Origin of the sequence: Flavobacterium sp. LMO6 (assembly GCF_009495795.1) — a bacterium.
Classification (GTDB): Bacteria; Bacteroidota; Bacteroidia; order Flavobacteriales; family Flavobacteriaceae; genus Flavobacterium.
Genome location: NZ_WIBH01000002.1, coordinates 230,686 through 288,356, shown reverse-complemented (window position 1 = coordinate 288,356; position 57,671 = coordinate 230,686). Strand labels below are relative to the sequence as shown.

Annotated in this window: 44 protein-coding genes and 2 tRNA genes (2 of these 46 only partly in view); 19 read left to right on the top strand and 27 right to left on the bottom strand. The window is 31.6% G+C overall.

Annotation, left to right across the window (positions count from 1 at the left end):
* The 9 genes from GFJ99_RS03805 to GFJ99_RS03770 form a co-directional block, all read left to right on the top strand.
* A protein-coding gene (locus tag GFJ99_RS03805; RefSeq protein WP_153207593.1) for an S-layer family protein crosses the window boundary here: on the top strand, nucleotides 1–702 show its end. Its footprint begins 5,421 nt before the window's first position; the window shows 702 of its 6,123 coding nt (coding positions 5,422–6,123); its start codon lies off the left edge, out of view; the stop codon is at nucleotides 700–702.
* Between the two features lie 243 nt (nucleotides 703–945).
* Entirely contained in the window at nucleotides 946–6,171 is a 5,226-nt protein-coding gene (locus tag GFJ99_RS03800; protein ID WP_153207592.1) for a GEVED domain-containing protein, read from the top strand.
* A 226-nt stretch (nucleotides 6,172–6,397) separates the two neighbouring features.
* Nucleotides 6,398–7,846, top strand: a complete 1,449-nt coding sequence (locus GFJ99_RS03795) for a hypothetical protein (protein WP_153207591.1) — start codon at nucleotides 6,398–6,400, stop codon at nucleotides 7,844–7,846.
* Between the two features lie 382 nt (nucleotides 7,847–8,228).
* Nucleotides 8,229–8,405 carry a DUF5522 domain-containing protein gene (locus GFJ99_RS13465; RefSeq protein ID WP_162523914.1) on the top strand — a complete coding sequence of 59 codons (177 nt, stop codon included), beginning with the start codon at nucleotides 8,229–8,231 and terminating at the stop codon, nucleotides 8,403–8,405.
* 59 nt (nucleotides 8,406–8,464) lie between these two features.
* Complete coding sequence (locus GFJ99_RS03790; RefSeq protein ID WP_153207590.1) at nucleotides 8,465–10,441, top strand: urocanate hydratase; 1,977 nt, start codon at nucleotides 8,465–8,467, stop codon at nucleotides 10,439–10,441.
* A 74-nt stretch (nucleotides 10,442–10,515) separates the two neighbouring features.
* A complete protein-coding gene (locus GFJ99_RS03785; RefSeq protein ID WP_153207589.1) occupies nucleotides 10,516–11,034 on the top strand; it encodes a DUF4136 domain-containing protein in 519 nt (172 codons plus the stop codon).
* Nucleotides 11,035–11,139: 105 nt separating this feature from the next.
* Nucleotides 11,140–14,046, top strand: a complete 2,907-nt coding sequence (locus GFJ99_RS03780; RefSeq protein WP_153207588.1) for an AsmA-like C-terminal region-containing protein — start codon at nucleotides 11,140–11,142, stop codon at nucleotides 14,044–14,046.
* A gap of 87 nt (nucleotides 14,047–14,133) precedes the next feature.
* Nucleotides 14,134–15,891, top strand: a complete 1,758-nt coding sequence (locus GFJ99_RS03775) for an aromatic amino acid hydroxylase (protein ID WP_153207587.1) — start codon at nucleotides 14,134–14,136, stop codon at nucleotides 15,889–15,891.
* A 66-nt stretch (nucleotides 15,892–15,957) separates the two neighbouring features.
* The gene (locus tag GFJ99_RS03770) at nucleotides 15,958–16,266 is read left to right on the top strand and encodes a rhodanese-like domain-containing protein (RefSeq protein WP_153207586.1); all 309 of its coding nucleotides are present in this window, start codon (nucleotides 15,958–15,960) and stop codon (nucleotides 16,264–16,266) included.
* A 47-nt stretch (nucleotides 16,267–16,313) separates the two neighbouring features.
* Here GFJ99_RS03770 and GFJ99_RS03765 read toward each other — a convergent pair whose 3' ends face one another.
* The 6 genes from GFJ99_RS03765 to GFJ99_RS03740 form a co-directional block, all read right to left on the bottom strand.
* Entirely contained in the window at nucleotides 16,314–18,395 is a 2,082-nt protein-coding gene (locus GFJ99_RS03765) for an OmpA family protein (RefSeq protein ID WP_153207585.1), read from the bottom strand.
* A gap of 20 nt (nucleotides 18,396–18,415) precedes the next feature.
* The gene (locus GFJ99_RS03760) at nucleotides 18,416–19,057 is read right to left on the bottom strand and encodes a response regulator transcription factor (protein WP_153207584.1); all 642 of its coding nucleotides are present in this window, start codon (nucleotides 19,055–19,057) and stop codon (nucleotides 18,416–18,418) included.
* 2 nt (nucleotides 19,058–19,059) lie between these two features.
* Nucleotides 19,060–19,320 carry a hypothetical protein gene (locus GFJ99_RS03755; protein WP_153207583.1) on the bottom strand — a complete coding sequence of 87 codons (261 nt, stop codon included), beginning with the start codon at nucleotides 19,318–19,320 and terminating at the stop codon, nucleotides 19,060–19,062.
* Between the two features lie 135 nt (nucleotides 19,321–19,455).
* Nucleotides 19,456–21,273: a tetratricopeptide repeat-containing sensor histidine kinase gene (locus tag GFJ99_RS03750; protein ID WP_153207582.1), complete on the bottom strand. Its 1,818-nt coding sequence runs from the start codon at nucleotides 21,271–21,273 to the stop codon at nucleotides 19,456–19,458.
* A 340-nt stretch (nucleotides 21,274–21,613) separates the two neighbouring features.
* Complete coding sequence (locus GFJ99_RS03745; protein WP_153207581.1) at nucleotides 21,614–22,093, bottom strand: hypothetical protein; 480 nt, start codon at nucleotides 22,091–22,093, stop codon at nucleotides 21,614–21,616.
* Between the two features lie 100 nt (nucleotides 22,094–22,193).
* Complete coding sequence (locus tag GFJ99_RS03740) at nucleotides 22,194–23,339, bottom strand: GNAT family N-acetyltransferase (protein WP_153207580.1); 1,146 nt, start codon at nucleotides 23,337–23,339, stop codon at nucleotides 22,194–22,196.
* A gap of 111 nt (nucleotides 23,340–23,450) precedes the next feature.
* On the opposite strand from GFJ99_RS03740, the gene GFJ99_RS03735 reads away from it, so the two are divergent.
* Entirely contained in the window at nucleotides 23,451–25,760 is a 2,310-nt protein-coding gene (locus tag GFJ99_RS03735) for a hypothetical protein (RefSeq protein WP_153207579.1), read from the top strand.
* A gap of 36 nt (nucleotides 25,761–25,796) precedes the next feature.
* Here the strand turns inward: GFJ99_RS03735 and GFJ99_RS03730 are convergent, their stop codons facing one another.
* From GFJ99_RS03730 to GFJ99_RS03720, 3 genes are all read right to left on the bottom strand, one after another.
* Nucleotides 25,797–26,243, bottom strand: coding sequence for a KTSC domain-containing protein (locus tag GFJ99_RS03730; protein ID WP_153207578.1), 447 nt, complete (start codon nucleotides 26,241–26,243; stop codon nucleotides 25,797–25,799).
* Between the two features lie 149 nt (nucleotides 26,244–26,392).
* Nucleotides 26,393–26,465, bottom strand: a tRNA-Met gene (locus GFJ99_RS03725).
* A 206-nt stretch (nucleotides 26,466–26,671) separates the two neighbouring features.
* Nucleotides 26,672–26,744, bottom strand: a tRNA-Met gene (locus GFJ99_RS03720).
* A gap of 117 nt (nucleotides 26,745–26,861) precedes the next feature.
* Here GFJ99_RS03720 and era point away from each other — a divergent pair.
* Together era and GFJ99_RS03710 are read left to right on the top strand one after the other, a co-directional pair.
* Nucleotides 26,862–27,746, top strand: coding sequence for a GTPase Era (gene era / locus GFJ99_RS03715; protein ID WP_008256500.1), 885 nt, complete (start codon nucleotides 26,862–26,864; stop codon nucleotides 27,744–27,746).
* 37 nt (nucleotides 27,747–27,783) lie between these two features.
* A complete protein-coding gene (locus GFJ99_RS03710; protein WP_153207577.1) occupies nucleotides 27,784–28,176 on the top strand; it encodes a hypothetical protein in 393 nt (130 codons plus the stop codon).
* 273 nt (nucleotides 28,177–28,449) lie between these two features.
* Here GFJ99_RS03710 and GFJ99_RS03705 read toward each other — a convergent pair whose 3' ends face one another.
* Nucleotides 28,450–28,971 carry a hypothetical protein gene (locus GFJ99_RS03705; RefSeq protein ID WP_238990066.1) on the bottom strand — a complete coding sequence of 174 codons (522 nt, stop codon included), beginning with the start codon at nucleotides 28,969–28,971 and terminating at the stop codon, nucleotides 28,450–28,452.
* A 212-nt stretch (nucleotides 28,972–29,183) separates the two neighbouring features.
* Between GFJ99_RS03705 and der the strand changes: the two genes are divergently transcribed.
* Both der and GFJ99_RS03695 read left to right on the top strand, forming a co-directional pair.
* Nucleotides 29,184–30,494, top strand: a complete 1,311-nt coding sequence (gene der / locus GFJ99_RS03700; protein WP_153207576.1) for a ribosome biogenesis GTPase Der — start codon at nucleotides 29,184–29,186, stop codon at nucleotides 30,492–30,494.
* 130 nt (nucleotides 30,495–30,624) lie between these two features.
* On the top strand, nucleotides 30,625–33,411 hold the full coding sequence (locus tag GFJ99_RS03695) for an outer membrane beta-barrel protein (protein ID WP_153207575.1): 2,787 nt from the start codon (nucleotides 30,625–30,627) through the stop codon (nucleotides 33,409–33,411).
* 65 nt (nucleotides 33,412–33,476) lie between these two features.
* Here the strand turns inward: GFJ99_RS03695 and GFJ99_RS03690 are convergent, their stop codons facing one another.
* Nucleotides 33,477–35,210 (bottom strand): DUF6029 family protein, encoded by a 1,734-nt coding sequence (locus tag GFJ99_RS03690; RefSeq protein ID WP_153207574.1) that lies wholly within the window; start codon nucleotides 35,208–35,210, stop codon nucleotides 33,477–33,479.
* 3 nt (nucleotides 35,211–35,213) lie between these two features.
* Entirely contained in the window at nucleotides 35,214–35,687 is a 474-nt protein-coding gene (locus tag GFJ99_RS03685; protein ID WP_153207573.1) for a TlpA disulfide reductase family protein, read from the bottom strand.
* Nucleotides 35,688–35,839: 152 nt separating this feature from the next.
* Here GFJ99_RS03685 and GFJ99_RS03680 point away from each other — a divergent pair, with 152 nt between their 5' ends.
* Nucleotides 35,840–36,901, top strand: a complete 1,062-nt coding sequence (locus tag GFJ99_RS03680; RefSeq protein WP_153207572.1) for an Omp28-related outer membrane protein — start codon at nucleotides 35,840–35,842, stop codon at nucleotides 36,899–36,901.
* 80 nt (nucleotides 36,902–36,981) lie between these two features.
* Here the strand turns inward: GFJ99_RS03680 and GFJ99_RS03675 are convergent, their stop codons facing one another.
* From GFJ99_RS03675 to GFJ99_RS03655, 5 genes are read right to left on the bottom strand one after another with little or no spacing between them, the layout of a single operon-like run.
* Entirely contained in the window at nucleotides 36,982–37,731 is a 750-nt protein-coding gene (locus GFJ99_RS03675) for a YgcG family protein (protein ID WP_008256490.1), read from the bottom strand.
* 1 nt (nucleotide 37,732) lies between these two features.
* A complete protein-coding gene (locus GFJ99_RS03670) occupies nucleotides 37,733–38,170 on the bottom strand; it encodes a TPM domain-containing protein (protein WP_153207571.1) in 438 nt (145 codons plus the stop codon).
* On the bottom strand, nucleotides 38,170–38,775 hold the full coding sequence (locus GFJ99_RS03665) for a LemA family protein (protein ID WP_153207570.1): 606 nt from the start codon (nucleotides 38,773–38,775) through the stop codon (nucleotides 38,170–38,172). Before GFJ99_RS03665 ends, GFJ99_RS03670 begins: the two co-directional genes overlap by 1 nt.
* A 30-nt stretch (nucleotides 38,776–38,805) precedes the next feature.
* The gene (locus GFJ99_RS03660; RefSeq protein ID WP_153207569.1) at nucleotides 38,806–39,138 is read right to left on the bottom strand and encodes a MerR family transcriptional regulator; all 333 of its coding nucleotides are present in this window, start codon (nucleotides 39,136–39,138) and stop codon (nucleotides 38,806–38,808) included.
* 51 nt (nucleotides 39,139–39,189) lie between these two features.
* Nucleotides 39,190–40,167, bottom strand: coding sequence for a M23 family metallopeptidase (locus tag GFJ99_RS03655; RefSeq protein ID WP_153207568.1), 978 nt, complete (start codon nucleotides 40,165–40,167; stop codon nucleotides 39,190–39,192).
* A 262-nt stretch (nucleotides 40,168–40,429) separates the two neighbouring features.
* On the opposite strand from GFJ99_RS03655, the gene alaS reads away from it, so the two are divergent.
* Nucleotides 40,430–43,066 (top strand): alanine--tRNA ligase, encoded by a 2,637-nt coding sequence (gene alaS, locus GFJ99_RS03650; protein ID WP_153207567.1) that lies wholly within the window; start codon nucleotides 40,430–40,432, stop codon nucleotides 43,064–43,066.
* A gap of 49 nt (nucleotides 43,067–43,115) precedes the next feature.
* Here the strand turns inward: alaS and GFJ99_RS03645 are convergent, their stop codons facing one another.
* On the bottom strand, nucleotides 43,116–43,487 hold the full coding sequence (locus tag GFJ99_RS03645) for a RidA family protein (RefSeq protein WP_153207566.1): 372 nt from the start codon (nucleotides 43,485–43,487) through the stop codon (nucleotides 43,116–43,118).
* A gap of 114 nt (nucleotides 43,488–43,601) precedes the next feature.
* Between GFJ99_RS03645 and GFJ99_RS03640 the strand changes: the two genes are divergently transcribed.
* Nucleotides 43,602–44,216, top strand: coding sequence for an outer membrane beta-barrel protein (locus tag GFJ99_RS03640; RefSeq protein ID WP_153207565.1), 615 nt, complete (start codon nucleotides 43,602–43,604; stop codon nucleotides 44,214–44,216).
* 4 nt (nucleotides 44,217–44,220) lie between these two features.
* On the opposite strand, the gene GFJ99_RS03635 is transcribed toward GFJ99_RS03640, so the two are convergent.
* Nucleotides 44,221–45,966: an ABC transporter ATP-binding protein gene (locus GFJ99_RS03635; RefSeq protein ID WP_153207564.1), complete on the bottom strand. Its 1,746-nt coding sequence runs from the start codon at nucleotides 45,964–45,966 to the stop codon at nucleotides 44,221–44,223.
* Between the two features lie 112 nt (nucleotides 45,967–46,078).
* Here GFJ99_RS03635 and GFJ99_RS03630 point away from each other — a divergent pair, with 112 nt between their 5' ends.
* On the top strand, nucleotides 46,079–47,104 hold the full coding sequence (locus GFJ99_RS03630) for a GSCFA domain-containing protein (RefSeq protein WP_153207563.1): 1,026 nt from the start codon (nucleotides 46,079–46,081) through the stop codon (nucleotides 47,102–47,104).
* Nucleotides 47,105–47,512: 408 nt separating this feature from the next.
* Here the strand turns inward: GFJ99_RS03630 and GFJ99_RS03625 are convergent, their stop codons facing one another.
* A complete protein-coding gene (locus GFJ99_RS03625) occupies nucleotides 47,513–49,432 on the bottom strand; it encodes an ATP-binding cassette domain-containing protein (protein ID WP_153207562.1) in 1,920 nt (639 codons plus the stop codon).
* A 146-nt stretch (nucleotides 49,433–49,578) separates the two neighbouring features.
* On the opposite strand from GFJ99_RS03625, the gene GFJ99_RS03620 reads away from it, so the two are divergent.
* Nucleotides 49,579–49,992 (top strand): DUF983 domain-containing protein, encoded by a 414-nt coding sequence (locus GFJ99_RS03620; protein ID WP_008256467.1) that lies wholly within the window; start codon nucleotides 49,579–49,581, stop codon nucleotides 49,990–49,992.
* Between the two features lie 80 nt (nucleotides 49,993–50,072).
* Here the strand turns inward: GFJ99_RS03620 and GFJ99_RS03615 are convergent, their stop codons facing one another.
* The 7 genes from GFJ99_RS03615 to topA all read right to left on the bottom strand — a co-directional run.
* Nucleotides 50,073–51,119, bottom strand: a complete 1,047-nt coding sequence (locus tag GFJ99_RS03615; RefSeq protein ID WP_153207561.1) for an FAD-binding oxidoreductase — start codon at nucleotides 51,117–51,119, stop codon at nucleotides 50,073–50,075.
* Between the two features lie 65 nt (nucleotides 51,120–51,184).
* Nucleotides 51,185–52,105, bottom strand: coding sequence for a gliding motility protein GldN (gldN, locus tag GFJ99_RS03610; protein WP_162523910.1), 921 nt, complete (start codon nucleotides 52,103–52,105; stop codon nucleotides 51,185–51,187).
* Between the two features lie 49 nt (nucleotides 52,106–52,154).
* Complete coding sequence (gene gldM / locus GFJ99_RS03605) at nucleotides 52,155–53,708, bottom strand: gliding motility protein GldM (RefSeq protein WP_153207559.1); 1,554 nt, start codon at nucleotides 53,706–53,708, stop codon at nucleotides 52,155–52,157.
* Between the two features lie 48 nt (nucleotides 53,709–53,756).
* Entirely contained in the window at nucleotides 53,757–54,389 is a 633-nt protein-coding gene (gene gldL / locus GFJ99_RS03600; protein WP_153207558.1) for a gliding motility protein GldL, read from the bottom strand.
* Nucleotides 54,390–54,439: 50 nt separating this feature from the next.
* Complete coding sequence (gldK, locus tag GFJ99_RS03595; protein WP_153207557.1) at nucleotides 54,440–55,807, bottom strand: gliding motility lipoprotein GldK; 1,368 nt, start codon at nucleotides 55,805–55,807, stop codon at nucleotides 54,440–54,442.
* A gap of 156 nt (nucleotides 55,808–55,963) precedes the next feature.
* Nucleotides 55,964–57,112 (bottom strand): formimidoylglutamase, encoded by a 1,149-nt coding sequence (locus tag GFJ99_RS03590; protein ID WP_153207556.1) that lies wholly within the window; start codon nucleotides 57,110–57,112, stop codon nucleotides 55,964–55,966.
* A protein-coding gene (topA, locus tag GFJ99_RS03585) for a type I DNA topoisomerase (RefSeq protein ID WP_153207555.1) crosses the window boundary here: on the bottom strand, nucleotides 57,113–57,671 show its end. 1,946 nt of this gene lie beyond the right edge of the window; only the last 559 of its 2,505 coding nucleotides appear in the window; its start codon lies off the right edge, out of view; its stop codon occupies nucleotides 57,113–57,115. It abuts the gene before it with no gap.

Sequence of the window (57,671 nt, the reverse complement as noted above, 5' to 3'; positions counted from 1 at the left end):
AACGGAAATGTTGCAAATAGCAATAGTGAAGAAAAAAATAGAATTTGGTTAAACTTGGTAAGTCCTACTTCAAAATCTAGTTCAACTTTAGTAGGATATTTAACAAGCGCTACAAATGATCTTGATAGAATGTTTGATGCACCAGCTTTAGATGTAAAAACAAACTTTGAATTATATTCTTTTTCAAATACTGATAAATTAACAATTCAAGGAAAAAGTTTACCTTTTAATAATGAAGACCAAATTCCTTTAGGAATATCAATTTCAGAATCTGGAAATCATACTATAGGAATTTCAAAAGTAGATGGGTTATTTGAAAACGAAAATCAAAACATATATTTAGAAGACCTAACATTAGGAATAATTCATAATTTAAGAACTAGTCCATACAGTTTTACTGCAACTACTGGTAGATTTGAAAATCGTTTTATTTTAAAATTCAATAACGCTACATTAGGAAATGAAGATTTTATTGCTAATTCTGTAATCGTATATACAAATGAGGATATAAACATAAACGCTTCAAACAAAATTATTAAATCAGTTAAAATACATGATTTATTAGGTAGAGTGATTGGAATATTTAATAATGTAAATTCAAATACTTTTACAACTAGTAAAATTTCAAAAACACAAACAACACTTCTAATAGAAGTAATACTAGATAATGGAGCTACCGAAACCTATAAAGTAATTTTCTAAAAAAAATAAAAAAATAACACAAAAAAGAGCTAACAAATTGTTAGCTCTTTTTTTTTACGATAAATACAAAACAAAAGGAATAAAAAAACAGATACTATAATTTTATTCCATATTTAGCACAATACTTATCAACAAAATAACTTTTTTTAACAAAAAATTAAAATTAGGTTGTGTAGTTAACAAAAAAAGTTATTTTTGTGTAAATCAACATAAACAACTATAAATTAAAAACTTACCCCTACAATGAAAAAACTCTCTTTCTTGTGGAAAAACGTATACGTTTTTCTGTTTTTTATTTATACAACAATTAATTTTGCGCAAAGTGGAAATGATAACTGTGCTAATGCAACAGCAATAACTTTAGGAACATCATGTACAAATACTTCATTTACATTTACTTCAAATACTGTAGAAAGTGGTGCTGCAGACCCAACACTTTGTAATTCAGTTACTGCTACTCGAGATGGTTGGTATACATTTACAACAGGAGCAGCTACAAATCAAATTACATTAACTGCAGTAGTAAACAGACCATGGGGTGTTGCTATATATTCAGGCAATTGTAGTGGATTTACGCAAATCGCATGTAATAATGCTACAAGTAACACCTCAATTACACTTAACCCTACTGTAACTCCTAGTACGACTTATTATATAAGAATATTAAGAACAAATGTTGGCACTAATGGTTTTAACGGAACTTTATGTGTTTATGACACAACTCCAGCCCCTGGTTATTGCACCCCAACAAACACCTACTCAACATCTTATTACATAAGCGGTATTACAACAACTGGCGGTATTGCCAACATTAGCAATACCCCAACTGGATTCTCAGCCTATACAGATTACTCCTCTTTATTTGTAAGTCAAATCGCAGGAAGTAGTTTTTCATTAAATGCCACACATCCATCAAGTACTTATGGATATAATGTATGGGTAGACTGGAATAATGATTTAGATTTTAATGATGCAGGCGAAAATGTAATTTCTACAAGTTATATCTCAACTCCTGCTAATTTAGGAACAATATCAATTCCACCCGGACAACCGGCTGGAAATTACAGAATGCGCATTAGAAACGCCTATTTAAGCAATCCTGCACCAGCATGTGGTGCTTTTGATTATGGCGAAGCCGAAGATTATACAATTCTAGTTATTACTCCAGCAGCTTGTTCTGGAGCTCCAACTGCCGGAGCAACAACAAGTCCTGGATCAGGGGCTCCTGGTTCAAGTTATACGGTTTCAGCTACAGGGTATTCAACCGGTATTACTGGCTTAACTTATCAATGGCAATCAAACACTAATGGTGCTGGATGGGTAAATGTTGGTGCTTCTTCAAGTACGTATTCAAATTATTCAGCTACCGCTCCTGGAACTATCGGTTCAACTGTCTCTTGGCAATTAGTCGTAACTTGTACAAATAGTGGTCAATCTGCTACTTCTACAAACAGCACATTTACTGTAGTAAGTATTTTAAACATTCCAAGTACGGGTAGTAATTCTGTTACTTGTGGAACTAATGTTACTTTATATGATAATGGAGGACCTTCAGGAAATTATACCAGCAGTATAGATGGACATACTATATTAGACGCAGGATTAGGAGCAACAATCAATATTTCAGGATCTTATAGCACTGAAAGCGGCTTAGACTTAATACGAATTTATAGTGGATCTGGTACCGCTGGAACTTTATTAGCAACTTACTCTGGAACAGGCACAATTAACTACACAGGTACTGCTGGGCAAACATTAACAATCAGATTTTATTCCGATGGTTCAGTAGTTGGAACGGGGTTTGCTTTATCAGTTACCTATAGTGGCACTTGTTTTCCTGCATGTTCAGGAGCACCAACAGGAGGTACCGTATCTGTTTCTCCAGTTAATAGTGGGCCGGGATCAACTTATACTGTATCTGCAACTGGAATGACATTAGCAACAGGAATAACTTATCAGTGGCAATCAAACACTAATGGTGCTGGATGGGTAAATGTTGGTGCTTCTTCAAGTACGTATTCAAATTATTCGGCTACTGCTCCTGGAACTACAGGCTCAACTGTCTCTTGGCAATTAGTCGTAACATGTACAAATAGTGGTCAATCTGCTACTTCTACAAATAGCACATTTACTGTAGTAAGTATTTTAAACATTCCAAGTACGGGTAGTAATTCTGTTACTTGCGGAACTAATGTTACTTTATATGACAATGGCGGATCTTCAGGAGATTATTCGAATAATTCTGACGGGTTTACGGTGTTGGAAGCAGGATTAAGTGCTACAATAAATATTACAGGAAATTATGTAACAGAAAGTGTTGATGATATCATTATATATGCAGGAAGTGGGACTGGAGGAACTATATTAGCTACTTATTCTGGAACTGGAACAATAAATTACACTGGAACTCCAGGGCAAACTTTAACTATTAGATTTGATTCTGATAGCTCTGTGGTTTATTCTGGATTCGCGCTTTCTGTAACTTACAGCGGGATATGTTTCCCTGCATGTTCAGGAACACCAACAGGAGGGACCGTATCAACAAGTCCAAATACTGGATGGCCTGGATCTTCATATACAGTAGTAGCAACCGGCTACACACAAGCTTTAAACATATCTTATCAATGGCAATATAGCACAGACGGAGGAACTTCATGGATAAATGCAGGAGCATCTTCGAGCTCATATTCTAATTATTCAGCAACTGCGCCTACTAGCGGATTAGTGCATTGGCAATTAGAAGTAACTTGTACTAATAGTGGACAAGTAAGTACATCTTCTATTGGCATATTTACAACAATGGTAGTTAGTGACGTAGTTACTGGATGTCCAAATGTAGTTTCTGGAGGTTTAGGCTTAAATGGAGCAGATCCTGCAGCAATAAATTGTACTGCGGTGTCTACTTGCGTTGATCTTGAGGCTACCTATTTAGATTTAGGAGAAACTACAGATTATATAGTAGAACCAATACTTTACAATCCTCCTTTTGCTTTTAATGGCCTTGCAAATCCTGTAAGTGTAAACACAGATGATGTTTGGTCTCCTATCGTAAACCTTCCATTTGATTTTTGTTTTTATGGAAACACGTATAACCAATGTGTAATTGGATCAAATGGCATCCTAACATTTGACACTTCTGTAGCAGGAGGATCTAGTGGATACAGTTTTAATAACAATATTCCTATAAGTGGAGATGGTAGACTATTAGAAAATTCAATATTTGGTGTATTCCATGATATTAATCCAGGTGTTGGTGGCGAAGTTGGATGGGAATTGATCACACTTCCTACAGGCTGTAGAGCTTTAGTAGCTTCATGGTCTGACGTACCAATGTTTGACGAAAACTCAATACTCTACACAGGAATGATGGTTTTATATGAAAACTCAAATATTATTGAAGTTTATATTAAAGAAAAAAATATTGATAATTTTGGGGCTGGTACTTGGAATGATGGTAATGCCGTAGTAGGTATTCAAAATGCAACTGGAACATTAGCAAGTGTAGCTCCTGGAAGAAACGGACTAGATCCAAACTGGGCTACAACAAATGAAGCATGGCGATTTGTACCTAATGGAAATTCTATCGCTTCAATTGCTTGGTACGAAGGTTCAGGAACAACCGGACCAATTGTTGGAACAACTCCTACAATTAATGTTTGCCCAACATCTACAACAACATATACAGCAGAAATCACTTATACCTTATGTGATGGAAGAACAATTAAAGAAATAGACGAAGCTACCGTTACAGTTAATGGAGCAAAAGTTTGGAATGGTTCTGTTAGTACAGATTGGAATGTAGCTAATAACTGGACTCCTACAGGTGTACCAACTGCAATGGACTGTGTAGTCATTGCTGACACTGCTAACGACCCAATAATTTCTGGAACCAACTTTAATGGATTAGGTTTAAACTTGACTGTTGACAACAACGCAACTTTAACTGTTAATCCTGATAATTATTTAACGATTACAGACTGGATAAACACTAATACTACTGGAGATTTAGTTTTACAAAATAGTGCTAGTTTAATTCAAATTAACAATAATGCGAATCAAGGAACTATGCACATGACTAGAACGGCAAATATTCGTAAATTAGATTACGTTTATTGGTCTTCTCCTGTGACTAGTTTTAATTTAAACAGTGTTTCTCCAGGAACAAATGGATATAAATACAAATGGACTCCTACAATTCCAACAAATACTAATGGTTTTGGAAACTGGAGTAGTGCAAATGAAACTATGGCGTTAGGTAAAGGTTATATAGTTAGAGGACCAGACAACTTTACTTCTACTTTAGCTCCTTTTAACGCTGTTTTTGTAGGAACACCAAATAATGGCACTATAACAACTCCAATTTATAGAGGTTCATGGAATGGTGGAACTTATACCAATGGCGTATCAACAACTCTTGGAACAAACGATGATGATAACTGGAATTTAATTGGTAATCCTTATCCATCAGCTATAGACGCTATAGATTTCTTAACATTAAATACTAATGTTGATGGATTTATAAATCTATGGACTCATGGAACATTACCTAGTTCAGCAATTGCAGATCCTTTTTACGAAGACTTTGTATATAATTATACTCCAGGTGATTATATTACTTACAACAGCTCAGGAGCCTCTGCAGGACCTGGAACCTTTGGAGGAACAGTAGGTGCTGGTCAAGGATTCTTCGTTTTAATGAATCATACTTCTATTTCAGATACAGAAAGCGTTACTTTTAACAATTCTATGAGAAGCAGCGCTCTTGATAATTCACAATTTTACAGAACATCAAATGAAAATGGTAAAATTTGGTTAGACATTATTGCATCAAACGGATCAAATGTTAGAAATTTAGTTGCCTATGTAGCTAATGCAACAAACGATAGAGATCGTATGTATGATGCAATTACAAATGAAAAATTAAACCTGAATTTATATTCATTAATTGGTAATGAAACTATGAAAATTCAAGGTAGAAGTTTACCATTTGATAATAATGATAGAGTTCCAATGGGTATTAAAGTTCCACAAAATGGAAATTATTCGATAGGAATAGGCGCTCTTGATGGTTTCTTTACAGATAGTAATCAAAACATTTATCTTGAAGACCTAGAAGACAATATTATTCATGATTTAAGAGCAAATCCATATAGTTTTACTGCTACTGCAGGAAACCATACTAATCGATTTGTATTGAGATATAAAAACGAAACTCTTGGCGATGATGATATTATAGCTGATGAGGCTAATTTATGGGTAATTTCTTCAGAAACTTTATCTGTAAAATCAACTAAACGCGAAATTGAATCGGTTAGAGTTTTTGATGTTTTAGGGAGACAATTAGCTCATTACCCAAAAGTAAATAGCTATGAAGTTCCACTTACTAAAATTCAAAAAAATAATGCTGGTTTAATAATTCAGGTAACACTATCAAACGGAACTGTTTTAAGTAAAAAAGCAATTTACTAACTACTCTATTAAATTTAAAAATCCCTTTCAATTTACTTGAAAGGGATTTTTTTTGTCAAATTTTCACTGTCTGAATCAATAAAAAATATTGTTATAAAAAATTAAATATAAAGGTTTTTATGAAAAAAATAACAAAAGGTAAATTAATTGTTATTTTATTTGGTGATTTGTTTTAAATATAATACATTTGCGGCCCTAACAAATTTACTATCAAACATCTAATAAAATGAAAAAAAACCTAGTATACTTATTATTAGTAATAAATTTAACTGTAAATGCTCAAATTGGTGTTGGAACTACAACTCCAGAAGGAGCTCTTGATATAACTTCTACTACACAAGGTTTAATACCACCAAGAGTAGCTTTAACTGCTTTAAATGTTGAAGCACCTGTTATAAATCCTCAAGGAGGAGGATTGGTTGCAGGAACTTTAGTTTGGAATACAGTTACTGCAGGAGTAATTCCTAACAATGTAGTTCCTGGAATGTACTACTGGGAAGGAACAAGATGGATTTCATTAGCAGGATCTCCAGGAGGTCTTGATTGGTCGCTATCTGGAAATACAGGTACCAATCCCGCAACAAATTATGTTGGAACCACAGATAATGTTCCTTTAATTTTGAGAGCTAACAGCATTGAAAGAGTTAGAATGGGAACATCTGAAACTGTAATTAACGAAGACGCCCAAAACTATGACTTTAGAGTTGAAGGAACAGGCGAACCTGAGATGTTTTTTGTAGATGCTAGCACAAATCACGTGCACGTTAGAGCCTCATCACCATTCCCAACAATCGACATGTTTACATCTGTAGGTGTAGCAAATGACTATCCAATTAACGGTTATGCTTCTGGCCAAGGAAACGCAGCTGTTTATGGACAACATACAACAACTGCAACAGCAACGGAAACAAATGTCGCAGGAGCTTTTGACGCAATGGGAACTGGTTATAGCACTCAACCTGGTTGGAATATTGGAGTTGTAGGAACAGGAGATGAAGCTGGCGTTTATGGAAGTAGCACGTCTTCTACTGGAAATAGACAAGGCGGATATTTTACTTCTTCAGATGCAGGAACAACACAATCAATTGCAAGTATTGCTGGATTTACAACAACTGGAAATGATTATTATGGTGGTTTTTTTGATGGAAATCAAAACACAGGAGATTGGGCATATGTAGGAATTAGAATTGGAGGAACAAACTATAAAATTAATGGAGGTGGTTCGGTTTCTACAAACGTCAAAGACGAAAATGATAAGCTAAGAATTTTGTTTGCTCCAGAAGCTCCTGAAATTGTATTTCAAGATTGGGGAACAGGAAAATTAATAAATGGTGAAGCATACATTTCAATAGATCCTGTATTAACTAAAAATATTTTTGTTGACGAAAAACACCCTTTAAAAGTTTTTATTCAATTAGAGGGAGACTGTAATGGTGTATATGTTACAGAAAAAACCGCTTCAGGATTTAGAGTTAAAGAACTACAAAAAGGAACCTCTAATGTGTCTTTTTCTTGGCAAATTGTAGCTAACAGAGCAGATGAATTTGAAAATGGAGAATTACAATCTAAACATGTAGACGTAAGATTACCAGATGGTATTGGTAGAAAAGAATTTAACAGAAAAGAACTTCTATCTAAAAAACCAGAAGAAAAAGTAAAACCTGTAAAAAATTAAATAAAACATAAAGTTTATCGTTTATATTTTACAAAAATTCCAAAAATTCCAAAAAGACCTCTGCTTTAAATAGTCGAGGTTTTTTTCGTTTGTATAAGCCTCTCTTTCAAATGAAATATTTAAATATGCTTTTTTCTTGTCTTTAAATTGAATCCATCTGTATAGATACTCAAAAAAATACCACAGAAAAAACGGAAGTATCAACAACTCTAACTGCTGTCTTATGTGAATTTTTTCGTGATTTAAGAGTACATAATTATGCTTATCCTTCGAACTAAAAAGTATTATAAACGGAAACAAGGTAATTCCTCGAAAACCTTTTGGTATTAAATATTTAAAAACTAGTACTATCATTTGATGCAAAGTTGCTAAATTTGTCGATATGAATAACGATATAAATCCGAATAATTTAAAAGAAGGGGAAGATTTCTATTATACCCCTGAAGGATACAAATGTTTTACCGAAAAATATCACTTAAAAAGAGGTTATTGCTGCAAAAGCGGTTGCCGTCATTGTCCGTATGGATTTGATAAAAAAACGGGAACAAATAAAAAGTAACCTGTATTTAGTCGCAGTATTCAGTTAAAAAAATAAACATCAACACAACATATAAAGAAATGACGTTTCAAGAACAAATATTACAAGGAATTCCTTCGGTTTTACCAAATCCAAAACCGTATGAAACAGAAATAAATCACGCACCAAATCGAAAAGAAATTCTTTCTGATGAAGAAAAAAAATTAGCCTTAAAAAATGCTTTACGCTATTTTGATTCTAAACATCACGCTGAATTACTTCCCGAATTTAAAGCCGAATTAGAATGTTACGGAAGAATTTACATGTATCGTTTGCGTCCTGATTACAAAATGTACGCACGACCAATTTCGGAATATCCCGGAAAATGTGAACAAGCGAAAGCCATTATGTTAATGATTCAAAACAATTTGGATTATGCGGTGGCACAACATCCACATGAGTTGATTACTTATGGTGGAAACGGAGCTGTTTTTCAAAATTGGGCACAGTATTTATTGACTATGCAATATTTAGCAGAAATGACTGATGAGCAAACTTTAGCTATGTATTCTGGTCATCCAATGGGATTATTTCCTTCACATAAAGATGCTCCAAGAGTTGTGGTTACTAATGGAATGGTAATTCCAAATTATTCAAAACCAGATGATTGGGAAAAAATGAATGCTTTAGGCGTATCGCAATACGGGCAAATGACAGCAGGAAGTTATATGTATATTGGTCCGCAAGGAATTGTTCATGGAACAACAATCACCGTTTTAAACGGATTTAGAAAAATAAAAAAAGCTCCAAAAGGCGGCTTGTTTGTAACTTCAGGATTAGGTGGAATGAGTGGCGCTCAACCAAAAGCTGGAAACATTGCAGGTTGTGTAACCGTTTGTGCTGAAGTAAATCCAAAAATTACACGTATTCGTCATTCTCAAGGCTGGATTAATGAAGTAGTTGAAAACATAGACGAACTTGTACCAAGAGTTAAAAAAGCTCTTGAAAATAATGAAGTAGTTTCTATTGCTTATTTAGGAAATGTAGTCGATGTTTGGGAACGATTTGATCAAGAAAATTTAATAATCGACTTAGGATCTGATCAAACTTCTTTACACAACCCTTGGGCTGGCGGTTATTACCCTATCGGTTTTACTTTTGAAGAATCAAATGATATGATGGCTAACCATCCTGATAAATTTAAAGAAGAAGTTCAAAAAACCTTACGTCGACATGCTGCTGCAATCAACAAACATACCGCAAAAGGAACTTATTTCTTCGATTACGGAAATGCCTTTTTATTAGAAGCTTCTCGTGCTGGAGCCGATGTTTTTGCAGAAAATCACATCGATTTTAAATACAACAGCTACGTACAAGATATTATGGGGCCTATGTGCTTCGATTATGGATTTGGACCATTCCGTTGGGTTTGTGCATCAGGAAATCCTGAAGATTTAGCTAAAACAGATGAAATTGCATGTGACGTTTTAGAAGAAATGATGAAAAACTCACCTGTTGAAATCCAACAACAAATGGCCGATAACATTCAATGGATTAAAGGCGCTCAAGAAAACAAATTAGTTGTAGGTTCTCAAGCTCGTATTTTATATGCAGATGCAGAAGGAAGAATTAAGATTGCGGAAGCTTTCAATCAGGCTATTGCAAAAGGAGAAATTGGTTATGTAATTTTAGGTCGTGACCATCATGATGTATCTGGAACGGATTCACCTTACAGAGAAACCTCAAATATTTACGATGGTTCTCGTTTTACTTCCGATATGGCTATTCAAAATGTAATTGGAGATAGTTTCCGAGGTGCTACTTGGGTTTCCATACATAATGGTGGTGGTGTTGGCTGGGGCGAAGTTATCAACGGAGGATTTGGCATGGTTCTTGACGGTAGTAAAGAGGCATCTAAGCGATTAGAGTCAATGCTTTTTTGGGATGTAAACAACGGAATTTCAAGAAGAAGTTGGGCTAGAAATGACAACGCCATTTTTGCAATAAAAAGAGCTATGGAGACGCAACCTTTATTAAAAGTTACCATCCCTAATATAGTAGATGAAAATCTTTTATAGTTTTACGTTTTTAAGTTCGTTTCCTATTTAACAACTTTAAACATGAAACATCAAACTTTAAAAAAATAATTATTATGAAGACACTAAAATTTATTCCCGTACTCCTACTCTTCGTTATTACATCTTGTAGTTCGGTTAGAGTAAATGCTGATTATGATAAAAAAGCTACTTTTACGAACTATAAAACTTATGCTTATTTAAAGAGTGGCATTGATAAAGCTGAGATTTCTGACTTAGACAAAAAAAGAATATTGTACTCAATTGAAGAAGTTATGACATCAAAAGGATTTAGTAAGTCTGAAAATCCAGATATTTTAATTAGCATTTTTACTAAAGAAAGAGAGCGTGTTGATGTGTACAATAATATGGGATTTGGTTGGGGTTGGAATCCTTGGTGGGGAATGGGAATGGGATATTCAAATGTAACAACTACTCCAGAAGGAACGCTTTTTATAGACCTAATTGACGCCAAAACAAAAGAGTTAGTTTGGCAAGGAGAAGGTAGCGGCTATCTTACTAAAAATACAGAAAAAAAAGATGCAAGAATTATGGAATTTGTTTCTAAAATTTTAGAGCAATATCCTCCAAAATAATTAAATAAACACAAAAAAGAGTTAACCAATAGTTAGCTCTTTTTTGTTTATTTATAAAACCTATATAAAAATATAGTAATTTTGCATTTAGCTATAATGAGCAAAATGGAAAAAACTAAAAAATCATTACTCTTCAAAATATTAAAAACAACAGGAATTACTTTCATAATTTCATTATTGCTTTTAATTTTAATTCCACTTTTATTTGCCGACACTATTACTGAAAAAGTAAAAGTATTAGCGAACAATAATTTAGAAGGAGAACTTAATTTCCAAGATTCAGAATTGTCTTTTTTTACAAATTTCCCTTCCTTAACCTTAACCTTACACGAATTAAACTTAAATGGTTCAAAACCTTTTAAAAACAAATCTTTAATTTCGGCAAAACAAATTGGGTTTGGTATTGATACTTGGAGCTTAGTTTTTGGAAACCAAACACAAATAGATGAAATCTTTTTAAAAGAAGCAAAAATTACAATTTTAATTAATAAAAAAGGAGAAGCTAATTACAATATTTACAAATCGAATTCAAAAGATACCACAACTTCTTCTGAAAGCGCTTCTTTAAAATTAGAAAACATCCAAATCAGCAATAGTCAATTAGTTTACAACGACAAATCTACAAAGATTTTGATTGAAGCAAAAGGCTTAAATTATAAAGGGAAAGGTGATTTATTGGAATCTAATTTCAACTTAAAAACTTCGGCTAAAATTGACAGTGTAAGCTTTGCTTATGACCAAAAAGAGTACTTAAAAAATAAAAAAGTTAAAGCCAATTTAATAACAAAAATCAACACCAACTCGCTTTCATTCATATTTGAGAAAAACGATTTGGTTATTAATAAATTACCCGTAGAATTTACTGGAATGTTTGATTTCCTTAAAAATGGTTATCAGATGGATTTTGAATTAAAAACAGAAGACAGTAACTTAGAGGATTTATTCTCTGCATTGCCAGCAGAATATGTTTCGTGGATGAACGAAACTAAGTTGAAGGGTAAAACTTCTGCTTTCTTATCTTTAAAAGGAAAATATATTGCTTCCGAAAATTTAAGTCCCGAATTAAATTTTAACGTTAAAGTACGAAATGGCTATGTAAAACATACAAAAGCACCTTATCCTGTTGAAGATATTTTCTTAAATTTAGAGACTAAACTACCTAATTTAGACCTCAATCAACTAAAAGTACGATTAGATTCGTTATATTTTGATGTGAATAAAAATAATTTGAGCGCTATTTTAATTTCAGATGGTTTTGGCGATAAGTTAACTATTGATACGAAAGTAAAATCAAAATTAGATTTGGCTTTTTTGAGCAATGCGCTTCAAATACCGGGTTTTAAATTAGCAGGAAATTTAGATACCGATATTGTATCTAAAGGAAACTACAGTAAAGAAGATAAAAAATTCCCAATAACTAAAGGAAATTTTGAACTCAAAAACGGATTAATTCAAACCGCTTATTATCCTAAACCTATTCAAAAAATCAATGTAAAAGCTAATTTAAATAGCCCAACAACTGATTTTAAAGATGCCTCTTTTGTAATTTCTTCATCAAATTTTACTTTTGAAGGCGAACCCTTCAATATGACTGCTTCGTTTGCTAATTTTGAAGATATATCCTACGATGTAAAAGCAAAAGGAACAATAAACGTTGCTCAAATTTACAAAGTATTCTCACAAAAAGGATTAGATATTGATGGCTTCATTAAAGCTGATTTGAGTTTGGCTGGAAAACAAAGTGATGCTTCAAACGGTAGAGTTGGCAATCTAAAAAACAGCGGAACACTTGAAGTTAAAAACATTAAAACCACAAGTGATTATTTAGCCAAACCGTTCTTAATCGAAAACGGATTGTTCACTTTCAATCAAGACAAGATGAACTTTTCTAATTTCAATGGAAAATACGGAACATCTGATATTGCTATGAATGGAAATTTAGAAAATGTAATCAATTTTGTGCTTTCTGAAAATCAAATTTTGAAAGGTAATTTCAATCTAACTTCAAATTTCTTGAATATTAATGAGTTTATTCCAACCTCAACTTTTGAAACAGAGGATGAAGTTCAAAAAACAGAAGTTTCTGGAGTTGTAGAAATTCCATCTAATTTGAATGTTATTATTCAAACTAATGCTTTAAAAACAGAATACGACGACGTTATAATTGAAAATTTAAGAGTAAATATACAAATCCATAACGGAACATTACAACTTTCAAATGGAACGCTTGGCATCATTGGAGCAACCGCAAAAATGGAAGCCTTATATAGAAACGAAGGCACACAAAAAGCGTATTTTGATTATAAAATTAACGCATCTGAATTTGATATTAAACGCGCTTATAACGAAATTAAAATGTTCCGAGAAATCGTAACTGCTGCCGAAAATGCAGAAGGAATTGTAGGTTTAAACTACACTATAAAAGGAGTTTTAAACAACAAAATGGAGCCTGTTATGCCATCTTTAGAAGGCAACGGAACATTATCCGTTAAGCAAGTGAAAATGAAAGGGTTTAAATTATTAAATGTTGTAGCGGCTAAAACTGAAAATCCTGATATTCAAGATCCAGACATTTCTAAAGTAGATATTAAAACCACTATCAAAAACAACCTGGTTACTATTGAACGTTTCAAGTTTAAAGTAGCTGGTTTTAGGTTGCGTTTTGAAGGACAAACGAGTTTAGATGGAAAATTAAACTTAAAAATGAGAATTGGATTACCTCCATTAGGCATTATAGGAATTCCAATAAAAGTTTTAGGAACTCAGGAAAATCCGGATATTAAATTAGGAAGAAAATCAGAAGATTTAGAAGAAACAGAATATGTTGATGGGATAACTCCTATCAACACAACAATTCCTGCTACTCCTACTCCAACGATTCAGAATGATAGTATTCCAAAAACTGAACTAATTATTCCTAAAAACACCAATGAAATTCCAACGCCAATAATTCAAAAAGATAGTATCCCAAAAGCAAAACCAATAGTACCTGTTGAAAAAGTAGAGGATTAGATTGTAATTAGTTTTATCAAATCTTTAAAAAGCTTTCCTTATTTCTTAAATATTCGTAATTTTACATCAAACATCTCAAGTAAAATTATGGAAACGCATTTTGAAAGCAATCCGCTGATTGACAGATTACCAAAACATTTAAAACAGTTCATTAAACCACAAGTTTATGAAGATTACACACCTATAAACCAAGCGGTTTGGCGTTATGTAATGCGTAAAAATGTATCTTACCTTTCAAAAGTTGCTCATAATTCTTATTTAGAAGGTTTAGAAAAAACAGGTTTAGAAATCGACAACATTCCAAACATGTATGGAATGAATCGTATTTTAAAAGAAATTGGCTGGGCAGCAGTTGCTGTTGACGGATTTATTCCGCCTAATGCTTTTATGGAATTTCAAGCCTATAATGTACTAGTAATTGCTTGCGATATTCGTCAGTTAGAACACATTGAATATACTCCTGCTCCAGACATCATTCACGAAGGTGCTGGCCACGCTCCTATTATAGCTAATCCTGAATATGCAGAATATTTAAGACGTTTTGGTGAAATAGGTTGTAAAGCGATATCTTCATCTAGAGATTATGAAATGTACGAAGCGATTCGTTTGCTTTCAATATTAAAAGAAGCAGAAGACACACCGGAAGAAGAAATCAAAAAAGCGGAAGAGCAAGTGGATTATCTTCAAAAAAATATGGGAGAATTATCTGAAATGGCTCAAATAAGAAATTTGCATTGGTGGACTGTGGAATATGGCTTAATTGGAACCGTAGAAAATCCTAAAATTTATGGGGCTGGATTATTATCATCCATCGGAGAAAGTGCCTGGTGCATGACAGATAATGTAAAGAAAATTCCATATGATATTTCTGCAGCTTATCAAAGCTTTGATATTACAAAACCTCAACCTCAATTATATGTAACTCCTGATTTTGCTTATTTAAATCAGGTTTTAGAAGAATTTGCTAACACAATGGCACTACGAAAAGGTGGACCAAAAAGTGTACAAAAATTGATCGATTCAAACGCATTAGGCACTATTGAATTAAGTACAGGTTTGCAAATTTCGGGTGTTTTTACTAACGTAATTGAACACGAAGGAAAATCGGTTTATGTACAAACAACAGGAAAAACAGCACTTTCATACAGAGAAAAAGAATTAGTAGGTCATGGAACAGAATATCATGCTGAAGGTTTTGGATCGCCTATTGGAAAACTTAAAGGAATCAATTTAACAATTGAAGAAATGAGTCCGAGAGATTTACGTGCGTATGATATTTATGAAGGCGAACAAGTTACTTTAGAATTTGAAGGAAATATTACGGTAAAAGGAGAAATTATTACTGGTTCTAGAAATTTACAAGGTGAAATTTTATTAATTAAATTCAAGAATTGTACCGTTACACACAACGACACGGTTCTTTTTCAACCTGAATGGGGCATTTATGATATGGCTGTGGGTAAAAAAGTAATTTCTGCTTTTTCAGGACCTGCCGATGTAAATAGTTTCGATATGATAAATCACGTTCCATCTTCGCAAACTATCAAACAAAAAAAATCACAAGAAAGAGAAGAGTTAGAAAAATTATATTTAAGTATTCGCAACATTAGAGAGAATAAAACCCCCACAACTACTTTAAAAGAAGCTTTTGCTTCGGTTACGGCAAATCATCCAAACGATTGGTTATTATCCGTTGAAATTGCTGAATTAGCTAAAAAAGAAGATAATTCTGATTTAGTTGAAAAAGTTTTAAATCATTTAGAAAAAGTAAAAATCAATCGCCCAGAAATTGCTCATTTAATTAGTGGAGGTTTAGAATTATTATTTCAAAAAGCTGCCGTTTAACGTTTGGTAACTTTTGTTACTGAATAGCTAAGCAAACCGGTTTATCTTTGTAAAAAAATAATAATTATGGGAATTTTAGATTTTTTAGGATTAGGAGACAAAGCAAATGATGTTCAAGAATATGTTCAAAAAGGAGCCATTATTTTAGACGTTAGGACTCCTGATGAATTTAAAGAAGGACATATAAAAGGTTCTAAAAATATTGCCTTACAAGTTTTAAACGGTAATATTGAAACCATTAAAAAATGGAATAAGCCAGTTATTGCATGTTGCCGTTCTGGAATGCGAAGTGCACAAGCAACTTTCATTTTAAAACAAAACGGAATTGATTGTATTAACGGTGGTGGCTGGACAAGCTTAGAAAATAAATTATAAAAAAATGGCTCCAAATTATGGAGCCATTTTTTGTTTCATCGAAGAATTTACATTTCTAAAATTAAAAACTCCACTCTCCTATTTAGTTGCTTACCTTCTTCGGTGTCATTTGAAGCTATAAACTTGGTTTCACCATATCCTTTTGCAGTTAATCTTTCTTTAGAAACACCTTTAGAAATTAGATAATTCATAACTGCATTGGCTCTATTATTAGAAAGTTGTAAATTATCTTTATCTGCACCCACAGCATCTGTATGTCCTCCAATTTCAATGATTAACTTTTTATTGTCTTTTAAAACTTTAAACAAATTGTCTAATTCTGCATTAGATTCTGAAAGTAAATCATATTTACCTGAATCAAAGAAAATATTGTTTAATCGAATGATTTCACCTTTTTCAATTGGGTTTAAATATAAATCTACTGTTATCTCTTTATATTCTTTTAAGTCCGATAAATCAACATTTTGAGTAACAGCGTAATATCCTTCTTTTTCCGCCATAAAACTGTATTTTTCTCCGTAAGGCAATACAATTGAATAACTTCCAGTTGATGGGTCTGAAATAGCCGTCCCTAACTCTTTATTTGTTTTAAGCGCATTATAAACAATAGGAGCACTTATTATTTTTTTAGTTTTACTATCGTACACTTTTCCTTTCACTAAAGCAACCGGATCTTGTTTTACAGAATTATCAATTTCCCAAATATCCTTTTCTCTACCTACATAAGCTTTATCTCCTTTTGCAGAAAGGAAAATACTTAACTCATAACCTGTAGAATTTATAATATTACCCAGATTTTCAGGCTTAGACCAATTTGTCCACGAATCGTCTAGTCTTTTAGAGACAAACAAATCATAATAACCATATCCAGGATGACCTTTACTTGCAAAATACAATGTTTTACCATCGGCAGCTAAGAATGGATTGGATTCATCTTCAAAAGAATTTATGACATTTCCTAAATTTTTAGGCTTAGAGAATGAACCATCTTCTCTTACTTGACTTACGAAAATATCTTTTAAACCAAAACCTTCTGATCGCTCAACTGACATTAACAAATACTTATTGTCATTGGTAAGAAAAAAACCAACGTATTGATTTTTATTTTCGTAGTCCTCAATAACAACATCTTTAGGGATTTCCCAACCCGATTGTCCTTTTTTAGTTATAGAAACTCCAGATCCATTAGGAGAAAGTCCATCAGATGCATATCTATTACCCAACAACAAAGTATTATTATCTGGCGAACTAGATATAACAAAATTATAGTCTTTATTATTTAGCGGTCTTCCTATATTTTTGGCTTCTTCCCAATTTCCATTTTTATCTTTTACCGAATACCAGATATCATCTTTTATTGTTTCAATGTTTAATTCATTGTCTTTTCTATCAAAATATAAGATATTTCCATCAGCAGAAATTACAGGATTAGTTTCTTCAATAGTTGAACTAGATACCGTTTCTGGAAGCTTTACCATTTTTAAATTAGGATCAAATTCTTTAACTAAATTGATAGAAAAAGGTTGTTCAATTATTTTTAAGTCTTCAACTTCTATCGTTACACCTGCATCTAAAATAAATCCGAATGAAGAACCATAATAGGCATTATTTCCAGTTTGATACTCTAAAACATTGTTTATATACACCTTATAAACATTTGCTCTTTTTTCAACTTTTATTTTATTTTTTTTCCCTTTACCATTAACATTTTTTGAAGCTGTCCACTTTTTATCATAATGAAATTCTTTACTGTAATAATGGTAAATTTGCAATTGTTTGTTAGCTGACAATTGTACTACTCGATAATTTGAATTATCATTATACATTCCCCAAACTAAGCCATAAGTTGCATTATCAGTAGGGGTTTTATCTAAAGTTAATACCGCTTCTACGTCAAAATCCGTTACATCTGTATTTTGAGAAATAGATATATAACGCCACTTTGAATTCGTTTTATGCTTGTTTTCTAAAACTAATTTTCCGTTATCTATTTTAGAATCAAAACCATCTCCATTATAGGTCCATTTATTTAGATCTTCATTAAAAGTGTCTTGAAAAAGCACATTTTGAGAAAATGCATTTGTTGTTATCAAAAGTAACAAGGCTAAAAAGTAGTTGTTTAATTTCATGTTTGTATTCTTTTTTTAATTTAGATAAGATTGTTTCGTTTGGCTTTTTGAACTGCCTCTAGTTTTGAATGCACCTGCAATTTAGAATATATATTTTCGATATGTTTTCGTACTGTTGATGGTGATAGAAATAAATTTTCTGCAATAACCGTATAACTTAATCCTTGAGCAAGCTGTTCTAAAACTTCAATTTCTCTTGTAGTTAAATTAATTTCTTCTTTATAAATTTCTTCAAAACTTACTGGATTTCGCAACAATTTTAATGTTTTTAAAGCTATTGAGGGATTCATTGCTGCACCACCATTTAAAGTTTCTACAATACCATTAAAAAGAGTATGTGGATTTACATCTTTAAGCAAGTAACCATCAGCTCCAGCTTTAATAGCATTGAAAATATTTTCATCATTATCAAAAACCGTAAGCATTATAATTTTTATTTGAGGATATTTTTGTTTTACTACCAAAGTAGCTTCGATACCATTCATTATTGGCATTTCTATATCCATCAAAAGCACATCTATATTGTTATTTTTATCTAATTTTTCAATCAATTCAGCTCCATTACTGGCCGTAAACTTTATTTGAATTTCTTCAAAAAACGACAACTTCTCCTTTATAGATGAGATTAAAAAACTATTATCATCAATTATTGCTATTCTCATTTTTAATTTCCGTTTTGATTTGAAATTTCTCTTAACAATTCAACTTGTTTTTTAATAATCAATAGTTTAAAATCGATTTGATTGTCGAAATTAACATTTGAGTTACTTTGCATACTATTTTGTTTCATTAATTGTAATTGAAACTCACCATTTAATTCTTCAATAATTAATTCATGGAACATTTTTTGTCTTTTCATAAAAAGAACATGAGATAGAATAGAAATCAATACTATTAAAATTAAGAAAAGTAATATGATATTCATAATGATGGTTAAAATAATATTCCAAAGTTGATCAAAAAATAAAAAAAAGCAAATAAGGCATATGCCCTATTTTTAAAACATAGTATTTAAATCAAAATAAATATGTGTTACCAAATAAAAAGAACATTTTTTTTATTATAATTTAAATTTCAATCTAACTTTAGTACCTTGATCTAAAGGCTCAATGGAGAAATCAGCGTTAATTTCTTGAGCTCTTTTTTTCATAGAATTTAATCCGTTTCCGGCTTCTGTTGATTCTTTATCAAAACCTTTTCCATTATCGATAATAGAAACCTCTAAAGTGTTTTTAACAAGGATAAAATCAACAGCTATTTTAGTAGCATTAGCATGTTTTACCGCATTATTTACCGCCTCTTGAATAATACGGTACACGTCTATTCCTTGCAAAGAATTTAGAGTAACTTCATTTGTGTCTTCTGGATAATTAAATTCAAATGTAATTCCTAAAAGTGATGTTTTAGCCGCTTCTATAAAGTTTGTAGTTCTTGTTTTTAAATCTTCAAACGTAATAGCTTCTTTATTCATGGCCCAAATAGTATCACGCAAATCAGTTATTGTTGAACGTGTAAAAGTTCCAATGGAATCGAATTTTGAATATAATTTATCTTTAGTAAACTCAAAATATTTTAAATTATCTAAAGAGGAAATAATGAAGGTTAACTGAGAACCAATATTATCATGTAAATCTTTTGAAATAGCTAAACGTTGCTCTTGTAAGTTATTTTGATTTTCGATTCTAATTAAAGCTTGCTTTAACTCATTTTCCTTGATAATTTGATTGTTTTTTAGTTTTTGTTGCTTGTATACAAAAAAACCTATTAAACCTAATAAAAAAGCAAGTGCTAATGCAGAAATTAAAAAAGTTGTTCTTTTTTTAATTTTAGCTTCTTTCGCAAGTATTTCAACTTTTGCTTCAACTAATTGCTTTTCTTTTTTTTCGGTTTCAAACTCAATTTGAAGCTCTTCTACCCTACTATTGGTAACTATATTATCAGAACTATCTTTTAAAATTTGATATTTGTCTTTAAAATCAAGTGCATTTTTATAGTCCTTCAATTCTAGATAACTATTAGCAAGATTTTCGTAACAATATTGCTCTAATTGTGTATATTTATATTTGTTGGCTAGTTTAGCACACGTTTTAAAATTTTCAATTGCATCTTTATATTTTCTCTCTATAAAATAAATTTCGGCCTTTTGAACATAATTCACAGTAATCCCATAATTATCAGCTATTTTTTCTCTAATTACAGATGAACTATCAATATATGCTTTTGCTAAATTAAATTGCTTTTTCTCAGCAAAAGTATTAGCAATATTTGCAAATCCATATCCTAAACCAACACTGTCATTCAGTTGTTTTTTGATTTTTAAAGATTTTTTTTGATAATATAAGGCACTATCATTTTTTGTTTTCATATTTAAAACAACACCATAATTATCATAAATCGGATTAAGGCATTCTAAATCATTATCTTTTTCTAACAACTTAATACCTTTTCTCATGTAATAAAGACTTTTTTCTAAATTTGTCCTTTTTAAAGCATAACCTAAACCACCATAAGCAACTCCGGCTTGTTTATAATTTTTAGTTTTTTCAAAAATGGTAATTGCTTTTAATGTTAGCTCTAAACTTTCATCAAATTTATTTTGATACGATTTCAATTGACCTTGCTTAAAAATCAAATCACCTAATATTAAACTATCCTTTAATTTAATTGCTATACTTTCTGCTTTTTTAAATAATTTTTGAGACTTATCAACCTCTGCAACAAATTTAACGTATGGTATTTCGTTAATAAGTTGCAATTTCTTTTTTATCGGCATTTTTGAAACTATTTGTTCTAAACTATCTAAATAAGATGGTTTATTATTTTGTGCTATTGAAAATGTCACCCAGCAAAGAAAAAGTGAAAAAAAAGAGTATTTCATGAGAAAATTTTATTTTTTATAAATATCATAGTAAATTAAAAATAGTAAAAACATCAATCAAATTAGAAAAATAAAGAAAAAATATCAAAAGCGACCCAATAATATATAAATATTCTATAAGTTTCTAGATTAAAACATATTATAAACAATAAAAGGAGTGACTCAGTATTTTAAAATTTTAGTTAAAACTAAAAAAATAGGACTGATGTCCTATTTTAATAAATACCAAAACTAATTATTAAACTCATTAATAATAGCTTAGTTACATAACCTTTTTAAATAAATTTTATTTATTCTGAAAATATAATTCTCGTCATACGTAATTTTTCATTAATTACATTTACTTAATTAATTTATCAGTATCTTTCTTCAAACTTAAATCAAGAGCCGTTATATACAACTTAAAAGCTCCTATTAATGATTTTTTAGTAAAGCCACCTTCTGTAAAAAAGTAATAATAGTAGCCAAAATTGTTCGATTTTTCAGAATAAACTGCTTTTACTAAAGCAACTTCTCCATTAATTTTATTCATTAAATCCATTACTTTATCTTTTTTTGCACCATCAACAATTCTATAAATTCCAGATAAAGTTACAAAACGTTTGCTCGGGTCAATATCAATAAAAACACTATAAGTATCCTTTACTTTTATATACGTATCTCCTACTTCTTCGATTGTTATAAAGGCTGCTTCAAAAGTTTCTTTTAAAAATTGAGGTGTAATTTCTTCTGGTTTACTTAATTGTTGAGCACTTACTAAAGAAGAGCTAAATAACGTTGCGCAAACAAGTAATAGTTTAAATAATTTTACGATTTTCATAATGTAAGGGTTTTAGATTTATTAATAATTCAAAATTCGTAAAATGCTAAAAGCAAAAAAATAAGGCAATTGCCTTATTTTTAAAAATTTATGTAAAAAACTATTTAAAAGGGTGTCGTTGTTGCCAATGTAACTCTGGCTCTAATTGTTTAAATATTTTACCAATATATTTATTAATTATTTTATTGTTATGATAAATAAACCCTGACATTTTAACAGGTGTTGCACCTACTGAACTCTTTATTTCTAAAGCTGTTCTTCCAAAAATAATCTTTTTAAATCCGTTTTCAATTCCGTATTTCGTCATGTTGTACAACATATTTAAATACAGCATATTTTCTTTTTGAATGGTTTCGTCGTATCCTAAAAAATAGGTTTCTAAAGTTTCATCATTTAATAAAAGCGTATGAAAACCTACTAATTTATCATTCAAAAAATAGCCAAAAATTTGAAAACGATTTCCACATTGTCCTTTCAAAGTTGAAAAATGATTTTTTGCTAAAAAAAATGTATTAAAAGTCGCATTTTTTGCTACGTAGTGATACAAATCGTAAATCGTATTTTCATGCTGAACAACTTCTTCGAAAGAAAGATTTTTAACAATGATTCCATCATTCTTTTTTCGCGCTCTTTTAAATTGGTCTCGATATTTTTTTGAAAGTGCCGCTATGTAATCTTCTTCTGATTTCCATTTTTCATCCAAATAGAAAATCATATTAGGTTGTACGTTGAACTCGTATAAACCCTTGAAAGAATACTTTTTAAATTCAGTTGCATTGTTTTCGTAAAAGTCTTTAACAGATACAATATGAATTTTAATCTTCTTCTTTTTAAAATATAAAATAAGTTCGTTACCGCAATCTATTAATAATTTGCTCAAGTACTTATGTTCAATTTCTTTAGATAGTGCATAAGCATTTTGCCCTGTAATCATATTGTTCCCAAGAAATAAAACGTGAGATGCAAAGTTCTTGAAAATAAAATTTCGTAGTTGCTTTTTAAAATAATTGTCTCTTTCTCCAAAAGATTCAAGTTTGTTTAAATCTAAGTACTGGGAAAGAAGTGTTCCAATTAAAGTTTCGTTTTCAAAAATGCCAATATAAAAGCATTCCATATTTACGGGTGCAGATTTTTCTAACACTTGTAAATAAGGTGTTTGTAAAAAATGGTTTGATGCAGCTACCTCATTCCATTTTTCTGGAAGAGTTAAAGTAGATGAGTAAATTTTAAAAGTAATGTTTTTCAATATAAAAAAATCGTCCCACAAAAATAGGACGATTGGTATTAAAAAAAATGTTAAAAGACTAACATTTTTTTTTATCTTGCAAAAAAAAATATTATCATGTTCAAAAACAGTGTGTTACTCGCCTTTTTTATGTTTTTTTCTATTAATTATGCTCAGGTTGGAGTAGGTACAACTTCCCCTAACGGAGCGTTAGATGTTTCATCAACAACAGATGGGATGCTTGTTCCTAGAGTTGCCCTATCGGCAACAAATGTTGCTACTGTTATTACTCCCACTGTTTCGGAATTAGTGTATAATACATTTACATCTGCTGTTGGGCCAAATCAAGTAACCCCTGGTTATTATTATTGGGATGGAGCTTCATGGGTTCGTTTAGCTACAGTTGCCACAAGTTCTTCTGATTGGTCGTTAACCGGAAATACTGGTACAAACTCTGCAACAAATTATCTTGGTACTTCAGATGCAAATGATTTGGTTTTAAGAACAAACGCAATAGATAGAATTCATATTGATGTAAATGGTAATGTTGGGATTGGCCAACCAGCACCAGATGCTAAATCGGATATTGTTCAAACTGCTGCTATTGATGCAATTGAATTAAACCATAGTGGAACTGCAGGTAACTCTATTGAAATTAATGCAACTAATGCATCTAATACTTCCTCTGTTATTTATATGCCCAACTTTACTGCAGGAGCAGGTATGAATATTGAAATGCTGAATGCAGGCAGTACAGCTAGCGGCATGCGCTTAGGACATACAGGTACAGGAGATGGTCTCACGCTCTTGCACGATGGGGATGCTTATGGTTATTTTGGCTATATGTCTAGCGCAACGAACATCAACCCAGGCATTTCACTCTACACAGAGGCCAGAGGCAATGGTGAAGAAGTTATCATGCTCAATACAACGGGAACAGGCTATGGCTTGGATGTTTTCCAAGATGGTCTGGGTGATGGTATTCGCGTTATCCAAAATAATTCGGGCGACGGTGTTTTTAATGTGATTGCAGCAGGAAATGGTGTTTACAACTTAGTAACCAATGGTACTGGGGTTGTAAATGACATGGCTACTGGCGATGGCGTTTATAATGGCATTACCAATGGTTTTGGTGTTTTTAATGACATCACCTCTGGTTTTGGTACTTATAACTTGATGTCTGCTGCTGATGTAGGGACTGTCAATAATATGTCTGCTGCTGGTGGTACAGGGTCTTGGAGTTATTTGGTAGGGCAATCTGGTAACGGATTCCAAGCTAACTATACTGATGTTGGCCCTGGTGTACCCGTTCCGACGACAGCTGCTGGTAATGGTTTTGGCTTTTTTGCTGATATGAATACGGCTACGCCTAGTGCAGGTGGTATTGTTTCTGGTGCTGCTTTCGCAGGTAGCCAGTACGGTATCGGTCATGGTGTTTTGATGAACCACTACGGTACACAAGGTCGTTCTGGTGAGTTTGACATTAATGATGCAGCAAATACAGATGAGGCTCTTTACGTACAACATGCTGGCGAAGGCTCTGCCATGGTCGGTTTTAGCGCACCTGCTGCTCCTTCAGCTGGCACTGTTTTAAACGCTAATGTCTTTGCTTATTTGGGTGGAAATAATGGCCAGGACCACACAGGTGCTTACATACTTTCTCAACCTGCAGCTGGTTTTGGTATCGCTTCTTATAATTTTGGTGGTTATATGGGTACTTTTTCCTATGGCGACACTTATGGTGTTGTTGCTCAAAGTGGTGGTGGCGCAGAGGCTGTTTTTGCAATTGGCGATATGACGGCAACTGGTGTTAAGCCTTTTACCATCGATCACCCTAGCGACCCTACCAACAAAAACCTCAAGCATTTTGCTATCGAATCAAACGAAGTTTTGAATATGTACCGTGGTACAATTAAATTGGATGCTAATGGTCAAGCAACCATCGAATTGCCTGATTATTTCGATCAAATCAATAAAGATTTCAGCTACCAATTGACAGCTATCGGAACACCTCAACAACCTTATGTTTTAGAAGAAATCGCTAACAACCAATTTAAAGTGGCTGGCAAGCCTAATACTAAAGTTTCTTGGATGGTTTTGGCTGATAGAAATGACTTGTACCTCCAACAAAATCCTGAAAAAGCATTGGATGTTGTCGATAAACCTGCACGTATGCAAGGTAAATATTTAATGCCTGAGCTTTATGGTCAGCCTGTAAATATGGCTGCTTTCCCAGTTCGCAAAGCTGTTGATGAAAATGCTTTAAACCCATCGAGTCAAGTTGTTGTGCCTAAAACAATCGATAGGGAGTCTATTAAGAAGAAAACAAAAACAAAGAGTAGAGAAGAGGTAAGTGTTCAAATAGATGATAAAAAGAATTCAATTGAAATAAAAAAAGAGTTGATCTTGAAAACAAAAAAAGAATCAGCAGATGAAAATTAATAAAAAAAGCCTTTCGAAAGAAAGGCTTTTTTAAAATTATTCAGCAGCGACCAATTTGCTAGCGCTTCTGTATAAGAAGTTATTGTAAACATGGCGTCTTGCAAATCTACTTGGTGATTCTGCATTTACCATTTTTATATAAGTGTTTTTTGGAACTCCAAAGTATTCATATTTATTTCCATCTAAGAAATGAATATATAATACCGTTTTTTCCATATAGAAATCTAAAATATTTACTGATGTAGTTGTTTTTGTGTATTCTGCTTTGTCTTTTTCTAAAGTTTCTGGAGCAATACTAACTAAAAAATGATATGCTTCAATAGTTAAAGTACTTAATTCTTCTACTGCTAATTTATCAGCTTCATCCGTAAATTTATCAGGATGATTTTCTTTCATACTGTTTCTGTAAATAGACTTTAACTCTTTTAAAGTAGCATCTTTAGTAACGTTAAGTAATTTTCTGTACTCAACAATTTTTTTCATATTCATAATCAAGGAAATAAAGTGCTTTTCTTTAAAGCAGTTTTTACTATTTTTTAAATTTCGTGCAAAGGTATTATAAATTAACTAGTTAGACTAATTATTTTTAATTGCATAAAAAAAGCTTCCTATTTCTAGAAAGCTTTCTTTAGTAGCGGGAACAGGACTCGAACCTGTGACCTTCGGGTTATGAGCCCGACGAGCTGCCTACTGCTCTATCCCGCGATATATGTTTTTAAAACTTTTAATTTATCCAAATCTTGACCTGTGTCCGCCGTGGCGGATATGAGCCCGACGAGCTGCCTACTGCTCTATCCCGCGATGTGCGTTTTGTAATCTCAATAAGGCTACTTAGTAGCGGGAACAGGACTCGAACCTTGTCCGCCGTGGCGGATATGAGCCTTCCTGTAAACACTGATTTAATTACTTAGTAGCGGGAACAGGACTCGAACCTGTGACCTTCGGGTTATGAGCCCGACGAGCTGCCTACTGCTCTATCCCGCGATTTGTGAGTGCAAAGGTACAATCTTTATTTAAAATCACAAGACTTTTTTAAAAATAATGTTTTCTTTCTACTATTTAAGGCGTTATCACTACCTTTGCACCCATAAATATATTGAAATGGAGCACAAAGCAGGTTATGTTAATATTATTGGAAATCCGAATGTAGGAAAATCAACCCTTATGAATGCGTTTGTTGGCGAGCGTCTTTCTATTATCACATCGAAAGCACAAACTACTAGACATCGTATTTTAGGAATTGTAAATGGAGATGATTTTCAAGTTTTATTTTCAGATACGCCAGGAATTATAAAACCCGCGTATGAATTACAGAATTCGATGATGGATTTTGTGAAATCGGCTTTTGAAGATGCTGATATTTTAGTTTATATGGTGGAAATTGGAGAAAAAGAATTAAAAGACGAAGCGTTTTTTAATAAAATTATCCATTCTAAAATCCCAGTTTTGTTATTATTAAACAAAATAGATAAATCGAACCAAGAACAACTAGAAGAACAAGTACAAGCTTGGAAAGAAAAAGTACCTAATGCAGAACTTTTTCCTATTTCGGCATTAGAGAATTTTAATGTACAAACCGTTTTTGATAGAATTATCGAATTGCTTCCGGTTTCTCCAGCGTTTTACCCAAAAGATGCTCTAACCGATAAACCAGAACGTTTCTTTGTTAACGAAACCATTCGTGAAAAAATATTGTTGAATTACGACAAAGAAATTCCGTATGCTGTAGAAATTGAAACGGAAGAATTTATTGAAGATGATAACATTATTAGAATTCGCGCCGTGATTATGGTGGAACGCGATACTCAAAAAGGAATTATCATTGGTCACAAAGGTGCTGCTTTAAAGCGTGTAGGTATTCAAGCACGTGAAGATTTAGAAAAATTCTTTGGAAAACAAATTCACTTGGCTACTTACGTTAAAGTAAATAAAGATTGGAGAAGCAGTGCTTACCAATTGAAACGTTTTGGGTATAACCAAAAGTAAGTTGTAAGCAATATGATATTATTAAAATAAATATGGAATGGAACAAAAATTATTCTCGAAATTAATAATTGAATTCATTGAGAGAAATTATCCAGAATTTATTGAAACAATAAAACATCAAGATGACGGATCATTTGATTGTGATTTGAAAAGTGACTCAGGAATTTTTTCAATTTGGATTGCAACTTATAATTCTGAAATTACAATTGGAATTGAAGATCCAACGGGTCAGAACAACATTCATACTCATATTTTATGTTATGAAATTGAAGATTTAAAATCTTGTACAACTGAACTGTCAAAATATATTGAAAATATTAAAGCGGATAACTTAATTCTATACAAAGATAAAGACGGAAAATATGATTGGATTGAGTCATCCGAATTTAAAAATCAAGATGGTTCGAAAAAATTTTCATGGAAAAATTAATCGCTCCGTAACTTCGAGTGATTTTTAAAAGAAAAAAATACTAATTTTTGCTTTTAAAAATTGTATCGAGAACTATAGAAACGAAATCAAAATTCTACAGTTCTCGATACATTTTGTATTCGGAAACCTTAGGCTTTCCAAATACAAAACACTCGAAGTGACGCAGGTGGAATTTTATTTTCATTTGAATTGTAGATTTTCTTTTTTGACAGAATCAATAACTTGAATTTATTAGTTTAGAAACTGAAACAAGTTCAGTTTGACAGACATAAATTATTCCAAAACCTTATACATCAAATCTTCCAATTCATGCATTTGTGGTATACCACGTTCTCTATTTAATCGTGCCATAAAATAGAGTGAAAACCAAAATGCTACCATAATTCCCATAATACTGAAATCTATGATCGTAGATTGTTTTAGCGACCAATGTGTGTAGGCCATCATTGCAAAAACTAAAAACAAACCAGCAATAATAAAATGTAGAAACATAAAAAGCGTCCACAACAATTGCTCTGGACCAAAAAGACCTTTTACTGTTGTTTTATCTTCATTGGATTCTAATTCCAAATGTAAAAAAGGGGAATAGTATTTTCGTTTTTCTTTACTGAAATAGAAATACAAATGCTCGTCGATTATTTTTATTTGATAATCGGCTTTGAGTTCGGCTTTTAACTGTTTTGCTTTTTCTAAAATTTTATCGACCCTATTATTTGATTCGACTTCAAACTTTGGTCGTAGTGCAATACTTTTTTCAGGTTCCATTTCTTCTGATTTTAAAGCTAATATATACAATTTTAACAAATATTGAACAAATTTCACACCCTAGCCCAGATAAAAACGGAAACCCCGCAAATTTTTGATCTATTTTTTCTTTTTATTTGGACAGCGACCATAGAAGCTGACCGAATAAATTTAGAAAAAAAGAGCTAAAATTGTGGAGTTGTAGTGGATAGCTGGAAAAAGCTACAAAAAAAATCGTACTTTTGCAGATTCAAAATAAGATTATGAATAATATTGTTGCCATTGTAGGAAGACCGAATGTTGGAAAATCCACATTTTTTAACCGTTTAATTCAGCGAAGAGAAGCAATTGTTGACTCGGTAAGCGGTGTTACGCGTGATAGAAATTATGGAAAAAGTGAATGGAATGGAAAGGAGTTTTCTGTAATTGACACGGGTGGTTATATCAAAGGTTCGGACGATATTTTTGAAGCTGAAATTCGCAAACAAGTAGAATTAGCTATTGACGAGGCAGATGCTATTATTTTTGTAGTAGATGTGGAAGAAGGAATTACTCCAATGGATGATGAAGTGGCTAAGTTACTTCGTAAGGTTAAAAAACCTGTTTTGTTAGTAATTAACAAAGTAGATAATGCGATGCGTGAAAAAGACGCTGTAGAATTTTACAACTTAGGATTAGGGGAATATTACACGATTTCGGGAATGAGCGGAAGCGGAACAGGTGAACTTTTAGACAAATTAGTCGAAGTATTACCTGAAATGCCAGAAGTTACCGAAGAAGTGGAACCATTACCACGTTTTTGTGTAGTAGGAAGACCAAATGCAGGAAAATCATCTTTCATTAACGCTTTAATTGGCGAAGATAGATTTGTGGTTACCGACATTGCTGGAACTACTCGTGATGCAATTGATACAAGATACAACCGTTTTGGATTTGAATTTAACTTGGTTGATACAGCCGGAATTAGACGTAAAGCAAAAGTAAAAGAAGATTTAGAGTTTTACTCGGTAATGCGATCAGTAAGAGCTATTGAACACAGTGATGTTTGTTTATTAGTTATCGATGCTACTCGTGGATTTGAAGGTCAAGACCAAAGTATTTTTTGGTTGGCTGAAAAAAACCGTAAAGGAGTTGTAATCCTTGTAAACAAATGGGATTTGGTAGAAAAAGACACCATGACAACCCGTGATTACGAACGTAAGATTAGAGAAGAATTACAGCCTTTTACAGATGTGCCTATTCTTTTTATCTCGGCTTTAACCAAACAACGTTTACTAAAAGCATTAGAAACTGCTGTTGAAGTATTTGAAAACAGAAAACAACGTATTTCTACTTCTAAATTCAACGAGTTGATGTTGCCTATTATTGAAGCAACGCCACCACCAGCCTTAAAAGGAAAATATGTAAAAATTAAATATTGTATGCAGTTACCAACGCCAACACCTCAGTTTGTGTTTTTTGCTAACTTGCCACAATATGTAAAAGACCCATACAAACGTTTTATTGAAAATAAACTGAGAGAACAATACAATTTTAGTGGTGTTCCAATAGATATTTATTTCAGACAGAAATAGTAGAAAACCGAAGTTAACGCTTCGGTTTTTTTGTGTTTATTGTTAAACTTTTCGTAAGAAAATTTTTATTCACACAATAAATATTTTATTTCGCTGTTAATTATTACTTAAACAAATTAACTGCTTTTTCATGTTAAAAAAATCACTTTTAATTGCATCGCTACTATTTACTTCCCTAATATTTAGTCAAAACACCGTTTCATTAAAAGGGAAGATAATCGACAAGAATACATCTGTACCACTTGAATCAGCTACAATTTATTTAAAATCAGTTAAAGATTCAACTTTAATAGACTATACCATTTCAGACAAAAATGGGAATTTTATTTTTAAGACTAAAAAAACAGAAAATTCAATCTATTTTAAAATTTCTTATATCGGATACAATGATTATTCGGAAAAAATTGAAAATTTAAAAGCCGATATTGATTTTGGATCCATCAAATTAGAAGAAAATGTTAGTTCGTTAAAAGAAATTATTATTCAATCTGAAGCGCCACCCGTAACTATTAAAAATGATACCTTAGAATTTAATGCTTCGTCTTTTAAAGTTCGTCCAGACGCCAATGTTGAAGCACTTTTAAAACAATTACCAGGCGTAGAAATTGATGAAGAAGGAAAAATCACGGTCAACGGAAAAGAAGTAAATAATATTTTAGTGAACGGAAAACCTTTCTTTGGAAAAGATGGTAAAATTGCCACTCAGAATTTACCCGCTGATATTATAGATAAAGTACAAGTTACGGACACCAAAACTAAAGAAGAAGAACTCTCCGGACAAGACGCTACTTCTGATGAAAAGACGATTAATTTAACTATTCAAGAAGATAAAAATAAAGGTGTTTTTGGAAAAGCAAATGTTGGCTATGGAACAGATGACCGATACGAGTCGAGTTTGTTATTTAACTATTTTAAAGATACTCAAAAAATAAGTGTGCTTGGTTCTTCCAATAATATTAACTCAATAGGATTTTCGATGGATGAAATTTTTGACAATATGGGTGGCGGAAGAAACAATTCTATTTGGGTTAATGACAATGGAAGCTTTGGAATTAATGGAATGCAATTTGGAGGAAATAACGGAATTACGCAGTCTAACATGATTGGAGTAAACTTTGCAGATGAATGGGCAAAAAAGAAAATAAATCCGAATGGAAGTTACTATTATTCAAGTGCAGAAACAAACAACAACAATAGAACAAATAGAATTAATTTACTTCCTACCGGGAACACCAACACTTTAGCCGAATCTAAAACCAAATCCATAACAGACGGGCACAATATTGAAATGGATTTTGAAATTAAACTAGATTCAACTGCAACTATATATCTTAGTCCAAGTTTTTCTAAAAGTGAAGTTAAGAACAAAAACTTTGGCTTTGATGCTACATTTGATGAAACCGGAGCTGCTTTAAACGAAAACACAAGTGATAACAACTGGACTAGCAAAAACAATACCTTTAAAAACAATATTTATTTTTACAAAGGATTTAAGAAAAAAGGTAGAGGAATTAGCGCTTCATTAAATAATGAAAACAGCAAAAATACATCTGATTTATTTACTAAAACAGCAACTACATTCTTTCAATCAGGAAGTTCTAACGATGACCGAGATCAATTCAGAATTGACGATTCTAAAAATGACAGCTTTAGAGCTGAAATAGGTTACAACGAACCTTTACAAGATTCGTTAGTATTTAATTTTAAAACTTCTTATAAATACAACAAAGCTAATGATGTACAGGAAACGTATGATTTTGATAGTGGATTTAATTCTTATTCTAACTTTAATGATTTACTTTCAAATAAGATTTTTTCCACAACCTCATCAGTAAGTCCAATGGTTGGAATAAGTATTAGAAAAAAGAAAATTAGAGGAAGTATTTCTATGGGGACTGAAATTATTAATTTCAACAATCAATCTACCTATTTATCAACTAAAACTGCGGTAAATAAAAACTATATCTATCCAAAAATGAACGGATATGTTAGCATTACACTTGGTAAATCAAAATCGATTTATAGTTATTATTCTTACGAAGTAAATTTACCAACTGCCAACCAAATTTTACCCTTCCAAAATTTAGGAAATCCATTGAACACGTTTATTGGAAATGCCGATTTAAAGCCAAATGAAAATTATTCACTTTATACTAATTTTAATAATTATGATTACGCATCACGAAGTGGCTTTTATGCTTATGCCGGAGGTGATTACAATGTTAACGAAATTGTAGCTTCTACAACTTATGATTCTGATTTTAAAGCAACCACTACTTACCAAAACGTAGATAGAGCTTACAATACATATATTGGTTTTAATTTAAACAAATCCTTAAAACAGGAAAAAAGTACTTTTAAATATGGGTTTGGAATGCAACTAGGTTACGATTACAATCAAGGATTAACCAATGCAGAGTTGTTTGAATCTAAGGGATTAACTTTAAATCCGAGAGTTAACTTAACTTGGTCTATTGATGAACTGATTACAATTAATCCTTCCTATAAATACACTTACATTACTAATGACTTTACCAATTACGTTATAGATAATACCAAAAATTTTAAACATAGTGCTAAATTAGAAATCACGAGTTATTGGCCTAAAAAAGTAGTATTAGGAAGTGATTTTGGCTACAACTACAACTCTAATATTGCAGATGGTTTTCAAAAGGATTTCTATTTATGGAATTTAAGCTTGGGTTATAATTTTTATCAAGACAAATTATTAGCAAAAGTAAAAGTTTACGATCTTTTAAATCAGAATGTTAGTGCAACAAGAACCATTACTCCAACAGCAATTACCGATATGGAAAATATGGTTTTACAACAATATGTTATGTTTTCGTTAACCTATAAATTAGAAAAATTTGGAGGTAAAAAAGATAATGGTAATGGAATGATATTTATGGATTAACAACTAATGACAAAAAAACTCGTTAGAAATTCTAACGAGTTTTTTTGTCATTAAAATGTTGCTATTTAAAATGATTTTGTTAGTGTAATTCCTAAACCTGTACTTGGCGGCACAAATCTACAAACACCCCCTGCACATACCAAACCACCTCTTTGACGACCATAATTCACAGCAATTCTTGTACTACCTTTTTTATAGGCTCCTCCAAAATTATAAAAATGAATTTCAAATGGATCTGTTATGTCGTCAATAAGAATTGAAGGATTATGCTTATAACCATAATTATACATATCTGAAGCAAATACAGAAAATTTTGTATTTAAATTATATTCTATCAAAATAGCAGCCCAATTTTTTCTATCGTTATCTGCCCACATATGCTCTACTGCAATTTTTGCAGCTCTCCCTTTAGAAAATCTATAATCTCCTTCAAATGCAAGTATATTTGTTTTTACAATTACATTTGAAGCTCCTGTTATTAATCTATTATTGTAATACTGATTTATATACGCAAAATTATAAGTGGCTTTAGTAGATACTTTTTTTGTTACTTCTAAATTAAAATCTGAAAAGTATCTATTCCCAAAACCAAAGAAATCTGTCTTGTAATCAGGCGGATATAGCACATAATCTGCTTTAAGATTGTTCCAATTACTATAATTAACAGCTATTTTAGTTCCGTATTTTCCTCCAATTTTTGTATCTTTTTTAAAATCATAAAACAAATCGATTTGACCTCCAATTTCACCAGCTTTTGTTACACCAGTATCTGGATCAACTAAAACTTGGGCCTGTGCTTGGTAAACATAAATATTTGCTAAATTAAAGTGATGTTGCTTAGTTAAACTAGGCACAAAATTCATTATTTTATCATTGTAATTTATACTTGTAGACAATGTCTCTGTGTAAGTTTCAGGAACTCTTTCAGAATAAAAGCTCATATTTTCAGTTCTTCTAAAATTCACATCCATGCCAAATCCTTTTTTAGAATAACCAAAATTTAATAATAAGGCTGATCCTGGTTTAACAAAATCATTATTAATATCTAAATTATATAAAACAGCATCATCAGATTTGTAGTTGTATTCCGTAAACAAGTAAAAATTATTTTTAGAAAAATTAACTCTTCCAGCAAAAGCGTTTGTAAGATTATCAAAGTTTGGATCAACTTCATCTGTTTTTTCATATCTACCCACATAAGAAAAGCCAACAGATAAGTCTGAACCTTCTATTTTTAGCATTTTAAAAAGGTTAATATCTGAATTAAACCCATAAATTTCACCTTCTGAAACATCAAATCCTGTTCTATGATTTCCGTATAAGGCTGTAAAAAACAAATTATCTGTTGGGGTAAACGTTACTTTACCACCACGTATTGCATTATTAATTCCTAATGAACGGTCTTCCCAACTTCTAAGTAACAATCCGCTTCCAAATTGCTCATAAAAATACCCAGCCGTTACATCTAATTTTGTAGCTTTATAATTAACATACCATGTTCCAACATTAGTCTCATTATATTTTGGGTTATAATTTAAAAGTGCATTTGGCGCATAGGCTTCACCTTGAATTCCTGCAGACCATTTACCATAATTAAGATTAAAATTCAAATAATTATTAGATCTCAATGGATCTTCTGGATGATTTATCTCTCTTTCGATATCATTTGTATACCATTGTGAATTAGATTCAATTCCTCCAAAAAAGTTAAATCTCGTTTTTTCTGTTTTAGTTTCTTCTGTTTGACCAAAAACAGCAGTATTTATAAACACTAAAAATAGTAGGATTATTTTTTTCATAATTTACAAAGTCTTTAATTTAGCTAATAGCTCTTCTTCAGCTCCAGGAGTGTGACCATTTTGAATGAAAACGATTTTTCCATTTTTCACAACTATTAAATAAGGAATATTTGCAATTGACAATTTTCTTTTTAAATCCTGATTGGTATCTAATAAAACATTGTATTCCCATCCTTTACCATTTACAAGAGGCTTTACTCTTTTCTGAGTTCTAGAATCATCTGTAGAAACCGCTATTACTTCTACATTAATTTGTGTTTTCCAGTCTTGATAAACTTCACTAATTGCTTCAAGCTCCTGAATACATGGCGCACACCATGTAGCCCAAAAGGAAAAGACATATAATTTATCTGCTTCATTAAACGAAGATGTATTAATAGTTTCACTATCAAGAGTTTTTAAATCCACAGACGGAAATTCTTGTTGTGAGTAAACAATGTTACCAAAAAATAGTAAAAAAAGGGCTAATTTTTTCATTGATAAATAGATTATAAGTTTGAACAAAAAAAATGATTAATTAGTTAATACACAAACATTTTTAAATAAAAATTAAGACTTTATTAACATTTAATTTTTTTTTATATATTAGCGCAACTAAATTTATCAACTATTAACCAAATCAATTAACCATGAAAAAAATTTTATTAGCTTTTGCCCTTTTAACAACACTTTTTAACACATCATGTAGTAGTGATAACGACTCTGGAGAAAACAACTCAAGTTCAGAACCTATTTCATCAATAACCGTAACTTCAAATTCTTCTTCTGTAGATGTTGGAACATCGGTTATTTTATCAACTGTAGGAAACAATAATGCAAGTGTAAGTTCTACTTCAACTTTTTACGTAAATGGAACTCAAATTTCTGGACGCTCATATACAACCTCAGTTATAGGAACACTAGATATTTATGCAACACATGTAAATTCTGCTGGTGTAACATTAACATCACCTACAATTCAAGTTACAGTAAACGAAGTAATAAACTTCAATAAAAGAGTTTTAATTGAAGACTTTACAGGAACTTGGTGCCAGTATTGCCCTAGAGTTGCTTATGCTATTGAATTGATTGAAGCAGAAACTTCAGATGTTGTGATTACTGCAATTCACAGAGGAAATGATCCTTATAATTTTTCTGGAGCAAGTGTTTTAGAAAATCAAATTGGATTAAGTGGATACCCAACAGCTATGTTAAATAGAAGTACAGAATGGAGTTACCCTGAAACATCAACTACAGCAATTAATCAAGCATTAAATTTAACAACAGGTATAAATCCTAAATTAGGTGTTGCATTAGAAACTTCAACTTCTGGAAATACTTCTACAGTAAACGTTAAAGTTAAATACGGTAAAAGTTTTAACAATCTTAAACTTGTTGTTTACGCTTTAGAAGATCATTTAATTTACAATCAAACTAACTCGACTACTTACTATGGAGGATCTAATCCAATAGTTGGTTTTGAACATAACCATGTTTTAAGAGCTGTTTTATCTAGCAGTATTTTAGGCGAAACAATTACAGGAGCTATGGGTTATAATGATGAGTTTTCTAAATCATTTACATATACAATACCATCTAGTGTAAATGCTAGTAACGTTCGATTTGTAGCTTTTGTTGTAGACTCAACTAATGCAGCATTAAATTCAAGAGATGCTGGTCCAAACGAAACACAAACATTTGAAATTGAATAACTTATTTGTTTAAATTTATAAAAAAACTCGTTAGAATTTCTAACGAGTTTTTTTTATACTTTTTATTTTTTACTACAAATCTACCAACTTCCGCCGGCACCACCTCCAGAGAAACCACCGCCGCCAAAGCCACCGCCAAAACCTCCAGACGATCCACCACCAAAACTTCCTCCGCCTCCACTTCTTCCTAAACTACTTAGGATAATAATATCGGCTAAATCTAATCCTCTTCCACCACCTGAATTGCCTCCGCCTTTAGACTTTGAAATAATCAATATTATAATAAAGATAAAAATAAGGATTGGAAAAATTGGAAAATTATCTTTTTTCTCTTTTCGAGAACCTTTATACTTTCCTTTTAACACTTCAAAGATTGCATCGGCTCCTTTGTCTAAACCAGTATAGTAACTTCCCGATTTAAATTCGGGAATAATAATGTTTCTAATAAGCTCTCCATTTATTCCCGCAGTTAATTTTTCTTCAACTCCATAACCCGGAGCAATCCAAATTTTTCTGTCGTTTTTAGATAATAAAATTAAAATTCCGTTATCTTCTTTTGCTTGCCCAATTCCCCATTGATGTGCCCATTTTGGAGTTAAAATCCCAATATCTTCTCCTTTTAAATCATCTATGGAAATAACTACAATTTGTGTAGAAGTTGAATCGGAATAGCGAATTAGCTTTTTTTCCAATTCTTTCTCCTCCAATTGATTTAAAACATCAGCATAATCGTAAACACTCGTTTGAAAACTGGGTTTATCTGGAATGGTAAATTGTGCATTTGCGTAAATTCCTGAAAGGAAAAATACTACTAAAATTAGTTTTTTCATATTATCCTCTTGAAATTTCGTTAGACAATTCGTTGGTATCATCTGATTGATAAGGAAAATGTTCTTTTAAACTTTCTCCTGCTTTTATAATTCCATCAACCAATCCTTTTTTAAACGCTTTGTTTTTAAAATTAGAAATTACAACTTCTTTTGTTGCATTCCAAAAATCTGAAGCAACTACTTTATCAATTCCTTCGTCTCCAATTATTGCAAATTTTTTATCTGCCACACACACATAAAACAAAACACCATTTCTTTCTTGTGTTTCATTCATTTGAAGTTCAAAAAAAACCTCCTGAGCTCTCTCAAGAGGTGATTTTTCTGAATGTTCTTCTATGTGTACACGAATTTCTCCCGAAGTATTTTTTTCGGCTTCTACAATTGCCTGAACAATTTCTTGTTCTTCTACTTTTGATAAGAAATCTTCGGTTTTAGACATTATTTTTTCTCGTTATTAAAGTCAAACTCTACTTCTACTGGTTTTTCTGCTCCAGCAACTGCTTTAAATACAGCTTTTTCTTTATATTCAGATAAAATTAAATTTCTAGGCATTTTCAAAACATAATTATTGTACGCTTCAACCGATTCATTAAAGCGAGTTCTAGCTGTCAAAATTTGATTTTCAGTACTAGCTAATTCATCTTGTAATTTTAAGAAATTTTGATTCGCTTTTAAATCAGGATATTTTTCAACTGTAACTAATAATCTAGACAATGCAGATGACACACCACTTTGTGCTTGATTAAATTGCTCAAATTGTTCTGGTGTAATATTTGTTGGGTCAACAGTAATTGATGTTGCTTTTGATCTTGCAGCAATAACAGCTTCTAACGTTGATTTTTCAAATTCGGCAGCACCTTTTACAGTTTTAACCAAATTTCCAATTAAATCATTACGTCTTTGATATGAAGTTTCAACATTTCCCCATTCTTTTTTCACAGACTGATCTACTGTAATTGCTCCGTTTTTAACGCCGATATACCAGAACACTAATACTAAAAGTGCTCCACCACCAATCATCCAAGGTAAAAATTTTTTTATCATTTTTTTTTGTTTTAAAGTTTATTAATTTGTTTATAGTTGATTTTTAATTGTGTTCAATTGTGCTTTTATCGTTTCTAATTTTGAAATGATATCAAACTTATCTAAGGTTTTTTTCTGACCTTCTTTTAAATGCGTTTTGGCTCCTTCTAGTGTAAATCCACGTTCTTTTACTAAATGATAAATTAACTGAAGATTTTTAACATCGTCAGGTGTAAACATTCTGTTTCCTTTTGCGTTTTTCTTTGGTTTTAGAATATCAAATTCTTTATCCCAAAAACGAATTAAGGAAGCATTTACGTTAAAAGCTTTGGCAATTTCACCAATGCTGTAATATCTTTTATTTGGTGCTAATTCTAAATGCATTTTTCAAATTCAAGTTAAAGTTCAATTACAAGTTCAAAACTTCTGAAATCGTTAATCTAATGATTGATTCTCTTGGTTTGCTAATTTTGAAATCTCTATATATTCTTTTGCCGAAATACTTCCGTAATAGAAGTTTAATGGATTTACTCGCACATTTCCTTTAAAAACTTCATAATGTAGATGTGGCGCCTGACTTCGGCCTGTGCTTCCAACATATCCAATTATATCTCCACGTTTTACTCTTTGTCCTGATCTACATTTATATTTACTTAAATGGGCATATAATGTTTTATAACCATAACCATGATTAATTTCAATATGGTTTCCGTAACCAGACAAAGAAGCATCTGCTTTATACACTACCCCATCTCCTGTTGCGTATACTGGCGTTCCTGTTCTTGCTGTAAAATCCATTCCGTAATGAAATTTTCTAATTTTTGTAAACGGATCACTTCTATAACCAAAACCAGAAGCCATGTGTTTTAAATCTTCATTCTTAACCGGTTGAATTGCCGGAATTGCCGCTAACAATTTTTCTTTTTGTTTTGCTAAAGCTACAATTTCATCTAACGATTTAGATTGAATAACCAATTCTTTTGTTAGTATATCGACTCGTTTTGTGGTGCTTTCTATCAAATCTGAATTATTAAATCCTTCCAAATCTTTGTATCTGTTTACGCCACCAAATCCTGCTTTTCTTTCTTCTTCTGAAATTGGACTCGTATTAAAATAAATTCTGTAAATATTATTATCTCTATTTTCGATAGCGGTTAACACTTCGTTCATTAAATCTAATTTTTTATTTAAAACTTTATAATTTAATGCTAAAGCTTCAATTTCTCTCGCTTGAATTTTATCTTTTGGCGTTTCAAAATAACTAGTATTAATCAACAACAGGAAAATTAAAAATCCAAACAAAGCCGATGACAATAAAAACAACACAATATAGCCAAACTTCTTCCTTTTTTTTGTCTGAATTCGTTTATAAGCTAAATTTTCTGAATCGTAATAATATTTTACCTTCGACATAAATGAAAATATACTATTTTTGTGCCAAATTTATTGATTGACATAGGTTATACGAACAAATTTAAGAAATGTTTCATTCTAATGCTATTTTATTTTTTAGTTGGGAAATTTTTCAAATCGTTAACTTAGTATTCCTTATAAAATCATTAATTAAAATCTGAAATAACTAATTGATAATGAAATCGCAACAATAAATAGTTTGTAAAAATTACAACTTAAAAACGCGATTACACATAATACCGATAAAAAATATATTATATATATGAAATCACAAGACATTCGTAAACAGTTTTTACAATTCTTCGAATCAAAAGGACATTTAATTGTTCCTTCTGCGCCAATCGTTTTAAAAGACGATCCAACCTTGATGTTTAACAACTCGGGAATGGCCCAATTCAAAGAATATTTCTTAGGTAATGGAATACCAAAAAGCCAAAGAATAGCCGATACGCAAAAATGTCTTCGTGTTTCAGGAAAACATAACGATTTAGAAGATGTAGGTTTTGATACTTATCATCACACGATGTTTGAAATGCTAGGCAACTGGTCTTTTGGCGATTATTTCAAAAAAGAAGCCATTGATTGGGCTTGGGAATTTTTAACCGAAGTTTTAAAACTAGACAAAGATCGTTTATACGTTTCAGTTTTTGAAGGAAATCCATCAGAGAATGTTCCGTTTGATCAAGAAGCTTATGACTTATGGAAACAATATGTTTCTGAAGACAGAATTATAAAAGGAAATAAAAAAGATAATTTTTGGGAAATGGGAGATCAAGGACCTTGTGGACCTTGTTCTGAAATTCATATTGATTTACGTACCGATGCCGAAAGAGCAGCTGTTTCTGGATTCTCATTAGTGAATGCAGACCATCCACAAGTGGTTGAAATTTGGAACAACGTATTTATGGAATTCAACCGTAAAGCCGATGGTTCGTTAGAAAAATTACCAGCACAACACGTTGATACCGGAATGGGATTTGAGCGTTTGTGTATGGCAATGCAAAATGTAACTTCCAATTACGATACCGATGTATTTACACCACTTATAGAAAAAGTAGAACAAATTACAGGTTTAAAATACACTTCTAATGAAGTAAAAAATATTAGCGAAGAGCAAAACAAAACCAATATTGCTATTCGTGTGGTTGTAGATCATGTTCGTGCCGTTGCCTTTGCAATTGCAGATGGACAACTACCATCTAATACTGGTGCCGGTTATGTAATTCGTAGAATTTTACGTCGTGCGATTCGTTACGGATTTACGTTTTTAGGCACGAAAGAACCTTTCATTAATAAATTGGTAGAAGTGTTAGCGAATCAGATGGGCGAATTTTTCCCAGAAATTAAATCGCAACAACAATTGGTTACTAATGTAATTCGCGAAGAAGAAGCATCTTTCTTAAGAACTTTAGAACAAGGTTTACAATTGTTAGAAAATGTAATGGCTGAGACCTCTGGAAAAGAAGTTTCAGGTGCGAAAGCATTTGAATTGTATGATACATTTGGTTTCCCAATTGACTTAACAGCCTTAATTCTTCGTGAAAAAGGATACGATTTAGACGAAGCAGGTTTCAATGTAGCAATGCAAGAACAAAAAGCACGTTCGCGTGCCGCTTCTGAGGTTTCTACGGAAGATTGGAACGTTTTAATTCCAGGAAATGTAGAAACGTTTGTAGGATATGACAAAACCGAGAATGAAGTAAAAATCACAAGAATTCGTAAAGTAGATTCTAAAAAAGATGGTGTTTTATACCAAATAGTTTTAGATAATACGCCATTCTACCCAGAAGGTGGTGGACAAGTGGGCGATAAAGGAACATTAGTTTCGGCAAACGAAACGATTGAAATTATCGATACAAAAAAAGAGAACAACTTAATATTACATTTTGCAAAACAACTTCCTGAGAATTTGGAAGCAAGTTTTATTGCAAAAGTAAATACCGATTTAAGAACTTCGACTTCTAAAAATCACTCGGCTACGCATTTGATGCATTTGGCTTTGAGAACCATTTTAGGAACACATGTGGAACAAAAAGGTTCGTTGGTTAACCCAAATTATTTGCGTTTTGACTTTTCGCATTTTTCTAAAGTTTCTGATGAAGAATTACGTCAAGTAGAAGCAAGTGTAAATCAACAAATTGAAGCACAATTACAATTGGTAGAACATAGAAATATTGCAATCAAAGAAGCATTAGACAAAGGTGCAATGGCTTTGTTTGGTGAAAAATATGGCGATAACGTTCGTATGATTGAATTTGGCGATAGTAAAGAGTTATGTGGTGGAATTCACGTGAAAAACACCGTTGACATTTGGCATTTCAAAATTATATCAGAAGGAGCTGTTGCGGCAGGAATTCGTCGTATTGAAGCAATTACAGGTGATGCGGTGAAAGATTTTTATACTTCACAAGAAAATACGTTGGCGGAAATCAAAGAAGTTTTGAAAAATCCACAAGATGTTTTAAAATCCGTTGCTTCATTACAAGATGATAATGCAAAGTTGAAAAAACAAGTAGAGCAATTAGTGAAAGAAAAAATCGAAGGATTAAAAAATTCGTTGGTTACCGATTTCCAAGAAATCAACGGAATCCAATTTTTAGCCAAACAAGTAGATTTATCGATGAGTTCAACTAAAGATTTAGCTCAAGCTATTGGGACTTCAAAACCAAATGCGTTTGTATTCTTAGCTTCAATTGAAGACAATGCACCAAATATTCATTGCTACATTTCAAAAGAACTAGTTGCTGAAAAAGGATTAAACGCTGGAAACGTAATTAGAGAATTAGGAAAATTAATCGACGGAAATGGCGGTGGACAACCTTTCTTTGCATCAGGAAAAGGGAAAAATGTAGGTGGAATTAAGGAAGCTTTGGAGAAAGTGGTTGATTTTGTGAAATAATTAATCTAATTATAATTTAGTAAAGTCCTGAAATGATTCAGGACTTTTTTTATTCTATTACTGCAATCACTTCAATTTCAATTAACCATTCTTTTCTTCCTAGACTTTGAATTCCAACTAAAGTGCTTGCAGGATAATTTTCATTTCCAAGAAATTCCTTTCTGACTTTTCTGAAAATGGCTAAATCCACTTCGGAATTAAAATTTACGATGTAGGTATTCATTTTTACCACATCTTTAAAAGTAGCATTACAATTAGCCAGTTGCTTTTCTAAATTTTGAAAAGTGGCAATGGTTTGCGCTTCTAAATTTGCACCGTCACCAATTTGACCTGAAATGTAAAGCGTTTTGAAATTTCCAGTTTTTACAACTATGGTTTGAGAGAAGCCATCATTAGGTTCTAAATATTCTTTTTCAATCATTCCCTATAAGTTAACACTTATTAATTTACTATAAATAAACAAAAAAATAATAGAATTCTCACAATGCATGTCTGATTTTTTTCGTAACTTTAATAGAGAAAAAAAGACTAAATCATGAAAAATTTAATACTCATACTTGCATTTTTTGTTACAACGATAGTTGCAGCACAAGAAATAACTAATGAAAAGGAACATGAACTATCATACGGAATTACAATTGGAACTAATTTTTATAATATTGCCAATAATAATAAAGCAGACTCATTTATTCCTGAAAACCTAGCACCTTCTTTAGTATTAGGTGTATATGGTGAATATAATTTTACAAAAAATACGGGAGTTAAACTAGATGTTTTATATTATAGTAAAGATTTTTTATTTGACATTAAAAATACATTATTTAAAATGCATTTTATAGATTTATCTGCCAATTTTAAGTATGATTTTGGTGAAACCTATAGAGAAGGTTTCTACTTAATTGGAGGCCCTAAAATTTCTATAATTACTGACGCCACTTCTGATAATGAAGAAGATTATAAACACCATTTTGAAACCTTAAACTTAGGCGCTCAATTAGGTTTTGGCTGGCGTGTTCATAGATATATTGACATTCAAACAAAATTAGAATATGAAATAACCCCGTTTTTCAAATTAGACAACGGTCATAATAGTAAATTCATTAATGCAATTCTTTCTGCTAATTTTGATTTAGCTAGAATAATAAATTAATAAACTACTTTCGTTCACCTATTTGTTGGCGCCACATGGCATAATATAAACCTTTCTCTGCCACTAAATCATCATGCTTGCCTTGCTCTATTATTTTTCCTTGTTCGAGCACAAAAATAGTGTCGGCATGCATAATAGTAGATAATCGATGCGCAATTAAAACCGTTATTCTATTTTGATCTGAAATAGACCTTATCGTTTCGTTAATTTCTTCTTCTGTAATAGAATCTAATGCAGAAGTTGCTTCATCAAAAATTAATAAATTAGGTTTTCTTAAAATAGCTCTTGCAATAGATAAACGTTGCTTTTCGCCACCTGAAACTTTTATACCTCCTTCGCCAATAGTAGAATTCAATCCATCATCGGCACGATCTAATAATTTTTGGCAACTTGCTTTTTTCATTACGTCGTTTAATTCTTCATCTGTTGCATTTGGTTTCACAAACAATAAATTTTCACGAATAGTTCCCGAAAACAATTGCGCATCTTGTGTTACAAATCCTAATTGTCTTCTTAAATCTAATAAATCAATTTCAGAAGAATCGGTATTATTATACAAAACCTGTCCTTCAGCCGGTGGATACAAACCAACTAAAAGCTTAACCAAAGTAGTTTTACCTGAACCAGAAGGCCCAACAAAAGCTACTGTTTCTCCTTTTTTGATATTAAAATTTATGTTTTCAACTGCTTTTTGACTTGCCGATTTATGTTGAAAGGAAACATTTGAAAATTGTAAATGTGTAATAGGTCCAATGTTTTTAGGATTACTTGGTCTAAACTCTTTTGGAGCATTTAACAAGTCTTTAAAATTCTCCATAGAAACTTTAGTTTCATTAAGCGCAATAATAAAATTTCCTAACTCTTGTAACGGCCCAAAGATAAAAAAAGTAAAAAACACCATTGTTAGTAAATCTCCAACTAAAATTTTCTCGCCAAATAAAAAATAATACAGCGTAAAAACCACACAAGTTCTTAAAAAATGCACTGTAGTACCTTGTATAAAACTTAGACTTCTAATGAATCTGATTTTTTGTAATTCGAGTTGTAATATTTTTAAAGTGTTTAGATTTAAACGTTTTTCTTCTTGATGTGTTAAACCTAAACTTTTTACCAATTCTATATTTCGTAAACTTTCTGTTGTAGAACCTGCTAATGAATTTGTTTGAGTAACAATTTTACGAGAAACAACTTTTATTTTTTTTCCTAAATACGAACTTACCAATGCAATAATAGGAGCCGTAATTAAAAATATCAATGAAATTCGAGCATCTATTCTAGAAACGTAAATTATTACAAAAACGAATCCTATTATGGTTTGAAAAATCATAGAAACTGAAAGCGTAATTAACTTTTCAGAATCGGAACGAACCTTTGTTAATTTGCTTAAAGTTTCACCACTTCGTTGATCTTCAAATTCTTCAAAAGGCAAGTCTAATGATTTTTTTATTCCGTCTGTGTACATTTCGGCACCAGTTCGTTGAATAACACTATTTGTAAAATAATCTTGGAAGTTTTTAGTAATTCTTGAAATCATTGCTGCTCCAAGAGACAAACCCAACCAAAAAGCAACCGATTTAATAAAACCTAACTCGTTGCCTTTATATTTTGCCATTCCTACACCACAATCTTGCATTAATTTTCCGGTAATGATAGAATCGGATAAACTAAAACAAATATTAATTGTTGCCATTATTAAAGCAAAAAACAATAATAATTTATGCTTAATAATATAGGAATATAGTAATTTCATGAAATGTAATTTTAAGTTGCAAAAGTAGTCATAATAGTTATTGAAAAAGTTGCCTTAAAACATAAATATTTTGAAATTAAAATTCTTAATTTTGAAGAAATTAATATAATTTATGCAATTCAGAACTCAAGTACCTCTTCATAAAAATGAAATCGAAATTGATTATCATTCTAAAATTGTTTTATTAGGATCTTGTTTTGCTGAAAATATGGGAGAAAAATTTGAATATTATAAATTTCAAACTGCTATAAATCCGTTTGGAATTATTTTTAATCCGGTTTCTTTGGCTAAAATTATTGAAAGAAGCGTACAAAAAAATTATTTTACCGAAGCTGATATTTTTTTTCATAACGATTTATGGCATTGCTTTGAAGTACATTCTGAATTATCGAATCCGAACAAAGAAATTTTTCTAAAGACTATAAACGAATTAATCCATTCAACAAATAAACAATTAAACGATTCAACTCACATCATCATCACATTAGGAACGTCGTGGGTGTATCGGTACATTAACAGCAACGAAATTGTGGCTAATTGCCATAAAGTGTCTCAGAAACAGTTTGTGAAAGAATTACTTTTAGTTCCTGAAATAGAAGAAAGTTTAGCAACCATTATTTCTTTAGTAAAAACGGTTAATCCAAACTGCAAATTCATTTTTACGGTTTCGCCTGTGCGACATATAAAAGATGGTTTTATAGAAAACACATTAAGTAAAGCACATTTAATTGCTGCAATACATTCTGTTTTAAATCAAAAAATCTCGACTTCGCTCGAACTGACAACAACTAATCAAAAAAACAACAAGCTATCAACAATCACCCATAACCCATCATACAACACCTATTTCCCTGCCTACGAAATTATGATGGACGAATTACGTGATTATCGTTTTTATGCGGAAGATATGTTGCACCCTAACCAAACTGCTATAAATTACATTTGGGATAGTTTTTGCTCTAATTCAGTTGCTTCAGCTAGTTTTAAGATGATGAAAGAAATAGAAACGATTCAAAAAGGTTTAGCGCATCGTCCTTTTAATCCGGAGACGGAAAGTCATGAAAAATTCTTGACTCATTTGAAAAGTAAAATACTAAAAATTGAACAAGACTTTCCACAGATTTCTTTTGACCTATAAATTTATATTGATACTATCAAAAATATTGAAAAATAGTACGCAAAAACACCTTTACACCACTGCAAGCTTGCCCCAGATAATAGTGGAAATCTTTTTGTTAAAGAAAATTTATTTTTGTTGCTTTAAAAAAGCGACCAACGAAAGCTCTTTTTATAGCCTACAAAAATATTTTGTTTTCAAAAAATTGAAACGAATAGCTGGATTAGGCTTACAAAAAAATAATTGATAAAGGACACAAAATACGTCAAATGCCGTATTTGATGATTAGCTATTCACCGCTATATTTACATTAAATAAAATAAAGATGTATTACCTAAAATTTATTAAAAATAAGAAAATCGCAACAATCGTTATAATTATTGCGATTACCCTTTTACTTTTAAATTGTGTTACTATACTATATTGTATTTAACTATTTAATACTTCTATTTCTAATTGAACATTTTCCCAATCTTGTAATAGCTGCTCTAAATCTTTTTTCTTTTTCTCGTATGCAGCAAAAAAAGTAGCATCTTCTATATGTTTATCAAAATTTGAAGATAAAGCTTTATCATCGAGCTGAATTTCCTTTTCTAATTGTTGTATTTGACTTTCAATTTTGCTTAATCTATTTTGTAATGATTTGGCTTTCTTTTGGTCTTCGTATGAAATGTTTTTTATTGCTTTATCCACCTTGACATTAGAATTAGTAACCTCTTTCTTTTCAATTTCTCGCATATTCATTGCGTTTTTTTGTTCTAAGAAGAAGTTTATATCACCCAAATATTCTCTAATTTTTTGGTCTTTAAATTCGTACACTAAATTAGACATTCCTTGCAAGAAATCACGGTCGTGAGAAACCAATAACAAAGTTCCTTCAAATTGCTTTAAAGCAGCTTTTAAAACGTTTTTAGACTTAATATCTAAGTGATTGGTTGGTTCGTCCATTACCAAAACGTTTATAGGCTGCAAAAGTAATTTACATAACGCTAAACGATTTCGTTCGCCACCCGAAAGTACTTTTACTTTTTTCTCTACATCATCACCACGAAATAAAAAAGAACCTAACATATCGCGCACTTTTGAACGATTGGTATCAGTAGCCGCGTCTTCCATGGTTTGTAAAAGTGTAATTTCGCCATCTAAATATTCTGCCTGATTTTGAGCAAAGTAACCTAATTGCACATTGTGACCCAGTTTTATTGAACCTTCGTACTCAAACTCGTTTACGATTGCTTTCATAAAAGTTGATTTTCCTTGACCGTTTTGACCAACGAAAGCAACTTTACTGCCACGTTCTACTAAAAGTGAAATGTCTTTTAAGATAACTTTTTCTCCGTAGGATTTTGTAACATGTTCTGCTTCTACGACAACTCGCCCTGGTGTTTGAGAAACTGGAAATGAAATATTCATAACCGAATTATCGTCTTCATCGACTTCAATTCGTTCTACTTTATCTAATTTTTTAATCAGCGATTGCGCCATTGATGCTTTTGAAGCTTTAGCACGAAATTTCTCGATTAACTTTTCAGTTTCCTCGATTTTTTTGGCTTGATTTTTTTGTGTTGCCAATTGCTTTTCGCGAATTTCCTGACGCAACACTAAATATTCAGAATACGGTTTATTGAAATCGTAGGCTTTACCTAAAGAAATTTCAATTGTACGGTTGGTTACGTTATCTAAAAACATTTTATCGTGAGAAACAATAACAACTACTCCTGAAAAATTACGTAAAAAACCTTCTAACCAAATGATACTTTCTATATCCAGGTGATTGGTAGGCTCATCTAAAAGCAAAATATCATTAGATTGTAGTAATAATTTAGCTAGTTCTATACGCATACGCCATCCGCCAGAAAAAGTATTCGTTAAATTATCAAAATCTTCACGTTTAAAACCTAAACCTAAAAGAATTTTTTCGGTATCTCCTACATAATTATAACCACCTAGCACTTCATAATGATGTGTTACATCGCCTAACTCTTCAATTAAATCAGAATATTCTTGACTTTCATAATCTGTTCTTGTAGCTAATTGGTGATTGATTTCATCAATTCGAAATTCAGCACGTTTAATTTCAGAAAAAGCTTGATACGCTTCTTCTAAAACGGTTCTTCCTTCTTCAAAATCGATATCTTGACGAAGAAATCCCATTTTTACTTCTTTTTCAGTTGCAATAGTTCCACTATCGGGTTTAAAATCGCCAGCAAGCATTTTCAACATTGTTGATTTTCCTGCACCGTTTTTTCCAACAAGTCCTACTCTATCTCCAGAACCTAATCTAAAAGTTACTTCTTCAAAAAGATAAGTTCCACCAAATGAAACCGATAAATTATGTATGTTTAGCATTTATTTAGTTTAAATGTTTAAGAGTTTATGGGTTTAAAAAGTTACTAATTAATTAAACTCAAAATTCAGTAAACAAATTGATATTTGTAATAATTGTTACACAAGTAAAAATTTGTTATTGTACATTTGTGTAAATTATTTTGCAAATGTTAAAAAAAGGATCCATATTAAATAGTATTTTAACAGGAAGTTGTCCAACTTGTCATGAAGAAAGCATGTATTTAGACAAAAATCCGTATAATGTTCTTAATGTTTACAAAATGCATGAGAATTGCAGCCATTGTGGAACCAAATATAAAATGGAGCCGTCTTTTTTTTATGGCGCCATGTATGTCAGTTATGCGCTTGGAATTGCATTTGGAGTCGCTGCATTTATTATTACTTATTTCTTTATAGGAGAAAAAAGTTTGGTAAATAATTTTATTGTAATAATAGCAACTTTAATCGTTTTTATGCCCGTAATTATGAGACTTTCTCGAAATATTTGGATTAATATGTTTCTAAGTTATGACAAAGATTGGAAAGAACACAAAGGCGAAAAAAAACCAACACTAAGATAAAAAACCCATTTGTTAAGCTGAACTTGTTTAATCTTATTTATAAACTAATATAGATATTGAAACAAGTTCTGCATGATAATCTACTTTTTTTTATAGCATCTTATAATATCAATTTCTTTTTCTAACGGATCATTATTTTCTATATGTTGAAATAATTGATTTGCCAAATAAGGTCCAAGCATTACACCACGAGTTCCTAATCCATTTAAAACATGTATTTGCTTATAAGTAGGATGTGTTCCTACCAATGGTCTCCTATCTTTTACTGTAGGACGAACTCCTGCAAAATGATTTACTATTTCAAAATCACATGAAATAATTTCTTTTAGCTTACTTATAAGTTCATCTTTACCAGCTTCTGTTGGTGTATTCGATTTATCAGACCAATCATAAGTAGCACCCACTTTATATAAATCATTTCCAATTGGAAGAATAAAAACACTAGATTTAATTACTACATCTAGATCTAAATTAGGAGATTTTATGATTAATAATTCACCTTTTGTTCCATCTAAAGGTAAATCATTAAAATAAGGATTAGCATGTAATCCAAAACCTTCAGCGAAAATGATATTTTTTACTTTAATATTTTTATAAAGAATATGATCGTCAAAAAACTCAATAGCTTTATAATCAAATGTATCATTTGAGAAACAATTAATAGATTGTAAATATTTAGAATACGCTTCAATTAAAACTGAAATATTTAAATAACCTGTGTGATTAACTTTACCGTAGTGAAAAGGAGAATCGATATTAGAAAACACTTTTTTAACTAAAGTTGCATCTAAAAAAGGAGATAAATTAGGTTTATCGACTGCTTGAAACCAATTATTTTGTTCTTCGATAGAATATAATTTTCTAAGAATTGGAAGTTCAAAATCAAAAGTTACATTTAGTTTTTTTTGTATATGATGATATAATGGAAATGCAAAATCAATTTGTTCTTTAGCTTTCCATACTTCACTAAATCGTTTTAAAACAACTGGATTATATAAACCACCCGCTACACGAGAAGAAGGTTGAGAATTATTATCAAAAACTAAAATTTTCTTATTTGCATTAAGGGCAATTTCGGAAAATGAAATACCTGCAAGACCGTTACCAATAATAATATAATCTATCATGGTGTAAAATTAAAAAACTCTTACCAAATGGTAAGAGTTTTTTAAATGAAATTGGAGAAATACTATTAATAATTCCACATATCTTGTTCAAAGTCACGAATCTTCTCTTTTACACGATCAGATTCTAATAATTGCATTTGAGCGTTTTCTTTCATATAGTCAGCAATTTTACGATCTCCGTAAACATTCTCTTCTAAATAAATCATTCCACTGAAACGACGAGCATTTAACATATGGTCAAATGTAAAAGGCATTGCTGAATTTCTATTATTGAAAGCAGTTGCTTCATGAAGAACATCTCTAGCTGAAGGGAAATAAACCCAAAAAAGTTCATTATACTCAGGCTCAGCAGCACTATCTTTCTTAGAGAAAACATCAATTATAACAGGTGATATACCCAACAATCGATATTTTAATTCGCCTTGTCTTTTGTCAAAATACCAATATCCAACTATTTTATACGCATTAACATCTATAGCATCTAATTCAGTTTTTCTAATGAATTCGGCATCTAATTTCTTATCGCCTTTTCTATAAGCTTCGATATCTTCATTAACTCTTTCAGCACCAGCATCAGTTGTATCAATTGTAAACAATGATGATTCTATATCTTCTAATGTTTTCTTAGTAGTAAAATAACTAGAATCATATACTTCGGTAATTTTCCCTTCTCTTATACCATTAATTAAAACGTTATAAAGAGGCCTTCTCTCAGGAGAACTCATAACATCACCTTCAACAGGGAAATATAAAGGAAAATTTACTCTTTCATCAAGATCAATATATTCCCAAATACGCTTACCCATTAAGATATCTCTATCATGTACATAACCATATGGAAGTGGTTTGTCGTTATCCGCACTTAATTCAGCTTCCGTCTTTTTACCGATTTGATCGGGAGTCTTCGCATTTAATAAGTTTGATTGAGCAAAAGTAGTAGTACTTAAAACTAATACTAAAATTGCAATACTATTTCTCCAATTCATTTTATTCATTTTTTATTTGGTTTACAATATAAACTCAAATTAATTTAAATTATTGTATTTCGTAAGTACAAATTGAAACTTTTTTAGCCATTTGGTCAATACCCACAAAACTAGCTTTTATTTCAGAAATAACAACTACATCACCTCTACTTGCTTTAGAAATAACAGATTTAGCTTTAGCATCCATTTTATTTCCTCTAACAACTACTGTAGGTTGACCAGGTACTTTAACGTTAAATTGTGTAACATTAACCGTTACTGGGAAATCAAAATCTTCCATAACAGCTGTAATAGTACAAACTTCTAAATTACTTTTAGGCCCTTGATTTTTTTCAGAACCTCCAACTTTTCCAGTAGGTGCAGGTAAACCTTTAATACGGAAAGCTTGTTTACTTGTAAAAGATTTTCCATCAGGTAAAGTTGCTGTAACATTAATTGTAACTTCACTTCCTGAACCAGCTTTAAGTAAATACTGTCCTGGCTTAGGACCAGCTGACATACCCGGAGCACTTGCTTTTACTTTGTCTGAAGAAATACCAGGAACCGAAACAGAAATTGGGTTAGGTACACCACGATAAACAACATTCATTTTATCTGCAGAGATAATAGCTTGGTTTGGTTTAGGAACCACAACATATTGTCCTTCAAATTCGATAGGCACAGGTTTACCATCTTCAGTAAACACAAATTGCCCTTTAATATCTTTTTCTCCAACAGCACCACCAACAGTTTTGAAAACTGCTTGACCATTTTCGATTTTAGAAGTAGCACCATTAACTTTAAAATCAGTAGGAACAGTAGTATCATCATATTTACCTAAAACAACTCTTCCTGTTACTTCTTCTCCTTGAAAAACAACATTTTTATCAAAAACTACAATAGCTTTGTATTTTTTCATAGAAATAGCAGCTTCCATTGTATTACCTAATAACAAGTTATAAATATCTTGTTCTGCTTTTTTAACATCATTTTGCATAGCTGTTAATTTAGACACAGTAGCAATTGCTGGAAAGCCTTTAAAATGGTAATCTAAATATTTCTTTTTAACACCTTCACCATCAATAACATCATTAGTATTGAATGTTTTTTCAAATTTTTCTAAGAAAACTTTATATTTAACATCATTACCAAAAACAGCTTTTACGTTATTTCTGAAAGCATCAATTTTACCTGTAATCTCTTTTCCTTTTGGCGAATATCCATCACCTTGAAACCAAACTTCATCAATAGTACTTTTGTCCATTGCTTCATAAGGTAATTTACCTTTATTAGCTCCACTTTCTTCTAAAGGAAAAGACTTATTAATATCAGTTTTTATTGTTTCAATAAATTTAAACATCTCATCAGTTAAAGGTTTAACTTTAACAGCGATATCATAAGGACCTTTAAATTGAGCTGGAGCATCTTCTGCTTTAGACTTCAATTGGTCAAAAATTGCAGCATTTGATTCTTTTGCATCTGAATTAATAACTTCAAATTTTTCGTTCATTAATCCAAAAGCTGATAATACTTCTTTTGACATGTTTAATGCCAACATTGCGATGAAAACCAAGTACATTAGGTTAATCATCTTCTGTCTAGGGGTTAATTTTCCTCCTGCCATTTTACTTTAAATTAGTTTTAATTAATAAATATTTAATGATAAAACTAATTATCCTCTGTTGCTCATAGCAGTAAGCATTCCTCCATAAACTGCATTTAAAGATGCAATATTAGAAGTCATTGACTGCATTTGCTCTTTTAATTTAGCAGCGTTATCAGCAATTTCTTGATTTGCAGTAGCATTTCTAGAAGCGCTGTCTAATTGTAATTTGTATAATCCATTTAAAGCTTCCATTTGAGCAGCTGCTGTAGACATTTCTTCAGCATATTTCTTTTGTCCAGACATTGCATCAACTGTTGGAGAAATTGATTTTGCAGCTCCTTCGAAGTTTTTGATACTGTTTCCTAAGCTTGCCATTAATTCACCATCAATTTTAGCTTCTTTCAACATAGTATCTAATTTTTGAGATAATAAACCTTGAGCATCAGCTGGGTTTTCTTTTTTATCTTTAGCTTTAGCTTCACCACCTGCTAATTCAGGGTAAACTAAAGACCAATCTAATTCGTGCTCTACTGGTTCAAATGCAGACAATGCGAAAATTGCTGCTTCAGTTAATAATCCAATTACAAGCATTGGTCCTGCACCTGGCCAGTGCATTAATTTGAATAATGCTCCAACGATTACTACTGCCGCTCCCATTCCGTAAAGGAATCCCATCACTTTTTTGCTTAAAATTGCCATAATAAATAAAATTTAGTTAGTTAAGTTAATTATATAAAATTGGTTAAATACTATTTAGGTCTGTTTCCTGTAGCTGCAGTACCCATGTAATCTTGTACTGTTCTGAAACCGATGTAACTTCTTGCAGAATCTGCATATTCATAATCACGAGTAGAAACTTGTAAGAAATAAGCAACGTCTTTCCAAGAACCACCACGAACTACTTTTCTTTGGTTTTTCTTATCTGCAACATGAGGATTCATAGTTGAAACAAACTCATATGCTTCTGCATAGTAAGAAGACTCTGTCCACTCAGAAACGTTTCCTGCCATATTGTATAAGTTATAGTCATTAGGTTCGTACGACTTAGCTTCTACAGTATATAATGCTCCATCAGCAGCATAATCTCCACGGTTTGGTTTAAAGTTAGCCATAAAACAACCTCTGTCATTTTTAGCATAAGGACCACCCCAAGGATAAGTACCTCCTTCAAGACCACCTCTAGCAGCATATTCCCATTCAGCCTCAGTTGGCAAACGGAATGAATTTACTTGATCTCTACCTTTTTTCTTTTTGATGTATGCATTTTTATACATAGTTCTCCAAGCACAAAATGCTTTTGCTTGATTCCAAGAAACCCCAACAACTGGATATTCCCCGTAAGCTTGATGCCAAAAATAATCATTATGCATTGGCTCATTATATGAATAAGCAAAATCTTTTATCCAAGCTGTTGTATCAGGATAGATCTCAATAGGCGGAGCATCTTCATAAAAGTTTTTACGTCCCTTTTTCTTTACAGCTTTATTCAAATCAACTTGGTTGTATTTGAATTTTAATTTAGACGCATCAACAGTTTTTAAACCATTATACGACTCAGATTCAGGTAAATACATAGAATCCATAACTTCCACATAAAATTCATCTGGATACTTACTTGGCTCTTTGATAACCTTAATCTTTTTATTTAATTTTCTACCTGCATAGATATCATCATCAGCACCAACACTGTAATAATTCTCATACATGTACTTGTCGTACGGTGTCATCTTTGCAGGATCAACATCTGCAAATCCAAAATCACCAATACTACCATCTCCTGGTTTTTTTCCTTGCTCATCTGCAAGTATAGCCAAACGAGTTCTGATTGTTGAATCTTTTACCCATTCAACAAACTGACGGTATTCGCTATTCGTAATTTCAGTTTCATCCATATAAAATGAACGAACCGTAACTGTCTTAGTAGGTGCGTCTTGAATATTAGCTAAATCATCATCAGCTTTACCCATTGTAAAAGCGCCTCCTGGGATTAACGTCATTCCGTAAGGTTTCTCGGGATGCCATTTCCTCCCTTTAACTCCTACTAATTCTCCTTTATCGCCTTTACCACAACTGATAAATAATGACAAAATTGCTGAAAATGCAACAAACTTCTTCATATAAACTTGGGTTAAATGTAATTTCTATTTAAGGGCGTAAACCTATTCAATAATTTTGAAAAAAACAACATTTTTCTTAAAAACGTTTAAAAAAAAAATGAAATTTAAGGCTCTACCTGTTTTAACAATGCTTTAACAGTTTGAAAAATAACGGCTTTAAGCAATATTCCTTCTTTGGGCTTTCCACCATCTTTCTGGAATTTCCTGCTCGCAAGCTGCTAAATAATCTTCATGCATGCAAGGTAATAACGTATTTCTTTTTAATTTATTGTTAACATTTGTTAAAAATGGTATTTCTATCCACCATCTTTCTGTTTTATTACTCTTATAAAACACTAATTCTTCATCATCAATCGGTACAATATACTTAATATAGTGCTCTTTCGTACCAAAAGGATATTCATTTGAACGAAAGCAAAAACCTTCAATAAAATACCAAAGCATTTGAGCAGTTAAAACAACTTCATTACTCGTAGTATTAAAGTTAAAAACACCAAACGAAGTTACTTTATCACTAATTCCTGCGTAACGAGCCAATGCACATATTTCTTTTCCAGTGAAACCATTTGGATTAAACTCATCAAAATTACCTGAATATGATGATTGTACAGAATTCATATCTATACTAACTAAATCTGCATCTCTAAAAACAGGTTCTGCCACCGTTATATTATTTGAAACTTCTCCCAATCGATACGCTTCAAAATATAATTTTTCTATCAAATCTATTTCTTCTTGCGAATTAAAATAAGTTTGAAAACCTAAGTTACTATAATTAAAAAGATTATTAGGCTCTTCAACGATTATTTTTGACAAAAAAGAACTAGAAACCAGATTTGTTTCCTTGGCAAAGTCAAATTGATTATCAACCGAAACCAAATTTACCATTTGATCTAAATTATCATATGCACGATACATAGCATAGGTTATATCTTGGCTTCCCCCTACAATAATAGGAATAATTTTTTTCTTAATAAGCTCAGACATTAAATTTTTTACCACAAAATAAGTATCATCAATACTAGCACCTGCTTCAATTGTACCTAAATCTACAATTGTAGTATTCCAATTTCCAGGAAACATACTATAGAATTTCTTTCTGAAAATCTCAAAAGAAAATTCACTATTGCTTTTATTTGCTCCTCTATACTCATTTACTGTAATTATAGCTAAGGAAACATTTTCTAAAACCGGAAAATCTGTTTGAGTATGAAATACCACTTTTTTACCTAATGCTTGGTTAGATAAAGATTGAATAAACTCTTCTAATTCAGAAGAAATTGGTTGTAGAAAATCGAACACCATTTACAATTTCTTTTTTGCTGTTGTTTTTTTTGCAGGTGCTTTTTTAGCAGCTGTTTTTTTAGCTGGCGTTTTCTTTTCAATCATTTCTTGAACCTGCGCTAATGTTAATTTTGCAGCATCAACATCTTTACTCAATTCAATTTTTATTTTTCCTTTTGTAATCACAGAACGACCCCAACGTGCTTTTTCAACTTTAATACCCTCTTCTTTCCAATCATGAAGCACTTTATCAATGTCTTTTTGTTGTTTCTCTTCGATTAATTCATTTAAATCTGATTGAGATAAATTATCGAAATTGTATTTTTTATTTACATTGATAAACATGCCATTCCACTTAATGAAAGGTCCAAAACGACCAACACCTTTTTGAATTGGTAAATTATCAAACATTCCAATTGGAGCATCTGCTTGTTCTTTCTCTAAAATTAAACTTTGAGCTGTTTCCATGGTTACGTCCATAGGATCTACTCCTTTTGGCAACGAGATAAATTGCGTTCCAAACTTAACATAAGGTCCAAAACGGCCATTGTTAACTTCGATTTCTTCTCCTTTATATGTA

Coding starts and splice junctions, on each gene's coding strand:
- GFJ99_RS03800 (WP_153207592.1), top strand. CDS start 946: ATGAAAAAACTCTCTTTCTTGTGGAAAAACGTATACGTTTTTCTGTTT.
- GFJ99_RS03795 (WP_153207591.1), top strand. CDS start 6,398: ATGAAAAAAAACCTAGTATACTTATTATTAGTAATAAATTTAACTGTA.
- GFJ99_RS13465 (WP_162523914.1), top strand. CDS start 8,229: ATGAATAACGATATAAATCCGAATAATTTAAAAGAAGGGGAAGATTTC.
- GFJ99_RS03790 (WP_153207590.1), top strand. CDS start 8,465: ATGACGTTTCAAGAACAAATATTACAAGGAATTCCTTCGGTTTTACCA.
- GFJ99_RS03785 (WP_153207589.1), top strand. CDS start 10,516: ATGAAGACACTAAAATTTATTCCCGTACTCCTACTCTTCGTTATTACA.
- GFJ99_RS03780 (WP_153207588.1), top strand. CDS start 11,140: ATGGAAAAAACTAAAAAATCATTACTCTTCAAAATATTAAAAACAACA.
- GFJ99_RS03775 (WP_153207587.1), top strand. CDS start 14,134: ATGGAAACGCATTTTGAAAGCAATCCGCTGATTGACAGATTACCAAAA.
- GFJ99_RS03770 (WP_153207586.1), top strand. CDS start 15,958: ATGGGAATTTTAGATTTTTTAGGATTAGGAGACAAAGCAAATGATGTT.
- GFJ99_RS03765 (WP_153207585.1), bottom strand. CDS start 18,395: ATGAAATTAAACAACTACTTTTTAGCCTTGTTACTTTTGATAACAACA.
- GFJ99_RS03760 (WP_153207584.1), bottom strand. CDS start 19,057: ATGAGAATAGCAATAATTGATGATAATAGTTTTTTAATCTCATCTATA.
- GFJ99_RS03755 (WP_153207583.1), bottom strand. CDS start 19,320: ATGAATATCATATTACTTTTCTTAATTTTAATAGTATTGATTTCTATT.
- GFJ99_RS03750 (WP_153207582.1), bottom strand. CDS start 21,273: ATGAAATACTCTTTTTTTTCACTTTTTCTTTGCTGGGTGACATTTTCA.
- GFJ99_RS03745 (WP_153207581.1), bottom strand. CDS start 22,093: ATGAAAATCGTAAAATTATTTAAACTATTACTTGTTTGCGCAACGTTA.
- GFJ99_RS03730 (WP_153207578.1), bottom strand. CDS start 26,243: ATGAAAAAAATTGTTGAGTACAGAAAATTACTTAACGTTACTAAAGAT.
- era (WP_008256500.1), top strand. CDS start 26,862: ATGGAGCACAAAGCAGGTTATGTTAATATTATTGGAAATCCGAATGTA.
- GFJ99_RS03710 (WP_153207577.1), top strand. CDS start 27,784: ATGGAACAAAAATTATTCTCGAAATTAATAATTGAATTCATTGAGAGA.
- der (WP_153207576.1), top strand. CDS start 29,184: ATGAATAATATTGTTGCCATTGTAGGAAGACCGAATGTTGGAAAATCC.
- GFJ99_RS03695 (WP_153207575.1), top strand. CDS start 30,625: ATGTTAAAAAAATCACTTTTAATTGCATCGCTACTATTTACTTCCCTA.
- GFJ99_RS03690 (WP_153207574.1), bottom strand. CDS start 35,210: ATGAAAAAAATAATCCTACTATTTTTAGTGTTTATAAATACTGCTGTT.
- GFJ99_RS03685 (WP_153207573.1), bottom strand. CDS start 35,687: ATGAAAAAATTAGCCCTTTTTTTACTATTTTTTGGTAACATTGTTTAC.
- GFJ99_RS03680 (WP_153207572.1), top strand. CDS start 35,840: ATGAAAAAAATTTTATTAGCTTTTGCCCTTTTAACAACACTTTTTAAC.
- GFJ99_RS03675 (WP_008256490.1), bottom strand. CDS start 37,731: ATGAAAAAACTAATTTTAGTAGTATTTTTCCTTTCAGGAATTTACGCA.
- GFJ99_RS03670 (WP_153207571.1), bottom strand. CDS start 38,170: ATGTCTAAAACCGAAGATTTCTTATCAAAAGTAGAAGAACAAGAAATT.
- GFJ99_RS03665 (WP_153207570.1), bottom strand. CDS start 38,775: ATGATAAAAAAATTTTTACCTTGGATGATTGGTGGTGGAGCACTTTTA.
- GFJ99_RS03660 (WP_153207569.1), bottom strand. CDS start 39,138: ATGCATTTAGAATTAGCACCAAATAAAAGATATTACAGCATTGGTGAA.
- GFJ99_RS03655 (WP_153207568.1), bottom strand. CDS start 40,167: ATGTCGAAGGTAAAATATTATTACGATTCAGAAAATTTAGCTTATAAA.
- alaS (WP_153207567.1), top strand. CDS start 40,430: ATGAAATCACAAGACATTCGTAAACAGTTTTTACAATTCTTCGAATCA.
- GFJ99_RS03645 (WP_153207566.1), bottom strand. CDS start 43,487: ATGATTGAAAAAGAATATTTAGAACCTAATGATGGCTTCTCTCAAACC.
- GFJ99_RS03640 (WP_153207565.1), top strand. CDS start 43,602: ATGAAAAATTTAATACTCATACTTGCATTTTTTGTTACAACGATAGTT.
- GFJ99_RS03635 (WP_153207564.1), bottom strand. CDS start 45,966: ATGAAATTACTATATTCCTATATTATTAAGCATAAATTATTATTGTTT.
- GFJ99_RS03630 (WP_153207563.1), top strand. CDS start 46,079: ATGCAATTCAGAACTCAAGTACCTCTTCATAAAAATGAAATCGAAATT.
- GFJ99_RS03625 (WP_153207562.1), bottom strand. CDS start 49,432: ATGCTAAACATACATAATTTATCGGTTTCATTTGGTGGAACTTATCTT.
- GFJ99_RS03620 (WP_008256467.1), top strand. CDS start 49,579: ATGTTAAAAAAAGGATCCATATTAAATAGTATTTTAACAGGAAGTTGT.
- GFJ99_RS03615 (WP_153207561.1), bottom strand. CDS start 51,119: ATGATAGATTATATTATTATTGGTAACGGTCTTGCAGGTATTTCATTT.
- gldN (WP_162523910.1), bottom strand. CDS start 52,105: ATGAATTGGAGAAATAGTATTGCAATTTTAGTATTAGTTTTAAGTACT.
- gldM (WP_153207559.1), bottom strand. CDS start 53,708: ATGGCAGGAGGAAAATTAACCCCTAGACAGAAGATGATTAACCTAATG.
- gldL (WP_153207558.1), bottom strand. CDS start 54,389: ATGGCAATTTTAAGCAAAAAAGTGATGGGATTCCTTTACGGAATGGGA.
- gldK (WP_153207557.1), bottom strand. CDS start 55,807: ATGAAGAAGTTTGTTGCATTTTCAGCAATTTTGTCATTATTTATCAGT.
- GFJ99_RS03590 (WP_153207556.1), bottom strand. CDS start 57,112: ATGGTGTTCGATTTTCTACAACCAATTTCTTCTGAATTAGAAGAGTTT.